Below are 52,744 nucleotides of genomic sequence, written 5' to 3' on the forward strand. Positions count from 1 at the left end.
GGGGCCGGGGCCGGCACCCCGGACCTTGTGCCCCCGGCCTCGGATGGATCATAAGGGCCGCGATGACCTTCGGGGTTCGGCATAGGCGCCCGGCCGGGGCGCGGGGCTGGTGGGCGCTCGCCGCCCGCGCGCTCGCGCTCGTCCTGGCGCTGACCGTCGCCGCTCCGGGCGTCGGCCTCGCGGCGGATCTCGCCTTCCACGCCGGCGCCCACCACGACCGGGGCCAGGGCCCGGCCCTCGACGCGCCGGCGGCACCCGCGACCGTCGATCCCGGCCTCTCGGAGCACCTCCATTGCGGCTGCCATCAGGCGGCCCGCCTGGAGGCCACCGAGATCGCGCCCCCGGCCGCTCCGGGCCGGGTGCTGCCGGGCGCCCTCGCCCAGGGCCGCCCCTCCGTCAGTCCCGACCGCCTGCCGCGGCCTCCGCGCGCGTGAGCTGACGCCGCCTGCGAGCGGCGCTCCGCCCGGATGCCGAACCGGCTCCGGGTTCACCCCCACGCGACACCTGAACGGGACCCTCCGGGACCGCCGCGCGGGGCACCCCGCCCTCCCGGCCGAGCAGCTTTCCCATGCGCATCATCCTGTCCGTGGCCGCCGCCGCGGCACTCCTGGCCGCCGGCTTCGTCCTCGGCGCCGCCGCCCCCGGCGCCCCGACCCTGCCCGACCGTCTCCGGCAGACCCTCGCGTCCGTCGGGCTCGCCCGAGCCCCGGCCGACGACCACGATCAGCGCTACGCGGCGGCCGCACCGGACCGGCCCAAAGCCGCGCCCGACCCGCACGCGGGCGACGATCACGCCGGCCACGACCACGACCACGCGCACAACCACGCGCACGGCGACGAGCACGGCGACGCGCACGGCGCCGACGAGCCTCACGAGGCGGGCACGATCCGGATGCGGCCCGATCAGGTCGCCGGCCAGGACATCGTCACGCGCAGTGTGGAGGGCGGCACGCTGGCGCGCCACCTCCTCGTCCCCGGCACGATCACGCCCGACACCGACCGGATCGCCCGGGTCCCGGCCCGGGTGGTCGGGACCGTGGCCGAGATGCGCAAGCGCCTCGGCGACGCCGTGCAGGCGAACGAGGTCGTCGCCATCCTCGACAGCCGCGAGGTCGCCGACGCCAAGAGCGAGTACCTCACTGCCCAGGTTCAGGCCGAGCTGCAGACGATCAACTTCGAGCGCCAGCAGAAGCTGCTCGCCTCGCGCAGCGCCTCCGAGGCCGCGTTCGAGACCGCCCGGGCCGCCTATCTGGAGAACCGGCTCCGGGTCGACCTCGCCCGCCAGAAGCTGTCGGCGCTCGGCCTCGACGCCGCCGAGGTGGCGGCCGCCCAGAAGCGCGACGAGGCCACCCCGAACCAGTCGACGCTGCGCCGCTACCCCCTGCGGTCGCCCCTCGCCGGCCGCATCGTCGAGCGCAAGGTCGATGTCGGCACGGCGGTCGGCAAGGAGGGCGATCCGGCCGACCTCTACACGGTGGCGGACCTCTCCACGGTCTGGATCGAGCTGTCGGTGCCGACCGTCGACCTCGCCCAGGTGCGGGAAGGCGCCCGCGTGACGGTCACGCCCGGCCGGACGGGCGAGACGGAGCGCCGGGCGGAGGGCCGCGTGATCTTCGTCAGCCCCTTCCTCAACCCCGACACGCGCTCGGCCCGGGTGGTGGTCGCCCTGCCGAACCCCGACTTCGCGTGGCGGCCCGGCACCTTCGTGACCGCCGAGGTCGAGATCGCGCAGGATTCGGTCCCGGTCCGGATCCCCAAGGCGGCGGTCCAGACCGTCGAGGGCCGGAGCGTCGTCTTCGCGCGCACGGCCGAGGGGTTCGAGAAGCGGCCGGTCACCCTCGGCCGCTCCGACGACGAGGCCTACGAGGTCACCGCCGGGCTCGAGCCCGGCGCCGAGATCGCGGTCGGCAACGCGTTCCTGCTGAAGGCCGAGCTCGGCAAGGCCGACGCCGGCCACGCCCACTGAGGAGACGGACGATGATCAGCCGCATCCTCGCCGTCTCGGTCCGCCAGCGCTGGCTGGTGCTGCTCCTCGTGTTGCTGGCCTCGGCCTTCGGCGCCGCCGCGCTCACGCGGCTGCCCATCGACGCCGTGCCCGACATCACCAACAACCAGGTCCAGATCAACACCCTGGCCCCGTCCCTGTCGCCGGCCGACGTCGAGCGGCAGGTCACCTACCCGGTCGAGACGGCGCTCGCCGGCATCAAGGGCCTCGAGTACACCCGCTCGCTCTCGCGCAACGGCTTCTCGCAGATCACCGCGGTCTTCGCCGAGTCCCTCGACATCTACTTCGCCCGCCAGCAGGTCGCCGAGCGCATCGCCCAGGTGCGGGAGGAGCTGCCCTCCGGGGTCGAGCCGCGGATGGGCCCGATCTCCACGGGGCTCGGCGAGATCTACATGTGGTCGGTCCAGTACGCGCCGCTGCCTGAGCGCGCGGCCGTGCCGGCGGGCCGGCCGGGCTGGCAGCCGGACGGGAGCTACCGGACCCCGGAGGGCCAGGCGCTCAGGACGGAGCTGGAGCAGGTCGCCTACCTGCGCACGGTGCAGGACTGGATCGTGCGGCCGCAGATCAAGTCCGTCCCGGGCGTCGCCGGCGTCGACGGGATCGGCGGCTTCGAGAAGCAGTACCACGTCCAGCCGGACCCCACGAAGCTCACCGCCCTCGACCTGTCCTTCGCGGACGTCGCCCGTGCGCTCCAGGCCAACAACGCCAACCAGGGCGCCCGCTACCTGGAGGATAACGGCGAGAGCTACGTCGTGCGCGCCGCCGGCCGCCTGGAGAGCCCGGAGGCGATCGCCGACGTCGTCGTGGCGAGCCGCGGCGGCGTGCCGGTGCGGATCCGCGACGTTGCCACGGTGCGGATCGGGCGCGACCTGCGCACCGGCTCGGCGAGCGAGAACGGGCAGGAGACCGTCATCGGCACCGCCCTGATGCGGATCGGCGAGAACAGCCGCACGGTGGCGGCCGCCGTCGACGCCCGCATGGACCAGATCCGGCGGGCCCTGCCCCCCGGCATCGTCGTCCAGACCGTCCTCGACCGGACGCAGCTCGTCGAGGCCACGATCCGCACGGTGGGCAGGAACCTCGCCGAGGGCGCGGCCCTCGTGATCGTCGTCCTGTTCCTGCTGCTCGGCAACATCAGGGCTGCGCTGATCGCCGCGCTGGTCATCCCGGCCGCCATGCTGATGACCGTGACCGGCATGGTCGAGGGGAGGATCTCGGCGAACCTGATGAGCCTCGGGGCGCTGGATTTCGGGCTCATCGTCGACGGGGCGGTGATCATCACCGAGAACGCGCTGCGCCACCTCGCCGAGCGGCAGCACGCCCTCGGGCGGCCGCTCGTGCTGGAGGAGCGCCTCGAGACGGTGCGGGACTCGGCCGAGGAGATGATCGCGCCGTCCCTCTACGGGCAGGCGATCATCATGCTGGTCTACGTCCCGCTCCTGACCTTCACGGGGGTCGAGGGCAAGATGTTCCAGCCGATGGCGCTGACCGTCATCCTCGCCCTGGCGGCGGCCTTCGTGCTGTCGCTGACCTTCGTGCCGGCCCTGATCGCCATCGCGCTGACCGGCCGGGTCACCGAGGCCGAGAACCCCCTCGTCCGGGGCCTGAAGGCGCTCTACCGGCCCGTCCTCGCGGCGGCGATCCGGGCGCCCGCCCCGTTCGTCGGGGCGGCGCTGCTCCTCCTCGCGGGCGCAGGGCTGCTCGCCACCCGGCTCGGGACCGAGTTCATCCCGCAGCTCGACGAGAAGAGCATCGCCCTCAACGCCACGCGGATCCCGTCCACCTCCCTCACCCAGTCGCAGGCGATGCAGCTCAAGGTGGAGCGGGCGATCGCCAAGTTCCCGCAGGTCGCCTACGTGTTCTCGAAGACCGGCACCGCCGAGGTCGCCACCGACCCGATGCCGCCGAATTCCTCCGACACCTTCGTGATGCTCAAGCCGCAGGCGGACTGGCCCGACCCGGGCCTGTCGAAGGCCGAGCTGCAGGAGCGGATCGAGGCGTCCTTGGGCGAGCTCGCCGGCAACGTCTACGAGTTTTCCCAGCCGATCCAGCTGCGCTTCAACGAGCTGCTCGCCGGGACGCGGGGCGACCTCGCCGTGAAGGTGTTCGGCGACGCCTTCGAGCCGATGCTGGAGACCGCCAACAGGATCGCCGCGATCCTGCGCGGGATCCCGGGCGCCGACGACGTGAAGGTCGAGCAGATCACCGGCCTGCCGGTCTTCGAGATCAAGATCGACCGGACCGAGGCGGCCCGGCTCGGCCTCAGCACCGGGGCGATCCAGGACGTGATCGGCGCCGCCATGGGCGGCCGGGACGCCGGGGTCGTGTTCGAGGGCGACCGGCGCGTGCCGATCGTCGTGCGCCTGACCGATCAGGTCCGCGAGGACCGGGAGGCCCTGGAGAACCTGCCGGTCCCCCTGCCCCCGGGCGCGAACAGCAAGGCCGCCTCCGTGCTCCTGCGGCAGGTGGCGCAGTTCTCGGTGAGCGAGGGGCCGAACCAGATCAGCCGCGAGAACGGCCGGCGCCGGGTCGTGGTCACCGCCAATGTCCGCGGGCGCGACATCGGCTCGCTGGTGGCGGAGGCGCAGGCGAAGGTCGCCGCGCAGGTGACCCTGCCGGCGGGCTCCTACGTCACCTGGGGCGGCCAGTTCGAGAACCTCGCCTCGGCTCAGGCGCGGCTCACCGTGGTGGTGCCGGTGTGCTTCTTCCTGATCTTCCTGCTGCTCACCTCGGCGCTCGGCAGCGCGCGGGACGCGCTCCTGGTGTTCAGCGCGGTGCCGCTGGCGCTCACCGGCGGCATCGCGGCCCTGTGGCTGCGGGAGATGCCGCTCTCGGTGCCGGCCGCGGTCGGGTTCATCGCGCTCTCGGGGGTGGCGGTGCTCAACGGCCTCGTGATGCTGACCTTCATCAAGCAGCTCGTCGCCGCGGGCCGGCCGCTGCGGGCGGCGATCCGCGAGGGCGCCCTCACCCGGCTGCGGCCGGTGGCGATGACCGCGCTGGTCGCCTCCCTGGGTTTCGTGCCGATGGCGCTCGCCACCGGCACCGGGGCCGAGGTACAGCGGCCGCTGGCGACCGTGGTGATCGGCGGCCTGATCAGCGCGACCCTGCTGACCCTAGTGGTGCTGCCGGCGCTCTACGCGCGGTTCGGGCGCGCCGGTCCGGCCGAGCGCGCCGCGCCCACGGCGGAGCCGGTGGCGGATCGCGCCGCCTGACGGCTCCCCCGCCTCGGCCGCGGCGGCCCTGAGGCGGAAGGTCAGGCGGGGAGGATGTGCAGCATCCCGCCGACCATCCCGAGGGCCCCGATGCCGATCAGCCCCACGGTGATGTAGAGCCGCATCCGGCTCGCGTCGGCGGCCGACGGCGGCTGGGGGTCTTCGGGCAGGTCGAACCAATCCATCGGGTGGGCGCAGCCGGTCGGGTGGGCGGGAGGCGCCGCCCTAGGCCTGCCCGATGACGACGGGATGACGGCGGTATGCCGGCCGCGCAGGCCGCTACGGCTTCACCAGCAGCACGTTCACCGCCTTGGCGAGCACGTGGACGGTGTCGCCTTCCTCGAGGCCCAGCTCCTCCAGCGAGTCGACCGTCATGACCGAGGCCATGCGGTAGGCGGTGCCGACCAGTTCCACCTCGACCTGGGCCATCACGTCCCCGCGCTTGATCGCCGTCACCGTGGCGGGGATGTCGTTGCGCGCGCCGTGTTTCATGGGAGCTTCCGGGTTGCGCAGCCGGTTCGGCCGCCATCGAGGCCTATCGCGGCCGGGGCCCCGGCATCAATCACGACGCCGGGACCGCGATCGGGAAGCCTCCGGGAAACCGCCGCGGAGCGGCCCGGGGCAGGACCGGATCAGCGACGGCCGGAGGCTCCGGCCGAGCCGCCATCGCTGCCGCCGGGCTGGAATCCGGCCGCGTTCGGCGGCCCCTTCATCCGGCCGTCCTGCTTCGGCATCTCCGAGCCCGGAGATCCGGTCGTCGTGCCCGTCGTCTCGCCTTTGCCCGTCGCGCCCTGGCCCGTGTAGCCGGCCGCGTTGGGCGAACCCTGCATGCGGGTCCCGGTATTCTCCGCGGCCGTGGCGGCCGCGCCTGTCGCCAGGAGGCCGGCGACGGTCAGGCTGATCAGCGTCTTCATGTGCGAATCCTCAAGCGCTTCCCCAGGCCGCCTCTCCGGACGTACCGGGGCAACGCGGCCGGACGGATCCCGTTCACGCCGCCGCGACCGGACCGGCGCGGGCGCCGGGGTTGCGGGACAATACTTGCTGCGATGCGATATTTCTGCATCGAAGACGGGGCGCGAGCCCGTTCCGCGAGGCAATGTATTGATTTATGTACGGAGTTGAGCCGCTGGGCACAATTGCAATCCGCGGCAGAATCTGTTTGAATATTCGGACGCGTTGCATTCCATCGTGGTGACTGAATTCGCTTGCGGCCTATCGGGCTCCGCGAGGAGGTCGAACATGTACGCTTTGGCCAAGACCAGAGAGAGAACCGATTGGGAGCTGGTCGTCGTCTTCGGCAGCTGGATCGTCTTCGAGATCGCGATCCTGATGCTGTGCTTGGTGTCGATGTAGGCTTTCTTCGGGACTACGCCCGATCCGCCGCGCCCCGGGCAGTGCCGGATCCCCGGCCGGGTGGCCGATGCTTGGAGATGCGCGGAGACGCTTGAGAAACCCGCGCGTGCCGGGGCATGCTCTGCCGATCGCAGGAGTCGCCGACAGGGTCGGCGCGACGGCAGGGGACGGGTGCATGGCGAAGGCGGTGCGGGCGGGCGGTGATCGCGAGGCGCGTCAGAGACCCCCGGCCGAGGACGTCCACGCCGCGGAACTCGCGCGCCTGCGCGCCGAGGATCCGGCGCCGCGGCCGCCGGGCTGGCAGCTCTCGCTCCAGGCCGTCCGACGCTTCATCTGCGGCGACGGCGCGACGCCCGCCAAGGTGGTCTGCGCCCCAGCGCTCGTGGAGCGGGCCATGGTCACCCTGGCGACCTCCCGCGCCCTGCTGCTGATCGGCGAGCCCGGGACCGCCAAGAGCCTGCTCTCGGAACTCCTCGCCGCCGCGATCAGCGGGCGCTCGACCCTGACGATCCAGGGCGGCGCGTCGCTGACCGAGGACCAGATCCGCTACGGCTGGAACTACGCGCTGCTCGTCGCCGAGGGGCCGAGCCCGCGCGCCCTGGTGCCGGGCGCCCTCCATACCGGCCTCAGCGAGGGGCGGATCGTCCGCTTCGAGGAGCTGACCCGCTGCCCGCTGGAGGTGCAGGACAGCCTGCTCTCGGTCCTGTCCGACCGGGTGCTCGCGGTGCCCGAACTCACCGGCGCGGACGGGATGGTCTACGCCCGGGAGGGGTTCAACCTGATCGCCACGGCCAATACCCGCGACCGGGGTGTCAACGAGATGTCGGCGGCCCTCAAGCGCCGGTTCGGCTTCGAGACTGTCTTCCCGATCGCCGATCTCGACGCCGAGCTCGCCCTGGTGCAGCGCGAGGCCACCGCCCTGCTGGCCCGCTCCGGCGTGCCCCGCGCCCCGGATCCGGAGGTGCTCGAACTCCTCGTGACCTGCTTCCGGGAGCTGCGCGAAGCCGTGGACACCGAGGGCACCGGCATGGAGCGGCTCTCGTCCGTGATGAGCACCGCGGAGGCGGTCAGCGTCGCCCACGCCATCGGCGTGAAGGGCCATTTCCTGCGCGGCGATGCCGGCCGGCCGGAGGACATCGTCGCCTGCCTCGCCGGCACCGCCGCCAAGGACGACGCCGAGGACCTCGCCCGCCTGCGCCGCTACCTCGACCAGCGCGTCAGCCGCCGCTCCGGCGCGGCGTGGCGGGAGTTCTACGCGGCGCGGCACCTCCTCACCCCGCAATGAACCCCGCAACGAGTGGTCCCGCGCCGGATCCCGGCCGCCTGACCGTCATCGGCGTGCGCCACCATTCCCCGGCCTGCGCCGGGCTCGTCCGGCGCACGATCGCGGCGCTGCGGCCGGCCTGCGTGCTGATCGAGGGGCCGGTCGACTTCAACCCGCACCTGCCCGACCTCGCCCTCGGCCACGACCTGCCGGTGGCGATCTTCTCGTTCCGGGCCGACGCGGCAGGCAGCGCCGCCTCCTACACGCCGTTCTGCGCCTTCTCGCCGGAATGGCAGGCCCTGGAGGCGGGCCGGGCGGTGGGTGCCGAGACGCTGTTCTGCGACCTGCCGGCCTGGGACCCGGCCTTCGGGCGCCGCGCCAACCGCTACGCCGACCCGCACGGGGCCCGCGCCGAGGCGGCCGAGCGGGCGCTGGCCGCCGCCCTCGGCGTCGCCGACCAGGACGCCCTCTGGGACGTCCTCGCCGAGGCGGCGCCCGAGGCGGAGCTGCCGGCCCGGCTCGACCGCTACTTCGCCCTGCTGCGCCCGCCCGGCACGGACGATCCCGCCGAGGAGGCCCGCGAGCGCTTCATGGGCGCCTACGCGGCCCACGCCCTGCGGGCGGCCGGCGGCCGGCCGGTCGTCCTCGTCTGCGGCGGCTGGCACGCGGACGCCGTCCGGCGCCACGCCGCGCGCGCGGACGGGACCCGGCCCGAGCCGGCGCCGCCGGAGCCGGACCTGCGCACCGGCAGCTACGTGGTGCCCTACGCCTATCCCCGGCTCGACCGGTTCTCGGGCTACGCGGCCGGCATGCCGGCACCGGGCTACTACGAGCGCGTGGCCGAGTCGGGCCTCGCCCCCGCGGCCGACTGGGCGATGACGGCGATCACCGCGGCCCTGCGCGAGGCCGGGCAGGTCGTCTCCACCGCCGACCGCGTCGCCTGGCGGGTCCACGCCGAGGCCCTCGCCCGGCTGCGCGCCCATCCCGCGATCCTGCGCGCCGACCTGATCGACGCGGCCCTCGCGGCCCTGGTGAAGGATGCCCTCGACCGCCCGCCCGCCTGGGCGGCCGGCCGCGCCGCGCCCGGCCACCCAGCGCTCGCCGCGATGCTGCGGGCGCTCACCGGCCCGCGCGAGGGACGCCTCGCCCCCGGCACCCGGCAGCCGCCCCTCGTGGCCGACGTCGCCGAGCGCCTGCGCGCCGCCGACCTGGAGCCGGGGCCGGCCCGCCGCAGCGTCGACCTCGACTGGGCCGAGCCCGGTGACCGGGCGCGGGCGCACCTGCTCCACCGGCTGGTCCTGCTCGGATTGCCGGGGATCGCCCGCGAGGGCCCGGACCGCGCCGGGCCCGGCCTGCCGCGGGAGCGCTTCACGCTCGCGCGCCACCCGCACTGGCTCGGCGCCCTGATCGAGGCCTCGCTCTGGGGCGGGACCCTGGAGATGGCCGCCTCCGCCCGGATCACCGCCCGGGTCGAGGCGGCGCCCGATTCCCTCGGAATCCTCGCCGGGGCCCTGTCCGACGCGCTGTTCGCCGGCCTCACCCTGGAGGGCGAATTGCTCGCCCGCCTGAGCGCGGGCATCGCGGCGGCGCACGACGCCGCCGCCCTGGGCGCCGCCGGGGCCGGGATCGTGCGGCTGTACCGGTTCGGCGACGCCTTCGCGCCGGCGCGGCCGGCCCTGGCCCGCCTCTGCGCCGTCCTGGCGGCCCGGGCGCTCTTCGTCGTCGAGGCCGTCCGGGACCCGCGCGCCGGGCTCGGCGCCATCCCGCTGGTCCTCGCCTGCCGCGACCTGTTCCGCGAGGTCGGCGCGGAGATTCCGGGCCTCGACGACCTGCGCGCACCGTTCTCCGCCATGCTCGGCCGCCGCCTCGCCGATCCGGAGACGCCGCCGGCCCTCGCGGGGGCGGCGCTCGGCTTCCGGGTCGCCTGCGGCGCGGCCGGATCGGACCCGGAGGCCGCCCTGGCCTGGCTGCGCCGCTTCGGCCTGCCCGCGACGCTCGGCGACTTCCTCGCCGGCCTGTTCGCCCTCGCCCGCGAGGAGATCGCCGCCGACGCGACCCTCGCCTCCGTCGAGGGGCTGGTGGCCGCCTGGGGCGACGACGACTTCCTGCGCGCGCTGCCGTCCCTGCGGATGGCCTTCGCGTGGTTCCCGCCCCGGGAGCGCGAGCGCATCGCCGTCGCGATCCTGCGCCGGAGCGGCCTCGGCGAGGCCCGGGCCGAGGTCGAGGCCCTGGCCTGGATGCGCCAGCGCGCCCGCCCGGCCGATCAGGCCGAGGCCCTGGCCCGCGAGGCGCGGGTCGCCGCGCGGCTCGCCCGCCACGGGTTGACCTGAGCCGCGACAAGGAAAATTTTACCGCCGCGCCACGGGGAGAGGACTGCATGCAGCGTTACGAGCTGACGGCGGGAACATCGGCGAAGTTCTGGGAGGCCGGAGCCGAGGACAGCGTTCTCATCGTGAGATTCGGCCGGATCGGCACGCAGGGGCAGTCCAAGACGAAGAGCTTTCCGAGCGCGCAGGCGGCCCAGGTCGAACTCGACCGGCTGGTGCGGGAGAAGACCGGCAAGGGCTATCGCCCGGCGGGTGAGGCCGCGCCGGCCGGACCAGATCCGGCCTCCGGAGCGGGCGCCGCGGCGACGGGCAACGCCGCCGCTTCCCCGGCGGCCGAAGCTCAGGTCGCCGAGGCCCGGTCCGCCGAGACCGGGGCCGCCGAGACCGGGGCCGCCGGGACGTCGCCCGCCCCCGCCGCCGGCGCGGAGGCGCGCTGCGTCCCGATCTTCACCGGTACGCCCCTGCCCACCCGCAGCCGGCCCGGCGCGCCCCTCGACGCCGCCGCCGACTGGGCCGCCTTCGCGGCGCGGATCCGCCCGCTGCTGGAGGCCGCCTCGGACGAGGCGCGCGCGCCGGCCGAGGCCCTCGCCGCTCGGCTCGACAGCGCGCCGCCGGCCCTCGACCCGGACGAGGTCCGCGCCTGGCTGGAGCAACTCGAGGCGGCCTGCCCGGCGCTGAGCCAGCGCCCCTGGGGCGCCAAGCCCGGACCGCAGGGGCCGGCGGCCCGGGCGGCGTTCACGCATCTCGCCCGCTGGCTCGTGGCCCGCTCCGGCACCGGGGGGACGCTCGTGGCCCTGCTCGACCGGCTGCGGCCCCGTCCCTCCGGCCGCTACGGCTCGCTCCCGGTCTCGGCCTGGGACATCCCCACCACCTTGGGTCTCCGGGCGGCCCTGGTCGCCGCCCCCGAGGCGGCGTACGCGGAGGCCCTGGACGCGGCCCTCCGGCTCGCCGCTTCGGACCCGGAGCCCACCCTCGCCCGCTGGCTCGCGGTGATCTTCGCGGACGACCGGCCCGGCGCCGACCACGCCCTCTCCGCCCGCGCGGTGCTGGCGCGCTGCGACCCGCCCGATCCCAAGGCCTACGGCAATTCCCACGTCGCCCTGCCGTTGATCGTCGACCTGCCGCCCGCGCAGGCCGCGCCCTGGTACGCCGCGCCGTATCACCGGGCGACGCTGGCGACCTGCGATGTCGGGGCCGAGGAGGCCGCCGCGACGGTGATCGCCGTCGCCGACGCGGCCGGCGAGCCGGCCACCCCCGGCCTCGTCTGGCTCCTGGAGGGGGCGGTCGGCCCCGAGCGCACGATCGTCGCCCGGGCCCTGCTGGAGACCCGCGCCGCCGACGCCCTCGACGCGCTCCTGCCCTTCGTGGGCACCAAGCTGGTCCGCGACGCCCTCGACGCCGCCGACGCGGCCTTCCCCGACTGGATGCTGCGGGCCTATCTGCGCGCGCTCCAGGGCAAGGGGGAGCCCGCCTACGGCCCCCGGGCCGTGACCCTCGCCGCGCGCCACGGGCACGAGACCGCCCGCGCCTGGGCGGCGGCCGACGGGGCCCGCGGCGCGGGGCGCCTGGACCGGCTGCTCGCCGCCGGAAGCGCGCCGCAGGCGGCCCCCGAGGCCCTGCCCCCGGTGCTCCGGGACCCGCCCTGGCGGCGGCGCGGGACCGCGCGCGCCCGGTCGGAACGGGCGGTGGCGCCGATCCCGACGCCCTTCGCGCACGGCTTCGACCCCGACGAGGCCCTCGACCGCAGCACCTTCTACTTCGAGGCCGGGACGCTGGTGGAGTCCATGACGGACCTCGCGGCGCGGATCCGCGCTACCGAGGCGGAGGCCCTCTACGACATGCCGATCCCGCCGCCGGCCGAGCCCGTGCCCGCCGCCGACGCGGATCCGGCCACCGCCCTGGCCTGGCTCGACCGCCGGCTCGACCTGGACCGCGACGCGTTCACCGGCTTCTTCTACTTCAACTACGGGCCCTGGTTCCGGATGGTCGGGTGGCAGCCCGAGCCCCTGGCGCTGATGCTGTGGGAGAAGACCGGGCCGCAGCGCGCCCACTACGTCGCGTGGCGGCGCACCATCGCGGTGATGCTGTCGCGCTTCGGCGCGCGGGCCGTGCCCGGCCTCGTCCGCCTCGTCGCGGCGGATCCGGCGCAGCTCCTGCCGGAGGTCGAGCCGGTGGACGCCGCCGACCTCGCCCCGGTCGCCGCCCGGGCCTTCCACCGCACCCGCAAGCTGCGGCCGGCCGCGGCCGCGTGGCTGCGCGCCCATCCCCGCACCGCCGCGCTGCGGCTCCTGCCCGAGACCCTCGGGGCCGCCGGCCCGGACCGCGACGCGGCCGACGCGGCCCTGCGCTTCCTCGCCGCCGAGCCCGCGGGGCGCGCCGCCCTCGACGCCGCCGTCGCGGCCTACGCGGAGCGGGATCCCGGCGTGCCCGGGGCGGTGGCCGCCGGCGTCGACAGCGACCCGCTGGAGCAGGTGCCGTCCAAGCCGCCGAAGCTCCCCGACTGGGTGGTCCCCGCCGCCCTGCCCCGCCCGGTCCTGCGGAGCGGCGGCGCCCTGCCCGACGCCGCCGTCACCGCCCTGTGCGAGATGCTCGCCTTCTCCGACCCGCTCGCGCCCTACGCGGGCGTCGCGCAGGTCCGCGCCGCCTGCACGCTGGAGAGCCTCGACGCCTTCGCGGTCGCGCTGTTCCAGTCCTGGATCGCCGCCGGCGCCAAGGCGACGGGAGAGTGGGCGATGCAGGCGCTCGCCCTGATCGGGGGCGACCACGCCGCCCGCGACCTCACCCGGCAGATCCGCGCCTGGGGGCAGGCCGGCCTCAAGCCGCGCGGCAAGGCCGGCATCGCCGTGCTCGCCGGGATCGGCACCGACGTGGCGCTGATGAACCTCAGCGCCATCGCCGAGAAGAGCCCGCTGCTGCAGCTGCGCGAGGCCGCCCGCGCCGCTATCGTCGACGCCGCCGAGGCCCGCGGCCTCGACGAGGTCGACCTCGCCGACCGGCTCTCCCCCGATCTCGGCCTCGACGCGCGCGGCGGGCTCGACCTGTCCTTCGGGGAGCGCCGGTTCCGGGTCGGCTTCGACGAGACTCTGAAGCCCGTCCTGCGCGACGCCGAGGGCCGGCGGCTCGCCGCCCTGCCCCGCCCGACCAAGGCGGACGATCCCGAATCCGCCAAGGCGGCGTCCCGGCACTGGGCGGCCCTGCGCAAGGACGCGGAGGCCGCGGCCGGCCTGCAGATCACCCGGCTCGAGGCCATGCTGGCGTCCCAGCGCCGCGTCGCCCCCGGGGTGTTCTGGCCGTTCTTCGCCGCCCACCCGCTGATCCGCCACCTCGCCGGGCGGCTCGTCTGGGGCCTCTACCCGGACGCAGCGCCCGCGACGCCGCCGGGGCACGTCTTCCGCCTCGCGGAGGATCTCTCGCCGACCGATGCCGCGGACGACGCCCTCGCCCTCGACGTCGCGGCGGCCGAGGGCGTGGTCGGCCTCGTCCACCCCCTGCACCTCGACCCGGAGGACCGGACCGCCTGGAGCGGCCTGTTCGCCGATTACGAGATCGCCCAGCCGTTCCCGCAGATCGCCCGCGAGACCTTCGCGTTCACCGAGGCCGAGCGGGGCGCCGCCGAGACCCACCGCTTCGACGGGGTCCGGGTGGGCGGCCGCCGCCTGCGGGGGCTGCGGCCCCAGGGCTGGTCGACCGACACGGGGAGCGAGCACGTCCATGCGGTGCAGCGCCCGGTCGCGCTGCCCGACGGTACCCGCCTCGTCGCGGTCCTCCGATTCGAGGACGGGTTCTGGCACCGGCCCGGCCCGGAGGGCGACGGGATCCAGACGCTGCGGACCCTGACCCTGTCCGACACCGGCTGGCGCGCCGCGGCGGCCCACCGGTTCGGCGACCTCGACCCGGTGACCGCGAGCGAGGTCCTGCGGACGCCGAGCCTGCTCGCCGCCGCCGGCGACGCGTGAGAGGGAGGCAGGCCATGGAACGCTACGAGCTGGTCGAGGGCAGCGCGGCCAAGTTCTGGGAGGTCGGCGTCTCCGGCCCGACGCTCACCGTCCGCTTCGGGCGCCTCGGCACCCAGGGCCAGAGCAAGGACAAGACCTGCGCCGACGCGGCCGCGGCCGTGAAGGAGAAGGACAAGCTCGTCCGCGAGAAGACCGCCAAGGGCTACGTCCGCGCCGACGGCGCGGCTCCCGCCCCGGCGCCGGCCGCGGCCCCCACCCCGGCACCGACCGCCGCCACCTCGAAGCCCGCCCCTGCGCAGGCGTCCGGGCCGGTCGGCGAGACGATTGTCGAGCCCGCCGCGGAGCCGGCGGCCGCCCCGCCGCCGGCCGAGGCCCCGCCGGAGCACGTCCCGCCCCCCGCCCCGGCCGCGGTCTTCGCGGCGGTGCCGCTGCCGACCCGCCTGCGCCCCGGTCCGCGCCCGGACGCGGCGGAGGCCTGGCGGGCGATCGCGGCGCCGCTGGCGGTCGCGCTCGGTGATGCCGAGGCCGCGCGCCTCGCCGGAGCGCCGCCGGACCGGGACGGCCTCGCCGCCTGGTTGGACGCGATCGTCGACTCCGCGGAGGCGCGCCGACAGGGGAATCCGGCTCGTGTCGCCACCGGCGACGCTGTCCTGCGGCGGGCGCTGGAGGCGATCCTGCACTACGCCGTGGCCGAGGACGGGACAGGGACCGTCGCCCGGCTGGCCGACCGGCGCCGCCCGAACCCGAAGACGCCGCGCGCCTACCAGCGCCTGTCCTGGGCCGAGCCGCTCCACCTCGCCCTGCGGGCCGCCCTGGTGCACGCCCCGGAGTCCGATTACGACGCGGCCGTCGCGTTCCTGAACGCGCGGATCGCCGAGGACCACGACTGGCCGGCGGCCTGCGCCTTCGCGTTCATCCTGGCCGACGACCGGGCCGCCCCGCACCCGCTCCAGCCCGTCGCGGTGGTCGAGGCCGCCGCGTCGGCGGGGATCGACGTCACGGCCGATACGGCCTACCTGCTGCTGCTGGCCGACGCGCCGCCGGAAGCGGTCGCGCGCTGGCGCGCCAAGCGCAGCTACCACCTCTACTTCGTCTACTGCGCCCTCGACGCGGCCGAGGCGGCCGCGACCCTGCTGGCGGTCGCCCGCGCCGCCGGGCAGCCGGCCCTGCCGGCCCTCGACTGGCTGCTGCACTACGCCCTCGACGAGCAGCGTCGCACGGTCGCCCTGGCGATCCTGTCGACGGGCGAGGCCGGGGCGCTCCCGGCCCTGCTGCCCCACCTCCACGAGAAGCCCGTCGCGGCCGCCCTCGACGCGGCGCTGGAGGCCGATCCCGCCGCGATCCTGCCCCGCTGCCTCGCGGCCCTCGCGGGCGGCCGGTCCGAGCCCGCCCTGCGCGCCCGGGTGAACCGGGCGCTCGACGCCCACGGGCTCGACCGGGTCCGCGGCTGGCTCGCGGCGTCGGGCGGGCGCGGGGCCGGCATCCTCGACGCCCTGGCGGAGGCCCGCGCGGTGCCCCTCGCGGAGCCCGCCGCCTGGCCGCGGGTGCTGCGCGACCCGCCCTGGCGGGCCAAGGCCCGGACCCGGGACGACCTCGTCCTCGCCCTCGCGCCGCTGCCGACGCCGTTCGCCCACGCAGTGCCCGAGGTCGCGCCGAGCTACTGGCGCGCGCGGAACGCCGTCACCCTCGACGGCCCGGAGGCGCTGCGGGCCTTCGTGGCGGCCGCCGAGCTTTCCCATCCGACGCAGGGCTGGAGCCGGATCCCGCCCCCGCTCTCCGAGCCGCCGCGCGACGATCCGCCGGCCCTGATCGCCTGGGTCGCCGGCCGCGTCGCCCAGATCGACGAGGCCTGCCATTACTGGGCGAACTCGCCCTATCGCCAGCTGGTCGGCAGCCTGGAGCGGCAGCCCGAGCCCCTGGCGCTCGCCCTCTGGGCCCAGTCGCGCGTCGTTGCGGGATGCTTCCACGTCTCGCAGTGGCCGGAGATCGTGTGGGCGATGCTGTCGCGGTTCGGCGAGCGGGCGATGCCGGGCCTCGTCGGGCTGGTCGAGGCCGATCCGGTCGGGCTCCTGCCGGCGGTCCTGGCGGTGGACGATGCCCGCCTCGCCGGGCCCGCCGCCCGCGCCCTCACGAAGCTCAAGAAGGCCCGCGAGCCGGCCCTGGCCTGGCTGCGCCGCCATCCCGAGACCGCCCTCACCCGCCTCTTGCCCGACGCCGTGGGCCGGCCCGGGGCGCTGCGCGACGCCGGCGAGCACGCCCTGCGCGTGCTGGCGCAGGACCGGGCGGACGGCCGCGCCATCATCGCTTCCGTGGTCGCGCGCTACGCGGACCAGGCACCGGACGTGACCGAGGCGGTCGCGCAGGTGCTCGACCGCGATCCCCTCGCCCGCGTCCCCGCCAAGGTCGGCAAGCCGCCCGCCTGGGTCGTGCCGTCCATGCTGACCCGGCCGCGTCTGCGGGACGGGACCGCCCTGCCGGACGCGGCGATCCTGACCCTGTGCGAGATGCTGTCCTTCACCAACCCGGACGCCGTCTACGCCGGCGTGCCGATGGTCCGCGAGGCCTGCACCGAGGCGAGCCTCGCGGCCTTCGCGTGGGACCTGTTCTCCGCCTGGATCGCCGCCGGGACACCCTCGAAGGACGGCTGGGCCCTGCGCGCGCTGGGCTGGTTCGGCACCGACGCCACGGCCCGCGACCTGACCCGCCTGATCCGCCGCTGGCCCGGCGAGGCCGCCCACGCCCGCGCGGTCACCGGCCTCGACGTGCTGGTCGACATAGGCACCGACGTCGCGCTGATGAACCTCAACGGCATCGCCGAGAAGCTGAAGTTCAAGGGGCTCCAGGAGAAGGCCCGGCAGAAGATCGCCCAGCTCGCCGAGGTCCGCGGCCTCACCCCCGAGGAACTGGCCGACCGGCTCGCCCCCGACCTCGACCTCGACGAGCGCGGCGGCCTCGACCTCGATTTCGGTCCCCGCGGGTTCCGGGTCGGGTTCGACGAGACCCTCAAGCCCTGGGTCCGGGACGCCGCCGGCCAGAGGCTCAAGGATCTGCCCAAGCCCGCCAAGGCCGACGAGGCCGGCAAGGCCGCGGCGGCGGTGGCCCGCTGGGGCGCCCTGAAGAAGGACGCGCGGGCCGTGGCGAGCCTGCAGGTGGCCCGCCTGGAGGCGATGCTCGCCGGCGCCCGCCGGGTCCAGCCGACGGTGTTCGGCCCCTGCTTCGCCGCGCACCCGCTCGTGCGCCACCTCGCCCAGCGCCTCGTCTGGGCCACCTTCGCGGATGCCGACCCGCGGACCGGTCCGGGCCTGACCTTCCGGGTGGCCGAGGACCTGACCTTCACGGATGCCGACGACGCGCCGCTCGACCTCGACCTGACCGGGGCGGCCCCGGGCCTGATCGGCCTCGTCCATCCCCTGCAGCTCGACACCGGGGCGCTGGCGGCCTGGGGGGCGCTGTTCGGCGACTACGAGATCGTCCAGCCCTTCCCGCAGCTCGCCCGCGAGACCTACGCCTTCACGGAGGCCGAGGCCGCCGCATCGACCACGAGCCGCTTCGCCGGGACCGTCGTGGAGGCCAACCGCCTGCGCGGCATGGCCGCCCGGGGCTGGCCCCTCGGGGCGCCCCAGGATGCCGGGGTGGTGTGGTGGATCGAGCGCGCCGTGACCTTCCCAGGCGGCGCGGCCGGCCAGGCGTCGCTGACCTTCTCGGAGGGCCTGTTCACCGGTGCGGTGGAGTTCGAGGACCGGGAGCAGACCCTCGGCGACCTGACCCTCGGCTCGCCCTGGAGCAGCCGGTCGGATCCGGGCCAGCGCACCTTCGGCGAGCTCGCGCCGGTGACGGCGAGCGAGCTCCTGCGCGGACCGAGCCTCCTCGCCGGGACGCGGCTGCGGTGAGCCTCGACCCGGTCACGCGCTGGCGGCTCATCCTGGGCGAGGCGGCGGATTCCGCCTGCGCGGGGGCCGGCTGCGCCCTCTCGGGCGATGCGGCCGCCATGGATCAGGCGCTCGACTGGCTCTACGGCCGCGACGCCGAGGGCGCGTCGCGGGGGGAGCGCCGCCAGGGCGGCCGCGAGGGCTCGACCCTGACGGTGCCGGGCTGGATCAACGCGGTCCACACGCTCTTCCCCCGCGAGACGATCGAGCGGCTGGAGCGCGACGCGATCGAGCTCTACGCCATCGACGACGTGGTCACGAACCCCGAGGTGCTGTCCCGGGTCGAGCCGAACGAGACGCTGCTGAAGGCGGTCCTGCGCACCAAGCACCTGATGGCGCCCGACGTGCTGGTGATGGCCCGCAGGCTCGTGCAGGAGGTGGTGCGGCAGCTGATGGAGCGGCTGGCGCGGGACCTCGCGGTGGCGTTCTCGGGGGTGCTCGACCGGCGGCGCCACACCCGCCTGCCCGGCGCCCGCGACCTCGACCTGAACCGGACGATCCGCGACAACCTGCGCCACTACGATCCCGAGAGCCGGCGGATCACCGTCGAGCGGCTGCACTTCTTCGCCCGGAACCGGCGCCAGATGCGGCCCTGGCAGGTGATCCTGCTCGTCGACCAGAGCGGGTCGATGCTCGATTCGGTGATCCACGCCTCGGTGATGGCCGCCTGCCTGTGGAAGCTCCCCGGCATCCGCACCCACTTGGTCGCCTTCGACACGGCGGTGGTGGACCTGACCCGCGACTGCGACGACGCCTGCGAGCTGCTCATGAAGGTCCAGCTCGGCGGCGGCACCGATATCGGGGGCGCCGTGCGCTACGCGGCCGGCCTGATCACCGCGCCGGAGCGGGCGATCGTGGTCCTGGTCTCCGACTTCTACGAGGGCGCGAGCGAGGCCGCCCTGGTCGAGCAGGTGCGGACGCTCTCCGGCCAGCGGACCCGCGTGCTGGGCCTCGCGGCCCTCGATTCGGAGGCGCGGCCCGCCTACGACCGGGCGATGGCCCAGCGGCTCGTAGCTGCCGGCGCCGAGATCGGCGCGATGACGCCCGGCGAGCTCGCCGGCTGGCTCGCCGCCGCGATCCGGGCCTGAGCGGCGCCGATGGCCCGCCCCGACCTCCGCGCGCTCACGGATGACGGCCTGATCCAGCTCGCCAATGCCGGGCTGGTGAAGCGGGCGCTGCGCGAGGTGGCCGCCGGCCAGGGGCCGGACCTCGCGGAGGCCGGGGACGGCACCGTCGAGGCGCGCTTCGCCGACGGCACGGTCACGCGGCTCGGCCCCGGCCGGCCTCCCGGCGAGGCCAGCTGCACCTGCCCGGCGAGCGGGATGTGCCGGCACCGGGTCGCCCTCGTCGTCGCCTACCGGGCCGCCCCGGTCGCGGACGGGCCGGCCGACGGGACCGGCGATGGAGACCCCGAGGGTGCGGCGGTGCCGGCCGCGGCGCCGGTTGCCTGGGATCCCGGCACCCTCGACGGCGCGGCCCTCGAGGCGGGGCTCGGCGGCGCGGCGGCGACGGAGCTGCGGCGCCTCCTGGCGGGTGGGATCACGGTCGGGCTGGAGCGGGGCGCAATCCCGGCCGCGCGGCTCCCGACCGCGACCGTGCGCTTCCTCGTGCCCGACGCCGTCGGCTACGCCCGCTGCGACTGCGCAGCCGGGGGTGGCTGCGCCCACGTCGCCCTGGCGATCCGCGCCTTCCGGGATTCCGCGGGCGCCCCCGAGATCCGCCTCGGCGGCGCGGCCCCGGCCGGAGCGGAGGCGAAGCCGGCGGAGACGGACCTCGCGAAGGCCGCCGACCGGGTGGTCGCCGGCCTGCTGGAGGCCGGGGTCGTGTCCGGACCGGAGGCGCACGGCGCGGCCCTCGTCCGGCTCCGGCGGGCGGCCGAGAGGCGGGGCGCCACGCAGCTCCTGCTGGCGGAGGCGGATCTCGACGGGCAGGTCGCGGCCTATGCCGGGCGCCACGCCGCCTACGACGCGGCCGTCGTCCTGGCGCTCGCCACCGAACTCCTCGGCCGCGTCCGGGGCGGGGAGGCCGCCCTCGGCCTCGGCCAGCCCTACGAGACCGCCATGGGCAAGACGCGCCTCGTCTCCCTGGGTGCCCGGCTCCTCGCCCGCGGGCGCGGCGCCACCGCCCGGGTGGCGCTGGCCGACACCGATACCGGCGCGCTCCTGGCGCTGGAGCGCGCGTTCGCGCCGGGCGATGCCGAGGCGGATATCGCGGCCGGCCTGCCCGGGCGTCTCCTGAGCCCGGGTCTGTCCGTCTCGGGCACCGGCCAGGGCCAGATCCTGACCAGCGTCGCGCGGCGCCGGGCCGACGGGCTCCTCGCCCTCGGCCAGGGCGCGCGGGGCCGCACGGCGCTGCTGCCGCGAGACGCCCTGGTGGCCCTGCCGGCTCCCCTGGCGGCGCGGGACGTCCCGTCGATCCTGCGCCGCCTCGCCGACCGGCCGCCCGTCTTCCTGCGCCCGCGCGACCGGCTGGAGGCCTTCCACGTCTTCCCCGTCGAGGCGGTCCTGGGACAGGCCTGGGCGCCCGGCGCCCAGACGTGGCAGGCCGCCGTCGCGCTGCCGGGGGCGGGCGGCACGCTGCATCTCGCCCGCGCCTACGACCCCGCCGCGCCGCACGCCCTGGACGCCCTCGCGGGCGCCTGCGCGGGGCGCTGGGGACCCGTGCGGCAGGTCGCCGGCCCGGTGCGGATCGCGGACGGCACCCTGGTCTGCGATCCCTGGTCGGTGTCGGTCGACCGGCTCGTCGTGCCCGACCTCGCCGTCCCCGACGGCGCCGGCCACCCGATCCCGCCGGCGCCGGACCTGGGGCCGGCCACGCTCTTCGACGAGGCGGCCGCGCTCCTGGCGAACGCCCTCCATGCGGGGCGGCGGGCCTTCGCGGCCAGCGCCCGCGCCGGCGGGGCCGACCTGGTCGCACGCCTCGCCGCGACCGGCTATCCGGCCACCGCCGCGCGGCTCTCCGCCTTCCTCTCCGCCACCCTGGCGGCTCCGGGTGCGCAGTCCGAGCCCTTCGCCCGGGCCGCCCTCTGGGTCGCCGCCATGCGCGACGATCCCGGGCCGGAAGAGGCCTGATGAGGCCCGATCACGGAATCGTGCGCGCGCGGTTGCCCCCTCGGTCCCGCTGGGGCAGGTTGCCGCGGCTTCGGGCGCCGCGATTCGCCGGCCGGCCCGTACCGGTCGTTTCGCGAGGAGCCCGGATGCGAGGACCCGTCGACTGTCGCGCGCGCGCGACGCATCCCTGCCCGGCCGCGCGGGCCGGCGCGGTGGCATGAGGGTCATCCGCGCGGCGCGCCTCCACCTGCGGGACGCCACCTCCGACAAGGTCTACGACGTCGACCTGATCGAGAACGAGGCCCTCGGGACGCCCGAGCGCTACTTCGTCAACACGCGCTACGGCCGGCGCGGCGCGACCATGCGCGAGGGCTCCAAGACGCCCCAGCCCGTGACCGCCGAGGCGGCCGCCCGGGTGTTCGACAGCGTGGTCGTCTCCAAGATCAACGGCGGTTACCGGCGGGTCGACGGCCCGGAGACCGCCGCACCCGAGGCGACGCTCGACGGGCGCGATGGCGTGCTGCGGGCGCGGCTCTCCGCCTGCCTGCGCGAGAGCTGGGCCGAGCGTGACCGCGACCGCCTGCTCTGGCGCATCGGCGAGCTGCGGCTGGCCGCGACCGCCCCGGACCTGATCGCCCTCGCGCGGGGCCTCGGCCCGGCGCGGGCGAGCTACGCCCTGGTCTGTGCGCTCGCCCGGGCGGCGGGCGCACAGGCCGGTCCGGCGCTCGCGGCGATCGCCGCCGAGGCGCCCGGCAGCGTGGTCCGCGACCTCGCCCGCTTCGCGCTCGCCGCCCCGCTCACCGGGCCCTACCGGCCGCCGGAGGCCGAGCCGGACCTGCCCGGCATGGTCGCCCGGCCGGCCGAGGCGGGCGACGTCGACGGGGTGTGCGGGGCGCTGGACGGCCTCGCCCGGCACGATCCGGGCCGGGTCGGGCCGGCCCTGGTGGCGCTCGGCCGGCGGGCGCAGGCGGCGCCTGGCCTGCACGCGACGCTCTGCGCCGCCCTGCTCCGGCTGCCGGCGCGGCCGCCCTACCTGATCGGCCTGCGGCGCCTCTTCAAGCACGCCGAGATGGCCGACGATGCCGCCCTGTTCGGCGCGACCGCCCAGCGCTTCGAGACCGCGCAGGCGATGTACCAAGCCGGCCGGAGCCACGCCTACGTCCCCGACCTCCGGCGCTACGTCGCGGTGGACGCGGCGCGCCAGGGGCCGGAGGCGCGGCTTGGCCTGTCCACCGCCACCCGCGCCTACATGAAGCGGCGGATCTGGCGCGCCCTGCGCAAGCGCGGCGCCGTCGGGGACCCGGCCTTCGCGTCGCTGGCGGCGGGCTTCCTGCTGGCGCTCGGGCCGGAGGACCTCGACCCGCCGGCGCGCTGGACAGCCTGGGGGCGGCAGCCGGACGGGACCTGGGGCCGGCAGGCCCGGGCGCGGGGGCCGCTCGCCCGCAACTGGACCGCGAGCCAGCTCCTGTATCGCCACGCCCCGGAGGCCCGGCCGCGGGCGGGATCGCTGACCTTCCTGGAGACCGGCGCCGTCGATCCCGACCGGCGCGACGAGGCCTTCCCGGATCTCTGGAGCGCCCGCCCGGACCTGGCGCTCCGCCTCGCCGCGGAGGGGCGGATCGAGCCGGTGGCGCAGCTGGGCCTGCGGGTGCTGCGCGCGGACCCGCGGGCCTGCGCGGCCCTGACGGCCAGCGAGATCGGGCGCCTGCTGGCCGCCCCGCACGACGCCGTGCGGACCTTCGCGTTCCGGACCGCCCAGGCGCGCCTCGCCGCCGGGATCGCCGAGCCTGCCGACCTCGCCGCCCTGGTGGCGGCGCTGCTCGCGAGCCCGGAGCCGGAGGCGCGGGCGCTGGCCCTGCGGCGCCTCGAGGCGGGGGCGCCGATCGTCTGGTCGGACCCCGACCTCGCCGCCGCGCTGCTCACGAGCCCGGAGCCGGACGTCCAGGCGGCCCTCCCCGGCCTCGCCGGGGCGCGGGCGCTGCCCTCCGGGCTCGCGGCGCCCCTGGTGGCGCGGCTGGTGGCGTGGCTGCGGGCGATGCCGCCGGAGCCCGACGCGGCCGCGACGGCCGCGATCCGGGGCCTGCGCGCCGCCCTGCCCTTCCTGTGGCCGGACCGCGACCTGCCGGTCGCGTCCGAGACCGCCGCCGCCCTGATCGCCCACCCGTCCGCCGCGGTCCGGTCCGCCGGCCTCGCCCTCCTGGCGCAGTCCGAGGCCGGGGCCGCCGGCCTGCCGCCGGAGAGCTGGGACGCGCTGATCGACGCGGAATCCGAGGACATCCGGATCGCCGCCCTCGTCCTGCTGGCGCGCCTCGACGACGCGCGGCTCGGGCCCTACGCGGACCGGATCGTCGCCTTCGCCAGCGGGCCCGACAGCGCCGTCCGGCGGGCTGCCCGGCCCCTTGTGGCGCGCCTCGCGGCGGCGGATCCGGGCCTCGCTCCCCGCCTCGCCCGGGAGTTGATCGGCAGCCTGTTCCGCGCGGCGCCCGACGACGCCTACGCGGCCGACACCGTGGCCCTGCTGCGCGAGGCCCTGCCGGGGGAATGCGCCGCCCTCGACGACGGCACCCTGTGGCGCCTGCTGCAGGCGCGGGCCGACGGCGCCCGCCGCCTCGGCGCCGCCCTCCTGCCCGACCGGCGCCCCGAGGCCCTCAGCGTCCGCCAGATCGCCCGGCTCGGCGGCCACCCGTACCGGGCGGTGCGGGACTGGGCGATGGCGGCCTTCGCGGCCGACCCGGCCCGGTTCCAGGCCGCGGCGGCCGAGGCCGTCCTCCTCGTGGAGAGCGACTGGCCCGACACCCTCGCCTTCGCCCGCGGCCTGTTCGACGCGTGGCCGGAGACCGCCTGGACGCCGGAGGCGCTCGCCGTCGTCACCGACAGCGTCAAGCCGGAGGTCCTGGCCCTCGCCCGCCACCTCCTGCGCAGCCGGCTCCGGCCCGAGGACGCGGAGGCGCAGGTCCTGCGTCTCTTGGAGCACCCCGCCCCGTCGATGCACCTCCTGCTCACCGAGTTGCTCACCGAGCAGGCCGTGGCGAGCGAGGCGGCCTTCGCGCGGCTGATCCCCCTCGCCCGCATCGTGATGCTGCAGGTGCTGCGCGGCCGGGTCGCCAAGGACCGAATGGCCGCCTTCCTCCGGGCCGAGGCCCTGCGCAGCCGCGCCCGCGCCGAGGCGCTGCTGCCGCTCCTCGCCGACCTGACCCTGAGCGGCACGGCCCGGGACCGCAGCGCCGCGATCCTGGCCCTGCGCGACGTCGCCGACGCGCATCCCGATCTCGCCGTGCCCCTCGTCCGGCGCCCGCCGGAGGCGCGGGGACCCGTCTCCGTCTCGGAAGAGGCCCGATGAACTTCGTCCATCGCTACCTCGGCGAGAGCCGGGCCGTCTCGGACGCGGACGCGACCCGGCTCGGCTTCGTTCCCGACACCCTGCGCGAGCCGACCTACTTCGCCGGGACGGTGGCGCGGCACCTGCCGTTCCGGGAGGCGATCTCCGCCCTGCACCACGTCGTCGTGTCGGACCTGCGCTTCAAGCCAAAGGACCGCACCGCCTACTTCGCGTGGCTCCAGGCCCACGAGCAGGAACTCCTGGCCGAGGCCCTCGCCGAGAAGGACAGCCTGCGCGCCGAGATCGAGGCGCTGCGCGCCGAGTCCCGGGACATCGCGGCCCGCTCCGACGCGGTGATGCGGTCGTTCTACGACGCGCGGAAGCGGTACTTCGACTATCTCTACCGGGAGAACCTCGACGCCTGGATCGTGCTCGACCCGGTCATCACGGTCCATCCGGACGAGATCTTCTTCGAGGCGTTCAGCCTCGACGAATCGAGCTACGGGCGCCTGTCCTGCGACCACGACACGTTCGCGCGCATCGGCGACATGGCCTGCGGCACGACCAACATCGACTACAGCCACGCCCTCTACGACGAGTTCCAGAAGATCCGCAGCTACCGCGACACCGAGCTGGCGATCGACCCGACCGGCTTCGCGGTCCAGACCTCCGGCGAGGCCGCCTATCGCGAGGACAAGATCGACCTGCCCGATTCCTGGATACGGGGCTTCCTGCAGGTGTCGAGCGCCATGGCGCAGCCCGCCCACGTGGTGGACCTGCACCCGGTCGACATGCACGCGATCCTGACCCGCCTCGCCGCGCGCCGGGAGCGCCACGGCCCGCGCTCCCTGCGGTTCCTGCTCGAGCCCGGCCGGCCGGTCAGCGTGCTGATCGAGCCCTGGAACGAGCGGCTGACCTTCCGGCGCTCGATCTACCGCGGGGGCGCGGCCGCGGAGATCCGCCTGTGGGGCCGGCGGCGGCTCGCGATCCTGGCCCGGACCCTGCCGCTCGCCCGGTCGGTGCGGCTGCACCTCCTCGGCACCGGTCTGCCGAGCTTCGCGGTGGTGGATTTCGGCGGCCTGCGCTTCACGCTCGGCCTGTCGGGCTGGACCGCCAACGACTGGTCCCGGGCCGGGCAGTTCGACCTGCTCGCGCCCCGGGCCGACGTCGACGCCGACACCGCCGCCCGGGTCTTCGCGGTGCTCCGGCGCCATCACGCCGCCGACACCGGGCAACTCGCCGCCGAGACGGGCCTCGACCGGTCGACCGTGGAGGCGGCGCTCGGCGGCTACGTGCAGGCGGGCCGCGCCATGTTCGACCTCGACAAGCGGGTCTACCGCCTGCGGGAGCTGACCCGGGAGCCGCTGGCGCCGGGCGCCCTGCGCTTCGCCACCGAGCAGGAGGCCAAGGCCGACCGGTTCCTGGCGGCCGGACTGGTCACCATCGGGCCCGTCGAGCAGGCCGGCGACAGGCGGCGCCTGAGCGGGACCGTGCTGGACGACGGCCGGAGCCTGACCCCCGCGGTGGATCTCGATTCCGACGACCGCATGGTCGGCGGCAGCTGCCAGTGCGGGTTCTACACCCACAACCGGCTGACCCGGGGCCCCTGCGAGCACATGCTGGCCGTGCGCCGCCTCGTCCACGCCCAGGTCGAGGGCAAGCCGGTGCGGTGGCAGGCGTGAGACGGACCCGATTGATGCGGCCGCGCGCCTGGCCTATCCTCCCCGCGACGAGGGGCGTCGGCCGGGGCGGACCTTGCATTTCGGGCGGCGATTCGCCGTCCCTGCACCCTGCCCGGCAAAGCGTCACTAGCCCGCTCTTCACTGGGCCGGCACTGACCACCGGTGCGCGTTCGCGGTTTGGGTTCGCTGAACCCAAACGCGCACCGGTGGTCGTGCCGGCGTCGAGTGGACCGGGCCAGTCCCGAGACTTGACGAAGGCATCCCGGCCGACGTCCCCCGTCACGCCTCCTGCCTGCGCCGGAGGTCGCCGATGAGCCAGCAGCCCGGCAGCCTGACCCGCCAGCAGCTCTACGACCGGATCCGCGAGAGCTCGAAGGACGAGGTCATCCTCGAGGAGATGATCCGGCTCGGCTTCTGGCCGGACGGGGAAGCGCAACCCAATCCGCCGGACGACCTGATCCGCCGCCGCGGCGAGATCGCCCGCGCCCTCGCCGACCTGCACCGGCGGGAGGCGGCGTGGCGCGACCCGGAGGCCGCCCTCAAGGAGATGCATCGCCGTCGCAAGAAGGCGGCGCTGGAGCGGCGGCGCGAGACGCGGCTGCGCAACGCCCGCGACCGCCACGCGCGGGCGCAGGCATGGCACGCGCGCCGGGAGGCGGAGATCCTCCATCTCGGCGACGGCGTCTCGGCCGGCCTCGCGCACGCGGACGCTCCGGGGTGGGGGCCCGCCCCCGGTCTCCCGCCCTTGGCGAGCCCGAAGGCGCTGGCCGAGGCCATGGGGATCGGCCTCGGTGAGCTGCGCTTCCTCGCCTACGACCGGGCGCTCAGCGCGGTGAGCCATTACCGCCGCTTCACCATCCCCAAGAAGGCGGGCGGCCTGCGCCGCATCTCGGCGCCGATGCCGCGCCTGAAGCGGGCGCAGTACTGGATCCTCGACGCGCTCCTCGCCCGCGTCCCCGTGCACGACGTGGCCCACGGCTTCGTGCCCGGCCGCTCGATCGTCACCAACGCCGCCGCCCATGTCGGGCGGGACGTCGTGGTCAATCTCGACCTCAAGGACTTCTTCCCGAGCCTCGACTACCGGCGGATCAAGGGGAAGTTCCGGGGCCTGGGCTACGCCGAGCCGGTGGCGACCGTGCTGGCGCTGCTCTGCACCGAGCCGGACGTGGACGCGGTCGAGATCGACGGCGCCCGCCTCTACGCCGCCCGTGGGCCCCGCCGGCTGCCGCAGGGCGCGCCGACGAGCCCCGCGCTCACCAACCTCGTCTGCACCCGGCTCGACGCCCGGCTCGCCGGCCTCGCCGGCAGCCTCGGTTTCACCTACACGCGCTACGCCGACGACCTGACCTTCTCGGCCTCCGGCGAGGCCGCCGGGAAGGTCGGCGCGCTGCTCAAATACGTCCACGCCATCGTTGCCGGGGAGGGCTTCACCGTCCATCCGGACAAGACCCGCGTGATGCGCCGCGGCCGGCACCAGGAGGTGACCGGGCTCACCGTCAACGAGCGGGTCGGCGTGCCCCGCGAGACCCTGCGCCGCTTCCGCGCCCTCCTGCACGGGCTCGAGCGGCACGGGCCGGCCGGGCGCCGCTGGGGCGCGGCCGGCGAGGCGGGCGTGCTCCGCGCCGCGGTCGGCTTCGCCCAGTTCGTCCGGATGGTCACGCCGGAGACCGGCGCGCCGCTTGTCGCGCAGGCCCGCGCCCTCGCGGACCGCCATTCGGCCCCGGCGACGGCGCCCCGGCAGCCGGACTTCCGCGCCCGGTCCGCGCGGGGCGAGGTGCCCCTCGCCCGCTGGTGGGTGCCGGCCCCCCGCCCCGCGCCCGAGCCGGACCCGATCCTGGCCGAGGCCGAGGCGGCCGCCGCCCGGGAGGCGGCCGAGGTCGCGGTCCGCGCGGCCGCGCCGGTTCCGGGCCGCAGCGGCGTGCCGGCCTCGGGGCGCCCGCGCCTCGGCGCCCCGGAACCGGCCGCCCGCGCAGAGGCCGCGCCGGACGCGGGCGCCGAGCCCGACGACGCCCCGATGAAGCCCTGGAAGGTCGTCCTGGGGATCTTCGTCCTGTTCCAGGCGGCCGCCCTGCTGCACCCGGCGCTCGGGCTTCTGGTCCTCGCGGTGGCCCTGCTCCTCGGCCTGCGACGCCTGCTGCGCCGCTGGCGACGGCGCCGATGAGCCCGGCCCGGAGCCTCCCGGCCGGGCACCTCCGGACCAGCCTCGCCGCGCTCTTCGCCCTGGCCCCGGTCCTCTCGCTCGGACCGGGGGCGTCCCGGGCCGACGAGGCGCCTGCCGCACCCGTCTTCAACAAGGCCGAGGCCGCGGAGATCGCGGCGCCGCTGCGGCAGGACCCGGCCTTGCTGCGCAGCTTCGGCACCTGCCCGGCCGACACCTTCGCGCGGGAGCGCCCGTTCTGGCGGTGGGCGTTCGCGCCCCGCCGGCCCACCGAGCGCCGCTGCGCGCGCGAGCCCGCTTCCTGCTACGCGCTCTGCACCCGGTGGTCGAACGCGCCGGCCTGCTTCGATCTCGCCCTCGCCCTGGAGCACCACTCCCTCGACGTCGCCGACATCCTCGACAAGGAGCGGCTCTACGCCCTCGCCTGCGCGGGCGGGTTCCCGGCGGGCTGCACCAACCGGGCGGCCGGGATCCGGAACGGCGGCTACGCGGAGGATCCCTTCCGCGACGCGACGCGCGCCGACACGGATGCCTGCCTCGCCCGGAGCTTCCGTCTCGATTGCGACCGGCGCGGCGCCTGGGGCTGCGCCATGCTCGGCCAAGCCTATCGCCTCGGCGAGGGCGTCGCCGCCGAGGCGTCCCGGGCCCGGGCGGCGTTCGACATGGCCTGCGCGATCAACCCGGACTTCGCGGCCTGCACCTTCGCCAAGCGGCAGCTGGCCGAGATGGGCGCGCCGTGAGCGCCGGCGACGCCGGACCGGATTCCGACGCCCTGCGGGCCCTCTACGGGCGGGTCGACCCAATGCCCGAGGGGCCGCCGGCCCCGGGCCACGCGCGCGCCTCCCTGTGCGTGGACGTGGGCGACGGGGACGACGTCGCCGCCGCCGAGCGCTGGATGCTGGCCCATGCCGGCCGGCTCACCCGCGTGCGCAGCACCGGCTGCGGCTGCTGCGTGATCGGCTGGGACATCGAGGGGCCGGCGGCGCTCGTCGCCACCCTGCCGGCGGCGCTCGGGGCAACCTCCGACTGGGCCGGCCCGGCCGCGGCCCCGCGGCGCGCGGCGAGCGCGCGGGGCCGGCGCTTCTGGGCGCACGGGTGGGAGCGCTGGTGGGAGCGCTGGGTCCGCCGCCACTGAGACGCGACCGACACGCGGCCCCGACGGGGAGCCTAGCGCGGTTCCGCGACGGCCTCGGCGCGGTCCCGCACCGGCGGCGCCGGCCTCTGCTCCGGGATCAGCCGGTCCGGCGCCGCGCCGCGCTCGAGAGTGGCGACCGCCAGGGGCGCGCCGCGGCCGCGCAGGGCGTGCGTCCCCAGCGGGCGGGCGCGGACGCCGTCGGGCAGCCGGTCCAGCCGGTCGAGGAGATCCTGCGAGATCAGGATGTCGACGCCCAGCGGGCGGCACAGGGCCTCGATCCGCGCCGTCACGTTCACGGCGTCGCCGAAATACGCGATCTTGTGGCGGTCGACCCCGACTTCGGCCGTGACCACCGGACCTCCGTGCAGCGCCGCCCGCAGCCGCGGGACCGTCCCGAACCGGGCTTGCCAAGCCGCGGCGTCGGCCTCGATCCGGTCGAGTACCGCGAACACGCAGGTCACGCAGCGCGCGTCCTTGAGGCCGCGCTTCATCGGCCACGTGATCATCGCGAGGTCGCCGATGAAGTCGTCCGTGGAGCCGGCGTTGCGCCGGACCGGCTCGGCGAGCGTCGCGAACACGGCGCTGAGATACTCCTGGGCGCGCAGGTCGCCGTGGGTCTCCGCGAAGGCCGTGGAGCCGACCACGTCGAGGAACAGGAAGATCCGCTCCTCCTGCACCGGCCTGTGGTAGCGGCCGATCATGAAGTTCACGAACACCTCGCCGCCGATCAGGTCGCGCATGCGCATGACGAAGACCAGCAGGGCCGACACGGCCAGCGAGTAGGCGAGGAACCGCGGCGTGATCCGCACCGCCGTGGACAGGCTGTCGGCGGTGAGGCCGAAGGTCCAGACGACCAGGCCGCCGAGCGCGCAGCCGAGCGTGATCAGCACCACGTAGAGCAGTTCGGCGGCCAGCATGTAGACCAGCGCCGGCAGGCGGCGCAGCCGCGTCTGGACGCCCGACAGGGCTAGGCCGGGCACGAAGGCCAGCACCGTCCCGCCCACCGCCAGGGCGTAGACCAAGCCGGCGAGCATCGAGGCGCCGCCGACGAAGAGCAGGTTGTAGAGGAGGCCCGCCCCGCCGGAGGCGAGGAGGAGGGTCAGGGCCCAGAGCCAGCGGTACTGTGGGAGCATGGGCGATCGGCGGGGTCGAGCGTGGCGTTGGGCACGGTTGGACCTACGCGATGGCGGGGGGCGAAGGCGAGAGGGGGGGCGCCGCGACGGGTGGGTCGGGCCGGCGCCCTCGGGCTGGCCGGTCGCCCGTGACCGATCCGGAGCGATTTGCGCCGTCCACCCGACGTCGTCGGCCGGTGTCGCCGCGCGGCCACAGGTGGGGGCGCGTTCGATCAGGGAGGTTGGGATCTGCCCCCCGGCGGATCCCGCGATCGCGGGAGGCTGGTGGTCTCGGCAGGACTCGAACCTGCAACCACAAAGGGCTATTTCTGCCAGCAGCCTAACGAACGTCTACGGGTAATGGTTAGCACTTTGTGCGAGGGCTGCAAGACGTAGCGCTGGCAGTTTCGTTTGAAGGTGACCGCAGTGCGGCCGGTCCTTCATCCAAGATCTTGGCACTGCTGGCTACGTGTTCATATCTCTTCAATCAGGGCTGAACGGCAGCGTGCTCCCATGTTTCATCAAAATTGCAATCGAGGAGCGGAATAACCCGGTCTGGCCAAACGAATCTGGACCTATTCAGAGATCGTTCGCCAGATAGGCAGGCAAGGCACCTTCCGAAACATTGATGAGATTTACGAGAGTCTGCCGCGATTGCAGAGGAGGTTCATTTACAACTTGTATATTTGGTCTTAGTATCTCCAAAGAACGAAGACAGAATGAAAATCTTATTAAATTTCATGTCGAGATTGCGCTCATCATCCGATATTCATTCGCGGGTAGGATCAGTTGACTGGCTATACGGACGCAGCCTCAGTTCGCATATTAGGCTTCATGCTTCTCGGCTTGAGGTGGCCATCCACGAAGGTGCCGGCCTCCGAGAGAGCTGCGCGCCCCTCCGCAAGGTTCGGGAAGAACAGATGCCAAGCGTGGATCATCGCGGGCCAGATCCGAAGCGTAACGTTCATGCCCGCGCTTCCGGCCGCGCCGGCCAGACACACCGCATCATCGAGGAGCGTCTCGTCCGAGCCGACTTGGATCAGCGTCGGGGGCAAGCCCTTTAAATCGGCGTAGAGGGGCGAGGCCAAAGGGTTCTGGGGATCCGCGCCGCTCAGGTAGGCCGCCGCAAGTTCGGAAAGGTAGAGGCGCTGGATCATGGGATCCACCGCTGCCTTCGTCCTGAAGCTTTTGCCGCGCAAGGCCAAGTCGATCCAGGGTGAAGAGAGCCAGAGACATCCGGGCAGCGGGTCGCCCGCCTCTCGCAGGCGCAACGCGGCGGCGACGGCGAGGCCACCGCCCGCGCTCTCGCCGCACAAGGCGATCCGTTCGGGCGAGATCCCCTGCTCCAGCACGAACCTATAGCCCGCCACCGCGTCGTCGAGGGCGGCGGGGAAAGGGTGCTCAGGGGCGAGCCGGTAGGCGAGTGCGAGGGTGCGGACGCCGGCGTTCTGCCCCGCGCGCGCAACGACGTGGCGATGGCTGTCGAGGGATCCAGCCATGTACCCGCCGCCGTGGAGGAAAATGAGGACGCGCTCGGGATCGCCACCAGGGCAGAGGGTCCACTCACCCGGCACGCCGCCGGCATCGACAGGGGTGACGCGGGTGCCGGGCGGAAGCGCGTCGCGGCGGCCGAAGCTGTCGAGCCGGGCGCGCCGTGCGACGAGATCCGCCGGCCGCGGCTGCGCCTGCAGGAAGGCCCGGATCGCGTCGATCTCGCTGCGCATCGCGTTTCCACCCGCTACAGCATGAATCGATCGAAGAAGGCCGCGAGTTCGGCATGGGCGTCCAGGGGCAGCACATGCGCGACGTGCTGGTCCGGCCGCACGACGACGATGCAACCGTCCGCCCGCCAAACGCCGCGCAGTGCGAAGATATCGCCGGCCTTCGGGTCCGGGCAGAAGACCTTCTCGCAGTCGACGAGGTTATAACGCCCCTTCGGCGGTCGCAGCAGCGGTGGCATCGCTCCTAGAACGAACTGCCGGTGGCCCTGCTGCAGGATCGCCCGCACGTCGATGACGGAGTCGATGTCGGCGCCCGCGGGTGTGAACCGCCGGATGGGCGCGTCGTCCGCTTCGGCCAGGTACGTGCACACGGTGCGCAGTCGCGAGGATCGCGCGTCGGGCGACTCCGGATCCGCGAACAGGAACAAGCGCCAGCGGCCATCTGCCTTGACGGTGTGGCCGAGCTGAAGTGGCTTAGCATCGGCCAGCCGGATCACCGGCGCCGAATGAAAGCGTGTCCCGATCCTGAAGCCCTCGGCGAGGTTCTGATGCGTGGACTGGCCGGTGATGAGGGACGGCGGATAGCAGGTCTCGGTACCGGCGGTGAAGCGGCCATGCTTGACGAAGTACCGCTCGAACTCGGCCGGATCGACGCCGTCGCCGCCCGTCACGTCGGATGGCCTGGGCGGGGCGCTGAACATGCGGGCGAACGCACGGTCGAAGTCGATGAGTTCCTGGGCGACGGCGCGACGCTCCATCGAGTAGGTCTGGAGAATCTGCGGTGTACACTGCCCGCGGACCACGGCGGCGAGCTTCCAGCCGAGGTTGAAGGCGTCCTGCATCGAGACGTTCATGCCCTGGCCCGCTTTCGGGCTGTGCGTGTGGCAGGCATCGCCAGCGATGAAGATCCGGGGCGAACGATGTTCACGGTGCGCAGGGCCGCCATCATCGAAGGCTTCGCAGAGCCTCTGCCCAATCTCGTAGACCGACCACCATGGGACTTCCTTCACCTCCAGCGTGTAGGGGTGCAGGATGCGCCGCGCCGCCGCGATCAGGTGATCGACCGTCACCGCGTCCCTTGCCAGGCGCCGATTCGCGTCGAGCTTGTCGAGTTCGATGTACATGCGCACGAGGTAACCACCTTCGCGCGGGATGATTAGGAGGCTGCCCTCTTTGGCGGAGTGGATGGCGGACTTCAGGCGGATGTCCGGGAAGTCAGTCACGGCAAGTACATCCATGACGCCCCACGCCTGGTTGGCGGAGTCACCGTGCACTGTAAGGCCCACAGCGCCACGCACGGCGCTGTGGGCCCCATCGCACCCGACGATGTAGCGCGCGCGTACGGTCTCGACGGCAGACGTCTGCAAATCGTCGATCCGCTCAAGCCTGACGTTGACCGGAAAGTCGAAGTCGCTGGATGGCTCGATGCCGTCGCCCGTTTCGGCGTCCGTGAGAGCCAGATCGAGGAAGTTGCGTCCGTAGCTCGGCTCCAGGCGAGTGGGCGCGTTCTGCATCGTTGCGAGGAAGAAGTCGTGGACCCGCGCCTGGTTCATGATGACGTGCGGGAACTCGGACAACCCCTCCTCCGTATCCACGATGCGGCCAGTGCGGGTAATCACGTTCGACTGGCTGGGATCGGGGTTCCAAAAGCATGTTTCGTTAACCCAGTACGCCTCCTTGAGGACGCGCTCGCTGAAGCCGAATGCCTCGAACATCTCCATCGTCCGGCACGCGATCCCATCGGCTTGACCGACGAGGAGGCGGCCGCGCTTCCGATCGACGATCCGAGTCGTGATGTTGGGGAAGGCCGCGAGTTGCGCGGCGAGTGTGAGGCCGGTCGGTCCGCAACCGATTATTAGGACATCGACCAGATCCGGCGATGCGCCCTTTAAGTGTGGAGTCCCTTCTACCGCTGGTGGTTCGGCGATCGCTGGATCCCCGGACTTGTAGCCGTTGAGATGGAACTGCATCCGCGCAAATTCTCGGCCTGCTATCGGGGGCCTCAAACGGTCTCTAGCGGCAGATCCGTTTCGGCACATTCATCTAAACACAGTCGTAGCGACAACGACAGTCTCGCTGCCCTTCTAGATCAGTGTCCTGCAATATGCGGTACACACAATCTGTGATGTACGACAGCGGCCGGCGCATTGAGCGCGACTCGCACGAAAATCGATCAAGCCCGAGGTCGCGTGCAGTGTTCCAGCACAGGATTCGAATTTCCGGACTGAACTGCAAACTGATCCTGGGCGCCTTCCGCATCTGGCTTACTCCCAGACAGACTCGCCCGGCCGCCAGAAGGGCGAACCGGCTGTCCGGACTTGGCAGTAAGCGGAGTAGCTGCTTCGAAGAAAAACTGATAGGAAATCAGCTCGCCGGAAGCGCCAGAATCATGCGGGGGGAGAGATCAGTCGCGTCGAGCGTGCGGGACAAGCCAGAGGACTCCTTAATTGTCCCGTCAATTTGAAATACGTGTGCCATGTATGCTTCCGATGAGAGCGTCATAGCGCCGTTAAATGGAAATATATTTTATTTGGTTTCAGCTCTTAATTATATAGTCAGAATGAATATTATGCACATTTTCAATCAGATCCGATCCCCCGCCGCACAGCCTCGGTGCCGTGCAGCGGACACGATGGACTACGCGGCTCAGCGGTCCGCGTCCGGCCCATCATCGGATGGCCGATCTGCCCATGAATTCACTGGAATGCGGCGAGGATTGCCTTCGGCACCTTGCAGATGTACGTGTATTTCGGATTGACCATCTGCGTACAGCGCGCCTCGGCGATCTGCGCGAGCAGCAGGTAACCCTCCGGCTCGGGGATGTTCCACTCATCGGCGAGCCAGTAGATCATGTCGGCGAAAGCGATGCGCATCGCGTCCTCGAGCGGACGGGCGCAACCGAGTGTGCAGAGATGCGTGGGCGTCTCGATCCGCGGGTGGCCGAGCCGCGCCGGCGCGGACACGAGACTCACCCGCAGGGTCACGTTCGCACCGATCTCGATCGCCCCCATACCGACGGCTTCGCCGTCGCCCTGGAGCGCGTGACAATCGCCGATGAAGAAATGCGCGCCGGGCTTTTCGACCCGCAGCATCACGGTATTGCCGGTGGTGACCTCCTGAACGTCGAGGTTGCCGCCATGCGTGCCGTTGTCGACCGTCAGGACCGCGCCGTGGACCGGCGCGACGCCGATGACGCCGGCCATCGGCTTCACCGGCAGCCGGAGCCGGTCATTCCAAATCACATGGCCGTCGCGCACGTCGACGACTTTGGTTCGGATGCCCCATTCCTTGCGGCGCACCCAGTCCGGGAACATGCCGTGCCCGGGCCAGAGGGAGCTGTAACCGCTCTGGCCGAGTTCCATGTCGAGGATCTCGACCTTCAGCATGTCGCCCGGCTTCGCGCCCGCGACCTCGATCGGGCCGGTTGCCCCATTCACGAACGGGAACGTGACGTCGGCCTCGGTCAAATTCTGTCCGAGCCCTTTGATGACACCGTCACCGATGTTGATCACGCATTCGACCGTGACGATCTCGCCCGGTGCGATCGTCGCGACGAAGGGCTCGTCGCCCGAGAGGGCGTACTTGATCGTTCCCTGCTTGCTGATGCGCTGCGTCAAATGGGGCTCCTGATGGCGATGGCGATGGCGATGGCGTCGGTGTCCAGGGGTGGCGTGGGTCAGTGATGATCCCGCCAGGGCATGAGCAGCCGCTCGGCCCGGCCGACCAGGAAGGTCAGGATAAGGGCCAGCGCGATCGTGCCGACCAGCGCGGCGAAGACCTTGGGGATTGCGTAGAGGGATCCTGCCTGGAAAATGGCGTGGCCCAAGCCCACGGACGACGACATGAACTCGCCGACGATGGCACCGATCAGCGCGAAGCCGACGGTGAGCTTCAGGCCAGCGAAAATATCGGCGAGGCTCGACGGCACGACGAGCTTGGCGAAGATCTGCGGCTTACGCGCGCCGAGGGTCCGCAGGAGGTTGATCTGGTCCGGGTCGACGCCAAGCGCGCCCTTGTAGGAGGTCACGAGGGCGACCACCACGACCGAGAGCGTCGACATCGCGACCTTCGAGGCGAGCCCCGTCCCGAACCAAATGATGATGATCGGGGCGAGGGCGATGATCGGGATCGAGCCGATTGCGACGATGAAGGGCTGGACGACCCGCGAGACGAAGGTCGAGTACCAGAGCGACAGACCGGCGAGCGTGCCCACGATGTTGCCGATGAGGAACCCGAGCCCCGTCTCGAGGGCCGTGACGCCGGCATCGCGCAGGAGCGTACCGTCGGCGAGGCCCTGCCAGAGGAACCGGCTGATCGCCGAGGGCGAGCCGAACAGGAAGGATGATTGCGGGCTTTGGCGGGTCTGCCATTCCCAGGCCGCCAGCAGGGCTGCGAGGAGTGCGATCTGCACCAAGAGGACGAGCGCGCCTGAGCGCAAACGCGTACTATCGCGCGGCCGTGCTGGCGGGGCATCCCGGCTCGTCCCGATCACGGTTGCCGGTCCGGTCGCGGCGTCCGACATCTCAAGACCTCGCTGCAGCGCGGCTGATGCCACGACCGGCGCCGCCGACCGTGGTGCGTGGGATATCGAGATCGGCCCAGATCTGGCGGACGTAGTCGCCGAAGCCAGCGCTCTCCCGGGCCCCGATCATGTCATCGGGCGCACAGTCGAGGTCGATCGTGTAGGCGGCCTTGACGCTGGTCGGCCGCCCGCTCAGCACCAGAACCCGGTCGGCAATCGAGACGGCCTCCTCGATGTCGTGCGTGATCAGGAGCACGGACTTGCCGCCGTCGCGCACGAGCCGCACCGTGTCGGCTTCGATCAGCAACTTCGTCTGGAAGTCGAGCGCCGCGAAGGGCTCGTCGAACAGCAGGACGTCCGGATCGTTGATCAGGGTGCGGGCAAGCGCCACCCGCTGGCGCATGCCGCCCGAAAGGGTCGCGGGATAGGCCCCAGCGAAACCGTGCAGGCCGAGCTGGTCGAGGAGCGCGCGCGCCCGCTCGTCGGCCTGATCGCGCGGCATCCCACGCATTTCGGTGCCGAGCTTCACGTTGTCGAGGGCCGTGCGCCAGGGCAGCAGAAGGTCCTTCTGCAGCATGTAGCCGATCCCGCTGGGCGTGCGGCCGCGCCGGTCGAGGGGTATGCCGTTCCAGAGGATGCGGCCCGAGTCCGCCGGTGTGAGACCGCAGACGGCGTTGAGGAGCGTGGTCTTCCCGCAGCCCGACGGGCCGACGATCGCGACGATCTCTCCGCGGGCGAGCGCGAAGGTCAGATCGCCGACGACAGGCAGGATGCGACCGCCCGTCCGATACGCCTTGGCGAGATGCTCGACGAAGAGCGGAGGCACGGAAGACCCGGGGCGGGCCTCCGCTTGCAGGGTACGTTCGGACATGGGGGCCGGTCAGCCGGCGCGCTTCGCAGCCTTGTCGGCGAACGTATTGTCGACGACCTGATCGAAGGCGAGCGTGCCTTTAATATTCCCTAGATATTTTTGCATGCCCATCAGGCTTTCCCAAGCGTCCTTCTCGGTCACGACGCTGGAGGCCGGGATCTTATACTTCAGCTCGGCATCGATGGCAGCGTCCACGACGTCGCCCGGGAGGTCCGGAAATTCCAGCCGTGCGACCTTCTTGGCGTAATCGGGATCGCTGTAGGTTCTCCGCCCGGCCTCCTCGAAGGCTGTCACCAAGGCCTGCACGGTCGAGGGATCCTTCTGGATCGTTCCGGGCAGCACCATGATCCCGGTATTACAGAAGGGCCCGACGTAGTTCGAGAAATCGAACACGATCTTTGCACCCTGCGCCACCGCCTGAGCGACGCCGGGCTGGTAGGCGACCGCGATGTCGGCCGCGCCGGCGAGCATGGCGGCGATCTCGGTTCCGGGACTCACCGGCACGATCGTCGCGTCGACGCCGAGCTTCATTCCATTGCTCTCGATGAGGCGCTTGGTCACGCTGAAGTTGGTGTTGGGTTCCGGCGAGGTGGCGATCCGCTTGCCCTTGAAGCCCTTCGGGTCGGTGAAGGGATCGACCGACTTCGAGACCGCGAAGTAGTGGGCCCGCTGAACAACGGTGCCGACCACCATCCCAGGCCCGCCGTTCTCGCGCGAGATCACCACCATCGTGGGGTCACCGATTGCGAAATCCGCCGAGCCCCCGAGCACGGCCGCGAAGGTCTGGGTGTCGCCTCCGGCGGCGCTCACCTGCATGGCGAGGCCGTTCTTCTCGAAGATGCCGTCGTGCATCCCGACGTAGAGATTGATGTAGCCGAGGTTGTGGACGGCCTCGCTGAAGCGGACGGTCTTGAGGCCTGCGGCGCGCGTGGCGGTCGGCGCCCATGCCGCGCCGACCGCTAGGCCAGTCATTCCTCTCAGGATCGAGCGCCGATGGAGCAGGGGCGACCAGGGCTGAGGCATACGAGCTCCGCGGGAGTCGATGAGGTAGTCAGGCGCGTGCCGAGAAAGGGCGACTGTCGAAGCACCGTATTGTGCGGCCGCTGCCGTCGGGCATTCGCTCAAGCAAATTGGCTGCCAAACCGAACCCTCGTTCGCGGAAATAGCGCGCCATTCGATATGGAATCCGGTCGGCAAGCTCGGGAAGCAGCGAGAAACTCTGATCGATGCCACCGCAATGGACCAACAGAGCCGATCAACTGCTACGCTTCAACGGCGATCGCTCGTCCCCGATCGGCCGCACCGCGGAAGGCGCAAAAACTCGTCGATCGAATGCCGACAGTGCTGCGCAATGTGATCCGGGTCTGGTTAGAAATCGCTCTTCGACATTCGTCGAGCAAGATTTTCGCCGATCATCACGCAGGTGAAGTGCAGGTTGGCCCGACAATCGCTCGGCATGATGGAGGCGTCGCAAACCCGCAACCCGTCCATGCCACGGACCTTGAGATCCGGATCTACGACACCGGACGCGTCTGCCCAGCCGCTCATGCGGCACGTGCCGGCGGCGTGCTGGATGTCGCCGGCCTCGGCGAGCATCAGGGCATCGAGCTTGTCGTCTGGGAGGCGCGCGGCGTCGCCGATCGCGAGTGGGCTCTCGCCGAACCGGATCGCCGTCGCGAGACCGGCCAGGGCCGGATGCGCGGTCAGACCTGCGAGACGGCGCACCGCGTCGCGCATGCGCAGGCGATCGCGTGGATCATCAAGCATGTTCTCTTCGATGGCCGGGTTGGCTTCCGGATCGGCCGAGGTGAGGTGCATCGTCCCGCGCGAGAACGCGTCGTAGAGCCCGACGCCGACGGCGCCCTGCGGCGTCGGTTCCGGCCCGGTCAGGGTCCGATGATTGTAGGCGACGAAGATCATGTCGCGCTCTCCGCCGCCCGCGAGGCCACTCGAGTACGTGACGCAGCAGTTGGTGTGGCGCGCATCCGTGTCGAGCGCCCGGTGTTCCGGCTTCAAATCCAGCGTCGCCCGCAGGATCGGATGGTCCATGAAGTTGCGGCCGACAGCCTCCTGCGCCTGCCGGACGGGAATGCCGAGGGCGCGAAGCGGCTCGGCCGGGCCGATCCCGGAGCGCATCAGGATCGCCGGGCTGTGGACGGCGCCGGCGCACAGCACGATCTCGCGGCCATGGATCTCGGTCCAGGGCTCCACACCGAAGCGGACGCGCAGGCCGACCGCCCGGTGGTCCTCGAACAAGACGCAGTCGACCAGGGCCTCGCAGCGGATCTCGAGGTTCGGACGGTCGCGCGCCGGTTCCAGGTAGCCGTCATTGGTGGTGACCCGATGACCGTTGCGGCTGTTGATTGGGTTGCAGGAGACGCCCTCGCCCGTCGGCGCGTTGAGATCCGCCTTCCAGGGATGGCCGGCTGCGAGGGCGGCCGCGCGGAGCCCCAGATCCACCGCGCCCCAGGCATCCGGCTTCGCGCGATACACGGGGAGCGGACCTCCGCGACGGCAGCTGTCCTCTAGGCCGAAATCGGCATCGTCCTCGATCCGGTCGAAGAGAGGCAGCACATCCGCGGCAGACCAGCCGGTGCATCCCTGATCCGCCCAGGCATCGAAGGCCGCGGGAACGCCGCGGATCGCGATCTGCGCGTTCACCGTCGAACTGCCGCCGAGCGCGCGACCGCGCCAGTAGAAGCGGGGCTCCTGCGCACGGGTCCGCCGGCTCATCAGTCCCGGCCATTGCCAGTCCGCCTGATGGGCCGGGTCATACATGAACGGGATGATGTTGGCCGAGCGCAGCGCCGGCGGCGCATCGGTGGAGCGCCAGTCGCGTCCAGCTTCCAGCAGGAGCACCCGGCGTCGCGGATCCTCCGAGAGGCGGGCTGCCAAAGCCGCCCCGGCGGAGCCGGCACCGACCACGACGATATCGTATGGGGCTGCGCTCATGGCTTCGCGACGTTCCAGAAGAGCGGGATAGCGGAGGGGATCAGACCGGTGAGCGAGGTCCGGTAAGCCGCGGGCTGCGCGAACTGGCCGAACGGGACGACCAGGCCCTCGTCGTAGACGATGGTCTGGATCTCCCCCGCGATGGTGCGCCGCTTGTCCAGATCAGGCTCGCGGGCGAAACGGTCGAACAAGCCAACCATGCGCGGGTCGCACATGAACCCGGAACTCGCTGCGTCCTTGCAGTTGAAGTTGATCGCGGAGTTGGTCAGAGGCGAGCTGAGATCAAGCCCCAGCGCATGGATGCCGAAGAGGCCCCAGCCGGCCTTCTTGGTGCGTTTGGCGAGTAGGGCTGCCCAATCCATCACCTGCAGGTCAACGGTGAAGCCGGCCTCCTTCAGCCGATTGGCTAAGATGGTCGAGGACACGCGCGCCGCCTCGAGATCGTTGGCCACCATCACGATCACCGGCTCGCCTTTGTAGGCAGTCTCCTTCAGAGCGGACCGTGCCGCCGCCACCGAAGGGTCGTGCAAGAGGCCCGTTCCGGCATGCGTCTCGTAGGGCGAGCCGCAGATGAAGAAAGCGTCGCAGGTTTGCGAGAAGCGCGGGTCGAGGCCGAACCCGTCCAAGACCTCACGCTGATCGACGAGCCGCAGCAGCACGCGCCGGATGGCCGGGTCGTCGAAGGGCTTGGACGCCGTGTTGATGCGATAGTGGCCCGTGAACCTGTGCGGGCCGGTGAAGTTCGTCACTGCCAAGCTCTTCTTGGACTCCATCTGACCGATCAGGTCGAAGGGCGCATACTGCATGTAGTCGATCTCGCCCACGCCGAGTGCGCCCGTCGCCGTCGCCCCGTCGGGGATGACGCGGACGTCGAGGGCGTCGACCTTCACGACCTTGCCGCCCGCCAGGAAGTCGGCCGGCTCGGGACGCGGTCGATAGTCGGGGTTCCGGCGCAGAAGCATGTGGTCGCCGGGGACGTGCGCTGCGCGGTCGTAGATGAATGGGCCGGATCCCACGACCTCAGAGAGCTGCGTCGTGGGGGGCGTCGCGGCGAGCCGCGCCGGCATGATGAACGGCGTGGGGCTCGACGTCGTACCGAGTGTGTCGAGGACGAGGCCGTAGGGCTCCCGCAGCGTCAGCACGAAGGTCCGGTCGTCCACGGCGTCGAGGGCGGCCGTCACGTCCATGAGCCGGCCGCCCAGCGCACTGCGAGCCGCCCAGCGCCGCAGCGAGGCGACGCAGTCGGCGGCCCGGACCGACGAGCCGTCGTGGAAGCGCAGCCCGTCGCGCAAGGTGAAGCGCCAGGTGAGTCGGTCATCCGACACCGACCATGTGTCGACCATCTGCGGCCGGAACACGCCCGTCGCGTCGGGCGCGAACAGCGTGTCGTAGACCATGTAGCCGAAGGTTCGCGTGATGTACGCCGTGGTGAAGTAGGGATCGAGGGTAACGATCTCGGCTTCCAGCACCGCTTTCAGCGTCGTTTCCGCGCCGGCGGACCCCGGCGCGAGCAGAGCCACGGCCGCGAATAGGCCGGAAAACCAGGATCGTCTCATTTCGCATTCACCCTTTGCCTGGGCCGCAGAGGCAAGCCGAATACCAAGTCGATCGCGCCTCGGCTGGCGATCGCGCCTCGGCTGGCGATCGCGGTTGAGCCGGCATGAGGGAGTGTCCGGTATACGATCGGAGGGATCGTCAGGGATGATGCCGTATTCGCGCGTCTTCGAGGCGGTCACGCGGTTCAGGGAATGAGCGGCTTCCACGCGCGCAGGGGTTCTCACTGGCTCAGAGGTGACGGCGCTGTCGCTCAGCTCGGACAGGTGCGGTGCCGTCCACCTCGACGCGCATGTCCTGATGCTGGCCGGGGCCGGCTGGCTGATCTGGCGCTCCCCCCCGGAATTGGGATCGGGCCGCGGAACTTCGGGTAGCTTTTCCTGCGGCTCTGCCTCCTCACCGAGCACACGCTCTGCACGATCGACGACAATGGCCTGACCAGCATGCGCACGGCCTTGATAAACGGCCTCATGCGGCTCCTCATGCGGAACATGCCCTTCCACGCCAAGCATCGCCTCCACACCTTGATCCTGTTCTACCGCCCGCCAGACGCCCGGGCGGCGTTGCGCCTCGGCGTGGGCCAGCCAGACTACGGCCACTGGCATGTCGGATCCGTTCGGACGCCGCGCCCGTGAGCAGTTGGGCGACGGCCACCGGAACCTTCGAACTCGGCGACCTGACGCTACAGTCGGGCGCGGTGCTGCCGAGAGCGCAGCTGCGCTGGAAGACGCATGGGACGCTGTCCACCGCCAGGGACAATGTCGTGCTCTATCCGACGAGCTATTCGGCCCAGCATACAGATCTGGAATGGCTAATCGGGCCCGATGGGGTGCTCGATCCGAGCTGTTGGTTCATCGTCATCCCGGACATGTTCGGCAACGGCCTGTCGTCGAGCCCGTCGAACACGCCGGACTGGCCCGGCCTCGTCACCGCCTGGGACAACGTCCACGCGCAGCGCCGCCTTCTCGCCGAGGTGTGGGGGATCGGGCGTCTGCATGCCGTCTATGGCTGGTCCATGGGGGCGCAGCAGGCCTACCACTGGGCGGCGCTGTTTCCCGAGCAGGTCGCCCGCGCGGTGATCAATTGCGGCAGCGCCCGGACCGCCACCCACAACCGCGTGTTCCTGAAGGGCCTCATGACGGTGCTGGAGGCCGCGCCGGAACATCGCGGCGCCGGCCGATTCTCGGCCCAGCCCGCCGCGGCGCTCCGGGCCTTCGGGCGTATCTACGCGGGCTGGGCGCTCAGCCAGGATTTCTACCGGGCAGACCTGCACCGCACCGCCCTCGGCGCCCCGGACCTCGACACCTTCCTGCGCACCGATTGGGAGGAGCGCTTCGGCCGCCGTCCGGCAGCTGATCTGTATGCGCAGCTCCAGACCTGGGATGCGGGCGACATCAGCCGCGACCCGCGCTACGGCGGCGACCTCGCCCGGGCGCTGGGCGCGATCACGGCCCGGCTGCTGCTGATGCCGGGCGAGACCGATCTCTACTTCCGCGTCGCCGACAACGCCGCCGAACTACCGCACCTGCGCGATGCCGTCTTGCGGCCGATCCCGAGCCTTTGGGGCCACCGCGCCGGCAATCCCTCGACCAATCCGGCCGATGCGGCCTTTCTCCGCGACACCGTGCGGGCTTTCCTTGCCTCGGCTGAAGCGAGCGGGCCCTGAAAGCCCGGCCTATCAGCCATCGTGGGGAGAGCCGTCTCGAGCGTCGCTACTCGCGCATCGCATAAGTTGATCGAAGCTCGGCAGACGCTCGCGTTCATCCTGACGCCGAGCTGCGTCGGCATGACTCGGCAGAGGAAGGCAGTACCAACGTTCCCGACGGTCTGTACGTCAACGAGCGCTAGCCTGACTCATTGAACGCTCGGGAAAATCGGGACGTCCGTTCTGGACGACGAAAGAAGAGTGCTTGAGCGGCCGAGATGGACGCGAAGCAGGATGCTCGGTTCTGCGCGATAGTGATACGGTGTAACGCAATATGGCCAGAAGCGGCAAGTCTGCGGAGCAGAGCCGCCGGAAAGCAGACAGGCATATATCGGCCCAAGTCATCCATCGGAACGGAAGTTCATCGCGCTTTGCAGCAGATATACCTCGCGACCCTCGATCGAGGGCTGATTGATTTGCCGCTCATGGGAGGTGTGAACCCAGGCTGCAGATGATAGCCCAGACGCTGATCCCGCCTTCTCCGAACGGAACGTGCGCGCCTAGAGGGCGGGAGTCCGCCGGAGTTCGATCCCCGCGAGGAGATCGTTCCGCGCCATCAGATCCTGCAGTGTCTAGCACGTGAGACGAAAATACTGCGAGGAGAAAGATCTGGTGCCTTTGGCAAGGGCAAAAGAGTGAGCAGTGTGTGGGTGGCTATCGGAGCAAACAGGGCGATTTTCTTTACGCGGTGCCGGTGTTTCGGCCACCGGTCATCCGGATCGCCAACGCTCCGTCGCACGGTCGAACGTGGACCCTCGGTCCGCTTCTTGCCCGTGGCTGATCGAACGGACCCCCCATGTCTGACGCATCTGGAGATCCTCGATGAGCCGATCCCTGCATACGGATGAGGAGATCGCCCTTCTCTTGGACGAGGCCGCGGGCGGCATATCGATCGTGGAGATCTGCGCGAGCGCCGGTATCTCGCTCGGCACCTTCTATCGGTGGCGACGCCGCCTCGGCGGGCTCAAACCTGCGGGCGTGGCTCGGCTCGATCGAGTCGAGCAGGAGAACGTCGCCCTACAGGCCGAGGTGCAGCGCCTGCGCGCGGCGATGACGGTCCAACCGTGGCGAGGCGAGGCGGCCCGCCCCGCTATCTCCCCGCGCACAGCCTTGCGCCAGAGGCCCCATTATCGTGGTGGCGAGAGCTGTATCGGTCGCTTCGCCTTCGTGCGAACTGCCGATTAGGGCTGTTGCCGAGATCGATGCACAAACAATGGACAGGTGCAGGACTCATGAGCGGGGGGAGTGCGTCGCTGCACCGGCGAGAGCCCGCCTGAGAACGCGCCCCGACCATTCCGGGAAGGGCGCGCCCGATGCCGTCATGTCCCGGGGAGAGCCGTCTTGGGCATCAGCATGTGCACGCCCTTGTTGCCGTCTACCGTCTGGGTGATCCGCAAATTCCCGGCGAGCGAACACAACATGTAGGCTTGGTTGCGGGTGAGGCCGGTGCGGGCGCAGACGAGGCGCACCATCTCCCGCACGGCTTGCCGCATGGCCTCGTCCAAGCTCTCGTGCAGGCCGATCGACATTAGGTCGGTGGGGGTCTCGGCGAAGGGCCATGCGCCCGGGATGTCCTTGCGCACGGTGAGCCGGAACGTGCCGGTCAACCCCGTTTCCAGGGCCGTGATGCAGACCTCGCCGTCGCCCTGCACGCCGTGGCCGTCGCCCGCGTAGAAGCCGCCACCTGGGTTGAAAACTGGCAGATACAGGGTTGTGCCGACCCTCATCTCCTTGTTGTCCATGTTGCCGCCGAAGGCGCGGGGCACCGGCGAGCCGACACGGCCCCAGGCGGCCGGTGGGGCGGTCCCCATGATGCCGAAGAACGGGTCGAGAGGCAGCTCCGTCCCCCAGGGCAATCGGCAGATTCCGCGGGCGGTGTCGATGTCGGCGTGAATCGTCTCGTAGTCGGTGAACTCGTCCGGCAGAGTGCCGAGCAGCGGCAGGATCGACACGAAACCCCAGTCCAGGCGGAACTTCAGATCGAGGATCTCGACCTGCAACATGTCGCCCGGCTCTGCGCCAACCACATGGACCGGTCCGGTGACGAAGTGCGGGCCACCGCCGGGCTTCAGCGTCTCCAGGGCGTGGAGCAGGTCGGCCGGCACGCGGGCCGGGTCGGGATGGAGCGACTCGCGCCCGCCCGCCGGGTGCGAGTGAAGGGTGACGGTGTCACCGGACTCGACCGTCAGCACGGGTGGCAGCGCGGCGTCGAAATAGCCGAGCACCATGGTCTCGGGGGTGGCGGGGATTTCGTGATGGGTAGGCACGGCGTCTCCTGGGCTGTTCATCAGACCGCGATGTGTCGGGTGAGGGTCGCGTGGTTCAGCGTCGCGGGGTCGCCGCGCGCGATGACGCTGCCCCGGGACAGCACCACCACAGCGTCGGCGACCCGCAGCGCGAACTCGAGATACTGCTCCACGAGCAGCACGGTGATCCGACCCTTGAATCCGGCGATCACCGTCTCGATGTCAGAGACGATGGAGGGTTGGATGCCTTCCGTCGGCTCGTCGAGCAGAAGGACGCGCGGCCAGGTCGCAAGCGCCCTGGCGATGGCGAGCTGCTGCTGCTGACCGCCCGAGAGATTGCCCCCCGGGCGATGCCACAGCTTCCGGAGCGCCGGGAACAGGGCGACCGCCTCGTCCACCGCGTCGGTCCGTTCGAGGCCGTTGGCACGAGCCGCCACGCGCAGGTTATCGGCGACACTCAGGTCAGGAAAGATCTCGCGCCCTTGCGGCACATAGGCGAGGCCCGCCCGGGCGCGCCGATCTGAAGACAGGCGCGTCAGCTCCACCTCGTCGAGGGCGATCCGGCCCTGGCTCGCCGGGATCAGGCCGGTGAGGCAGCGCAGCAGAGTGGTCTTACCGGCGCCGTTGCGGCCGAGCACGGCCAGACACGCCCCCGGCTCGACCGCGATGCCGACCCCGCGCAGCACCTGCGCGCTGCCGTAATGCTGATCGAGCCCCTCGATGGTGAGGCGGGCGGGTACGGTGGCGTGCGTCATCGACCGAGAAAGACCTCGATCACGCGGGCATCCTCGCGGGCGCCCTGCATGCTGCCCTCGTAGAGCGTGCGGCCTTCGTGCAGCACCGTTATCCGGTCGGCGATGGCCTCGACGAAAGCCATGTCGTGCTCGATTACGAGGATCGCCCGGTTCGGCCGGCGCAAGCCCTGGATGAGTGCGGCGGTTTGGGCGGTCTCTGAGTCGGAGAGCCCCGCCACGGGCTCGTCGAGCAGGAGAAGCGCGGGCTCGGCGGCTAGCACCATGCCGATCTCCAGCCACTGCTTCTCGCCATGAGCGAGGCTGCCGGCCGGCACGTCGGCCCGCGCCGCCAGGCCGATCTGCCCGAGGACGGTGGCGATGCGCACCGGCCGGTCGCGACGGCTGAGGGCGGGGCCGCAGCCGATTTTGAGATTTTCGCGTACGGTGAGCGCGGGGAAGACGCTGGGTTTCTGGAACTTTCGACGCACGCCGGCACGGGCGATCTCGGCCTCCGAGCGCTTCGTCAGGTCGATATGGTCACCGAGCATCACCCGGCCGGAAACCGGCTTCGTGACGCCCGAGATGACGTCGAGCAGCGTGGTCTTGCCGGCGCCGTTCGGGCCAATCACGGCCCGTACCTCGCCGGGATCAACCGCGATCGAGACGTGATCGAGCGCGGTGAAGCGGCCGAAAGCGACCGTCAGGGCATCCACGACGAGGGCGCTCATCGGGTTCCCCGTAACCAGCTGGGGCGCAGGCGCCATCCGACGAGGTCGAGCAGCCCATTCGGCAGGACAAGCACCACGAGCAGCACCAGCCCGGACAGGATGAAGGGCCATGCCTCCGGCATTGCGGCGCTCAGCCAGAACTTCAGGCCGTTGACGAGGACCGCACCGATCACCGCCCCGCCGAGCCGCCCGAGGCCGCCGATGGCCACCCAGACGGCGATCTCGATCGAAAGATCGGGTGCTAGCACCCGCGGGTTGATGATGCCGACCTGCGGCACGTACAGGATGCCCGCCAGCGCAGCGATCATGGCCGAGAGGCACCAGATCCCGAGCTTGAGCCGGGTCGTGCTGTATCCCAGGGTACGCAGCCGGGTTTCGTCGTCGCGGCAGGCGAGCATCCGCCGCCCCACGGCGCTGCCGACGAGGAGCCGCGTGCCCGCGAGCACGGCCGCCAATGTCAAGAGCGCGGCGACCGCCAGCCCGGTCACGACGCCCGGCGAGCCCATCGGCCAACTGAATAGCAGCGGGAAGCCGGTCATTCCGTTGTTGCCGCCGAGCCCGGTATCGTTGCGGTACATCAGCAGCATCGCGACGTAGACGAGCGCTTGGCTGATGATCGAGAAATAGACGCCGTTGACCCGCGAGCGGAACGAGGCGAGCCCGAACACGAAGGCCACGAAACCGGCGAGCCCCAGCGCGAGGACGAAGGCGTAGGCGGCGTGGTCGAGGCCCACCCAGTAGGCCGGCAGGCTCTTCCAGCCCATGAACTGCACGAAGTCCGGCAGCACGCCCGTCTTTGCGACGCCATGGGCCAGCAGATGCATGGCGCAGACATAGCCGCCAATGGCGAAGAACAGGCCGTGCCCCAGGCTGAGGATCCCGAGATAGCCCCAGACGAGATCGAGGGCGACGGCGAGGATCGCGAAGGCGGCAAGCTGGCCCAGGGCGTTGACGAGGTACGGGGCGGGTGGCGCGACGAGGAGCCCTGCCGCGGCCGCGAGGCAGAGCCCGACGAGGCCCGCGACCAGAGGATCGCCCACGCCGCGCCGCGCCGGGCCGGCCGCCGAAGCCAGGGCGGTCAGCATCGCGCCGCTCATCGCCGCCGCCTCACCGCGAACAAGCCCTCGGGCCGGCGCTGTAGGAACAGGATGATGCCGACGAGGACGATGACCTTGGCGGCGACCGCTCCCGAGATCGGCTCGATGATCACGTTGGCGCCGCCGACCCCGAGAGCCGCCACCAGGGTCCCAGCGAGACTGCCGACACCTCCCAGAACCACGACCATGAAGCTATCGACGATGAAGCCGGAGCCCATGCCGGGATTGACGCTGTAGATCGGGCAAAGTGCCACCCCGGCGAGGCCCGCCAGGCCCGAGCCCAGCCCGAAGGCCAGACGGTCGACCTGGCGCGTCGGAAGGCCGAGGCAGGCGGCCATGTCACGGTTCTGAGTCACGGCGCGGATGTCGAGGCCGAGCGGGGTGCGGCGAAGGATCAGCAGGGTGAGCGCCAGAGTGGCCACCGCGAAGCCGATGGCGAAGAGGCGGTTCCAGGTCATGACGAAGTCGGCGTAGAGTGGGACCCCGCCGCTGACGTAAGCCGGCATGACGAATTGCAGGTTCTGGGTGCCGACCGTGACTCGCACGAGGTTCACGAGGAAGAGGCTCACCGCCCAGGTGGCAAGGAGGCTCATCAGCGGACGCCGGTAGAGATGGCGCAGGATCAGCGCCTCGACGGTGATCCCCACTAAGGCGACCGCGATGAAGGCCACCGGGACGGCGGCGAAAAGGTAGATGTCGATGAAGCCGGGGGCGAGCCGGCGGAACACCTCCTGCACACCGTAGGTCGCATAGGCGCCGAGCATGATGAATTCGCCCTGGGCGAGGTTGATCACGCCCATCAGCCCGAAGATGATCGCGAGTCCCGCCGCCGCCATGAACAGGATGCTGGCGAAGCTCAGCCCGTTGTAGACGACCGCGAGACCGTTCCCGATCCTCACCGCCCGGGATGCCTGCGCGAGGCCCTCGTCGAGGTCCACCCGGAAGCCCGGATCGGAAACGTAGGCGGGATCGCTCTTCAGCGCCGCGAGGCGCACCAGGGTGGCCTCGGACGGGTTTGCGGCCACGGCTGCGATGGCCCCCCGCCGCCGGGCCGGATCGGCCGAGGAGAGGGCCGCCGCCTGGGCCAAGCCGGCGATCATGCCTTTCAGCGCGGGGTCGGTCTCCGCGTCGCGGGCGCGGTCGAGCACGGATGCCGGAACGGTGGCGATGCGCCGTTCCAGGACGGCAAGGCCGGCGGCGCGGACGGCCGCATTCGGGTCGGTCAGCAGCGCGACGGTACCGCGTGCCGTCTCGACGGCAGCGCGCTGGCGAAGGCCGAGGACCGGTGCGCGGGCTTCCGCCGGGCAGGCGAGACGGCGCTCGGCCAGGGCGCTGAGGAGGTCTCCGGCGAAGACGAGCTCGGCCGGCGGCAGATCACTGGCCGCTTGGACGAGGGTCTCGGCCCCACGGATCTGCGCATGGCCGTCGCCGCAGAGATCCGCCGCGAAGGCCGTCCGGTCGAAGGATGCGGCCACGGTCGGGAGAACCGAGACGAACAGGCACCAAAGCGCGAGGACCGCGCGGACCGAGGACCGTTCGAGATCAACCATAGGGGCTGAACGGAACCGGCTTCGGGGCGTCCGGGGATTGCCAGAGGACGTCGAAGCCGCGCTTCTCGTTGACCGAGCCGATGAAGACGCCGCGGGACACGTAGTTGTTCTCGCCGTTCATGGTCAGCGTGTAGCCTGACGGATCGTCGAAGCTCAGGCCCGCGAAAGCCTTGCGCACGTCCGGCACCGCGAAGGAGCCGGCCTTGGCGGCGGCGAGCGCCCAGAGATGGACGCTGTCGTAGGCCGAGACCATCGGGTCGATCACCGTGTCGGCGCTGAACGGGACGTTCTTGGCCTTCACGTAGGAGGCCCAATCGGCGAGAAACTTCGTGTTCCGGTCGCCCTTGGCGGCCTGGAGATAGGCCCAGCAATTTAGGTGGCCTACGAGCTTGGCGGTATCGAGTCCCTCGAGATCCGCTTCCACCATGTCGAGGCCTAGGATCGGCACATCGGTGGCGCTGATGCCCTGGTTGGCGAACTCGCGCAGGAAATCCGGGATCGAGGACCCGACCACGGTGAGCACCACGATCGGCTGGCCGCCTGGCTGGCTCGCGAAGCTGCGGACTTGATTCACCAGCGTCTGGAAATTCGAGAAGCCGAAAGGCACGTACTCCTCACGCCACGCGCTCTCCGGGATGCCCTTGCTCTTCCAGTAGCCCTTCAGCTGCTTGTTGATCGTGCGGGGCCAGACGTAGTCCGAGCCGATCATGAAGAAGCGCTTCGCGCCGACCCCCTCCGCGCCCATCAGGTAATCGACAGCGGGCAGCACGGAACTCGCGGGCGGCGAGTTCACGTAGACGACGCTCTTGGAATTCTCGTCGCCCTCGAAGTGGAGAGGGTAGAACAACAGCCCGTCGTTCTGCTCGACGACCGGCAGCACCGACTTGCGCGAGACCGAGGTCCAGCAGCCGAACAGGGCTGCAACCTTCTCCTGCTGGAGCATCTGCCGTCCGATCTGGGCGTAGAGAGGCCAGTCCGAAGCGGGATCGGAGGTTAGCACTTCGATCTGGCGGCCGTTGACGCCGCCGCGTCCGTTGATCTCATCGGCGGCCATGCGGACGACGTGGTTCAGCCGGCCTTCGAGGTTGGCCATCGTGCCAGAAGACGAGAACAGGCAGCCGAGCTTCACGGTGTCAGCCGCGAAGGCGGACCGGGTGAGAGCCGGCGCCGCCAGCAACGCCGCCGTGCCAACGAAGCTGCGCCGCGTGAGATGCGTCATCGACCCCGAAGCTCCAATGGATTACAGCCCGATTGTCGACCAGCCTCCGCGTGACGGGAAGACCAAAGAGGCTGCAAGCCAGCGACGGCATTGCGCATTTTAGCAGCACTTGCGTGAATCACGGGCGCTGTTCGACTGCGAACGTCAAAATTGCCATCCCGGATATAATGTCCCTGAAAACCTTCATCTTGGCGCAACGTCCAAGGGACGATGGGGCGCCTGCAAGACGTTGCCGCTCGTCATGCTCGACCTGAAAGACTGAGGAGGTACCCATTCCAAGGTCTGGGCGGATGTGGAATTTTTTGAAGTGGCAATCCCGAAGAGCGTCAGTGCGTGTCAGCTTACATCGCATGCAGAGGCTGGCTTGAGCGTCCGAGATGGGCGCTCAGCAGCCGGCTGAATTTGGCCGAAAACCGCTAGTCCGCTTCTGAGAAGGCCGCCCCTAAAAGCGGACGGCCTCCTATCGACCCAACCCGGCCGCCTGCACTCCGCTTGGCTCTTCTCCAAAAGCAGACGCTGTCCTCCCGTCTGACGACTATGGATCCGGGTGGTTGAGCGACGTTCGCTGGGCTACCTTTGAAGCCCTGAGAAGGTGCTTCGCGCATGAACGACGCCTCGTGGATCGACGCAACAGGCTCAGCAATGTGGGCGCTCGTGGAGCGGTACACCGGACGGGTCGGCTACAAGCGGGGAACCAAGGCGAGCGGGCTGAACGATCATCCTCCCGTCATCGACTGCTCGGGCTGGACCGCTGTGCTCCTCTCCGAAGGTATGGCTGCTGCGAACCGTGAAGCCGGACGCCTGCTCTTCAGCGACGCAGACGTGGTGGCGGTCCACACTTGGTCGGACCGCTTGATCGAGAACTTGGAACGGCGCTCCGGCGTCATTGTGGCGGGCGACCATATCACCATCGCGGAACTGCCGCCCTTTGCGACGATCGGCTTGCAGCAGGGCGGAGGTACATGGGCGAATAATCACCCTCGCCCTCGTGGCATCACACACGTTGTCCAAGTCGTCCATCGCCCTGGCGATCATGCACCGTATGTTTCGGAGGCTCAGGGTATGGCCGAGCCCTACGGCCTTCGGCTGTTGCCATTAGCTGAGTGGATCGCAGGAACGCGGGACGATTTGAAGTCCGGCATGGCGTGGGCAGTAGCCCCGTTCGCAGTATGAGACCTTCGGCGGACGGCAGACGACCTTAGGAGCGAGGTGCAGTGTCCGCTTCAACATCTTGCTGCTCGGAAGCGGGCCAATGCGGAACCACCCCGAGCTGCCGCTCGGCTCGCGACCCATTTCGGTAGCTGGGAACGTCGTTTGAGCTTCTCCAAAGCGATCGTTCGAGT

Annotated in this window: 35 protein-coding genes; 17 read left to right on the forward strand and 18 right to left on the reverse strand. The window is 71.9% G+C overall.

All coding sequences use genetic code 11. The features are described 5' to 3' along the window. The first annotated feature begins 62 nt into the window (after window positions 1–62). From ACLBYG_RS14600 to ACLBYG_RS14610, 3 genes are all read left to right on the forward strand, one after another. Window positions 63–434, forward strand: a complete 372-nt coding sequence (locus ACLBYG_RS14600) for a hypothetical protein (protein ID WP_091681438.1) — start codon at window positions 63–65, stop codon at window positions 432–434. Between the two features lie 134 nt (window positions 435–568). Beyond that, window positions 569–1,966 (forward strand): efflux RND transporter periplasmic adaptor subunit, encoded by a 1,398-nt coding sequence (locus tag ACLBYG_RS14605; RefSeq protein WP_447681898.1) that lies wholly within the window; start codon window positions 569–571, stop codon window positions 1,964–1,966. 11 nt (window positions 1,967–1,977) lie between these two features. After that, complete coding sequence (locus ACLBYG_RS14610) at window positions 1,978–5,217, forward strand: efflux RND transporter permease subunit (RefSeq protein WP_447681899.1); 3,240 nt, start codon at window positions 1,978–1,980, stop codon at window positions 5,215–5,217. A 41-nt stretch (window positions 5,218–5,258) separates the two neighbouring features. Here ACLBYG_RS14610 and ACLBYG_RS14615 read toward each other — a convergent pair whose 3' ends face one another. The 3 genes from ACLBYG_RS14615 to ACLBYG_RS14625 all read right to left on the reverse strand — a co-directional run bounded on the left by ACLBYG_RS14615 (window position 5,259) and on the right by ACLBYG_RS14625 (window position 6,131). Next, window positions 5,259–5,402, reverse strand: a complete 144-nt coding sequence (locus ACLBYG_RS14615) for a hypothetical protein (RefSeq protein WP_447681900.1) — start codon at window positions 5,400–5,402, stop codon at window positions 5,259–5,261. Between the two features lie 94 nt (window positions 5,403–5,496). Continuing rightward, window positions 5,497–5,709 (reverse strand): TOBE domain-containing protein, encoded by a 213-nt coding sequence (locus ACLBYG_RS14620; protein ID WP_427508399.1) that lies wholly within the window; start codon window positions 5,707–5,709, stop codon window positions 5,497–5,499. A 140-nt stretch (window positions 5,710–5,849) separates the two neighbouring features. Beyond that, on the reverse strand, window positions 5,850–6,131 hold the full coding sequence (locus ACLBYG_RS14625) for a hypothetical protein (RefSeq protein ID WP_020095099.1): 282 nt from the start codon (window positions 6,129–6,131) through the stop codon (window positions 5,850–5,852). A 614-nt stretch (window positions 6,132–6,745) separates the two neighbouring features. Here ACLBYG_RS14625 and ACLBYG_RS14630 point away from each other — a divergent pair. The 11 genes from ACLBYG_RS14630 (at window position 6,746) to ACLBYG_RS14680 (ending at window position 29,390) form a co-directional block, all read left to right on the forward strand. Continuing rightward, window positions 6,746–7,855, forward strand: a complete 1,110-nt coding sequence (locus ACLBYG_RS14630; protein ID WP_020095097.1) for an ATP-binding protein — start codon at window positions 6,746–6,748, stop codon at window positions 7,853–7,855. A gap of 53 nt (window positions 7,856–7,908) precedes the next feature. After that, window positions 7,909–10,164 carry a DUF5682 family protein gene (locus tag ACLBYG_RS14635; RefSeq protein ID WP_447681901.1) on the forward strand — a complete coding sequence of 752 codons (2,256 nt, stop codon included), beginning with the start codon at window positions 7,909–7,911 and terminating at the stop codon, window positions 10,162–10,164. Window positions 10,165–10,211: 47 nt separating this feature from the next. Beyond that, window positions 10,212–14,117 (forward strand): DUF4132 domain-containing protein, encoded by a 3,906-nt coding sequence (locus ACLBYG_RS14640; RefSeq protein WP_447681902.1) that lies wholly within the window; start codon window positions 10,212–10,214, stop codon window positions 14,115–14,117. Between the two features lie 14 nt (window positions 14,118–14,131). Continuing rightward, entirely contained in the window at window positions 14,132–18,007 is a 3,876-nt protein-coding gene (locus ACLBYG_RS14645; protein ID WP_447681903.1) for a DUF4132 domain-containing protein, read from the forward strand. Next, window positions 18,004–19,134 carry a VWA domain-containing protein gene (locus ACLBYG_RS14650; RefSeq protein WP_447681904.1) on the forward strand — a complete coding sequence of 377 codons (1,131 nt, stop codon included), beginning with the start codon at window positions 18,004–18,006 and terminating at the stop codon, window positions 19,132–19,134. The genes ACLBYG_RS14645 and ACLBYG_RS14650 overlap by 4 nt, the downstream gene beginning before the upstream one ends. 9 nt (window positions 19,135–19,143) lie before the next feature. After that, the gene (locus tag ACLBYG_RS14655) at window positions 19,144–21,117 is read left to right on the forward strand and encodes an SWIM zinc finger family protein (protein WP_447681905.1); all 1,974 of its coding nucleotides are present in this window, start codon (window positions 19,144–19,146) and stop codon (window positions 21,115–21,117) included. A 196-nt stretch (window positions 21,118–21,313) separates the two neighbouring features. Beyond that, the gene (locus ACLBYG_RS14660) at window positions 21,314–24,436 is read left to right on the forward strand and encodes a hypothetical protein (protein ID WP_447681906.1); all 3,123 of its coding nucleotides are present in this window, start codon (window positions 21,314–21,316) and stop codon (window positions 24,434–24,436) included. Then, on the forward strand, window positions 24,433–26,097 hold the full coding sequence (locus ACLBYG_RS14665; RefSeq protein ID WP_447681907.1) for an SWIM zinc finger family protein: 1,665 nt from the start codon (window positions 24,433–24,435) through the stop codon (window positions 26,095–26,097). The genes ACLBYG_RS14660 and ACLBYG_RS14665 overlap by 4 nt, the downstream gene beginning before the upstream one ends. A 310-nt stretch (window positions 26,098–26,407) precedes the next feature. After that, a complete protein-coding gene (locus tag ACLBYG_RS14670; protein WP_447681908.1) occupies window positions 26,408–28,258 on the forward strand; it encodes a reverse transcriptase domain-containing protein in 1,851 nt (616 codons plus the stop codon). Next, on the forward strand, window positions 28,255–28,995 hold the full coding sequence (locus tag ACLBYG_RS14675) for a hypothetical protein (protein ID WP_447681909.1): 741 nt from the start codon (window positions 28,255–28,257) through the stop codon (window positions 28,993–28,995). Before ACLBYG_RS14670 ends, ACLBYG_RS14675 begins: the two co-directional genes overlap by 4 nt. Next, the gene (locus ACLBYG_RS14680; RefSeq protein WP_447681910.1) at window positions 28,992–29,390 is read left to right on the forward strand and encodes a hypothetical protein; all 399 of its coding nucleotides are present in this window, start codon (window positions 28,992–28,994) and stop codon (window positions 29,388–29,390) included. The genes ACLBYG_RS14675 and ACLBYG_RS14680 overlap by 4 nt, the downstream gene beginning before the upstream one ends. A gap of 32 nt (window positions 29,391–29,422) precedes the next feature. Here ACLBYG_RS14680 and ACLBYG_RS14685 read toward each other — a convergent pair whose 3' ends face one another. From ACLBYG_RS14685 to ACLBYG_RS14725, 9 genes are all read right to left on the reverse strand, one after another. After that, window positions 29,423–30,523, reverse strand: a complete 1,101-nt coding sequence (locus ACLBYG_RS14685; RefSeq protein ID WP_447681911.1) for an adenylate/guanylate cyclase domain-containing protein — start codon at window positions 30,521–30,523, stop codon at window positions 29,423–29,425. Between the two features lie 776 nt (window positions 30,524–31,299). Next, window positions 31,300–32,226 carry an alpha/beta hydrolase gene (locus ACLBYG_RS14690; protein WP_447681912.1) on the reverse strand — a complete coding sequence of 309 codons (927 nt, stop codon included), beginning with the start codon at window positions 32,224–32,226 and terminating at the stop codon, window positions 31,300–31,302. Window positions 32,227–32,240: 14 nt separating this feature from the next. Further along, complete coding sequence (locus ACLBYG_RS14695) at window positions 32,241–34,193, reverse strand: FAD-binding monooxygenase (protein ID WP_447681913.1); 1,953 nt, start codon at window positions 34,191–34,193, stop codon at window positions 32,241–32,243. 726 nt (window positions 34,194–34,919) lie between these two features. Further along, entirely contained in the window at window positions 34,920–35,840 is a 921-nt protein-coding gene (locus tag ACLBYG_RS14700) for an acetamidase/formamidase family protein (RefSeq protein WP_447681914.1), read from the reverse strand. 59 nt (window positions 35,841–35,899) lie between these two features. Next, complete coding sequence (locus ACLBYG_RS14705) at window positions 35,900–36,745, reverse strand: ABC transporter permease (RefSeq protein ID WP_447681915.1); 846 nt, start codon at window positions 36,743–36,745, stop codon at window positions 35,900–35,902. 1 nt (window position 36,746) lies between these two features. Then, a complete protein-coding gene (locus ACLBYG_RS14710) occupies window positions 36,747–37,616 on the reverse strand; it encodes an ABC transporter ATP-binding protein (RefSeq protein WP_447681916.1) in 870 nt (289 codons plus the stop codon). A gap of 9 nt (window positions 37,617–37,625) precedes the next feature. Beyond that, window positions 37,626–38,588, reverse strand: a complete 963-nt coding sequence (locus tag ACLBYG_RS14715; protein ID WP_447681917.1) for an ABC transporter substrate-binding protein — start codon at window positions 38,586–38,588, stop codon at window positions 37,626–37,628. Window positions 38,589–38,984: 396 nt separating this feature from the next. After that, a complete protein-coding gene (locus ACLBYG_RS14720) occupies window positions 38,985–40,568 on the reverse strand; it encodes a GMC family oxidoreductase (protein WP_447681918.1) in 1,584 nt (527 codons plus the stop codon). Then, on the reverse strand, window positions 40,565–42,727 hold the full coding sequence (locus ACLBYG_RS14725) for an ABC transporter substrate-binding protein (protein ID WP_447681919.1): 2,163 nt from the start codon (window positions 42,725–42,727) through the stop codon (window positions 40,565–40,567). Before ACLBYG_RS14725 ends, ACLBYG_RS14720 begins: the two co-directional genes overlap by 4 nt. Before the next feature lie 26 nt (window positions 42,728–42,753). On the opposite strand from ACLBYG_RS14725, the gene ACLBYG_RS14730 reads away from it, so the two are divergent. After that, window positions 42,754–43,788, forward strand: a complete 1,035-nt coding sequence (locus ACLBYG_RS14730; protein WP_447681920.1) for an alpha/beta fold hydrolase — start codon at window positions 42,754–42,756, stop codon at window positions 43,786–43,788. Between the two features lie 861 nt (window positions 43,789–44,649). Then, a complete protein-coding gene (locus ACLBYG_RS14735) occupies window positions 44,650–45,012 on the forward strand; it encodes a transposase (protein ID WP_447681921.1) in 363 nt (120 codons plus the stop codon). A gap of 134 nt (window positions 45,013–45,146) precedes the next feature. On the opposite strand, the gene ACLBYG_RS14740 is transcribed toward ACLBYG_RS14735, so the two are convergent. From ACLBYG_RS14740 to ACLBYG_RS14765, 6 genes are read right to left on the reverse strand one after another with little or no spacing between them, the layout of a single operon-like run. Next, entirely contained in the window at window positions 45,147–46,094 is a 948-nt protein-coding gene (locus ACLBYG_RS14740) for an acetamidase/formamidase family protein (RefSeq protein ID WP_447681922.1), read from the reverse strand. 20 nt (window positions 46,095–46,114) lie between these two features. Further along, the gene (gene urtE / locus ACLBYG_RS14745) at window positions 46,115–46,828 is read right to left on the reverse strand and encodes an urea ABC transporter ATP-binding subunit UrtE (protein WP_447681923.1); all 714 of its coding nucleotides are present in this window, start codon (window positions 46,826–46,828) and stop codon (window positions 46,115–46,117) included. Next, the gene (locus tag ACLBYG_RS14750) at window positions 46,825–47,535 is read right to left on the reverse strand and encodes an ATP-binding cassette domain-containing protein (protein WP_447681924.1); all 711 of its coding nucleotides are present in this window, start codon (window positions 47,533–47,535) and stop codon (window positions 46,825–46,827) included. The genes urtE and ACLBYG_RS14750 overlap by 4 nt, the downstream gene beginning before the upstream one ends. Beyond that, window positions 47,532–48,632: an urea ABC transporter permease subunit UrtC gene (urtC, locus tag ACLBYG_RS14755; RefSeq protein WP_447681925.1), complete on the reverse strand. Its 1,101-nt coding sequence runs from the start codon at window positions 48,630–48,632 to the stop codon at window positions 47,532–47,534. Before urtC ends, ACLBYG_RS14750 begins: the two co-directional genes overlap by 4 nt. Then, a complete protein-coding gene (urtB, locus tag ACLBYG_RS14760; RefSeq protein WP_447681926.1) occupies window positions 48,629–50,182 on the reverse strand; it encodes an urea ABC transporter permease subunit UrtB in 1,554 nt (517 codons plus the stop codon). The genes urtC and urtB overlap by 4 nt, the downstream gene beginning before the upstream one ends. After that, window positions 50,175–51,401, reverse strand: a complete 1,227-nt coding sequence (locus ACLBYG_RS14765) for a transporter substrate-binding protein (RefSeq protein ID WP_447681927.1) — start codon at window positions 51,399–51,401, stop codon at window positions 50,175–50,177. The genes urtB and ACLBYG_RS14765 overlap by 8 nt, the downstream gene beginning before the upstream one ends. A 603-nt stretch (window positions 51,402–52,004) precedes the next feature. On the opposite strand from ACLBYG_RS14765, the gene ACLBYG_RS14770 reads away from it, so the two are divergent. Next, window positions 52,005–52,574 carry a hypothetical protein gene (locus ACLBYG_RS14770; RefSeq protein WP_447681928.1) on the forward strand — a complete coding sequence of 190 codons (570 nt, stop codon included), beginning with the start codon at window positions 52,005–52,007 and terminating at the stop codon, window positions 52,572–52,574. Window positions 52,575–52,744: the final 170 nt, after the last annotated feature.

Source organism: Methylobacterium sp. D53M (assembly GCF_053345625.1).

Coding starts and splice junctions, on each gene's coding strand:
- ACLBYG_RS14665 (WP_447681907.1), top strand. CDS start 24,433: ATGAACTTCGTCCATCGCTACCTCGGCGAGAGCCGGGCCGTCTCGGAC.
- ACLBYG_RS14640 (WP_447681902.1), top strand. CDS start 10,212: ATGCAGCGTTACGAGCTGACGGCGGGAACATCGGCGAAGTTCTGGGAG.
- ACLBYG_RS14605 (WP_447681898.1), top strand. CDS start 569: ATGCGCATCATCCTGTCCGTGGCCGCCGCCGCGGCACTCCTGGCCGCC.
- ACLBYG_RS14630 (WP_020095097.1), top strand. CDS start 6,746: ATGGCGAAGGCGGTGCGGGCGGGCGGTGATCGCGAGGCGCGTCAGAGA.
- ACLBYG_RS14655 (WP_447681905.1), top strand. CDS start 19,144: ATGGCCCGCCCCGACCTCCGCGCGCTCACGGATGACGGCCTGATCCAG.
- ACLBYG_RS14620 (WP_427508399.1), bottom strand. CDS start 5,709: ATGAAACACGGCGCGCGCAACGACATCCCCGCCACGGTGACGGCGATC.
- ACLBYG_RS14685 (WP_447681911.1), bottom strand. CDS start 30,523: ATGCTCCCACAGTACCGCTGGCTCTGGGCCCTGACCCTCCTCCTCGCC.
- ACLBYG_RS14670 (WP_447681908.1), top strand. CDS start 26,408: ATGAGCCAGCAGCCCGGCAGCCTGACCCGCCAGCAGCTCTACGACCGG.
- ACLBYG_RS14675 (WP_447681909.1), top strand. CDS start 28,255: ATGAGCCCGGCCCGGAGCCTCCCGGCCGGGCACCTCCGGACCAGCCTC.
- ACLBYG_RS14720 (WP_447681918.1), bottom strand. CDS start 40,568: ATGAGCGCAGCCCCATACGATATCGTCGTGGTCGGTGCCGGCTCCGCC.
- ACLBYG_RS14690 (WP_447681912.1), bottom strand. CDS start 32,226: ATGCGCAGCGAGATCGACGCGATCCGGGCCTTCCTGCAGGCGCAGCCG.
- urtB (WP_447681926.1), bottom strand. CDS start 50,182: ATGGTTGATCTCGAACGGTCCTCGGTCCGCGCGGTCCTCGCGCTTTGG.
- ACLBYG_RS14600 (WP_091681438.1), top strand. CDS start 63: ATGACCTTCGGGGTTCGGCATAGGCGCCCGGCCGGGGCGCGGGGCTGG.
- urtE (WP_447681923.1), bottom strand. CDS start 46,828: ATGACGCACGCCACCGTACCCGCCCGCCTCACCATCGAGGGGCTCGAT.
- ACLBYG_RS14715 (WP_447681917.1), bottom strand. CDS start 38,588: ATGACTGGCCTAGCGGTCGGCGCGGCATGGGCGCCGACCGCCACGCGC.
- ACLBYG_RS14765 (WP_447681927.1), bottom strand. CDS start 51,401: ATGACGCATCTCACGCGGCGCAGCTTCGTTGGCACGGCGGCGTTGCTG.
- ACLBYG_RS14645 (WP_447681903.1), top strand. CDS start 14,132: ATGGAACGCTACGAGCTGGTCGAGGGCAGCGCGGCCAAGTTCTGGGAG.
- ACLBYG_RS14625 (WP_020095099.1), bottom strand. CDS start 6,131: ATGAAGACGCTGATCAGCCTGACCGTCGCCGGCCTCCTGGCGACAGGC.
- ACLBYG_RS14750 (WP_447681924.1), bottom strand. CDS start 47,535: ATGAGCGCCCTCGTCGTGGATGCCCTGACGGTCGCTTTCGGCCGCTTC.
- ACLBYG_RS14770 (WP_447681928.1), top strand. CDS start 52,005: ATGAACGACGCCTCGTGGATCGACGCAACAGGCTCAGCAATGTGGGCG.
- ACLBYG_RS14725 (WP_447681919.1), bottom strand. CDS start 42,727: ATGCCAGTGGCCGTAGTCTGGCTGGCCCACGCCGAGGCGCAACGCCGC.
- ACLBYG_RS14660 (WP_447681906.1), top strand. CDS start 21,314: ATGAGGGTCATCCGCGCGGCGCGCCTCCACCTGCGGGACGCCACCTCC.
- ACLBYG_RS14695 (WP_447681913.1), bottom strand. CDS start 34,193: ATGCAGTTCCATCTCAACGGCTACAAGTCCGGGGATCCAGCGATCGCC.
- ACLBYG_RS14710 (WP_447681916.1), bottom strand. CDS start 37,616: ATGTCCGAACGTACCCTGCAAGCGGAGGCCCGCCCCGGGTCTTCCGTG.
- urtC (WP_447681925.1), bottom strand. CDS start 48,632: ATGAGCGGCGCGATGCTGACCGCCCTGGCTTCGGCGGCCGGCCCGGCG.
- ACLBYG_RS14615 (WP_447681900.1), bottom strand. CDS start 5,402: ATGGATTGGTTCGACCTGCCCGAAGACCCCCAGCCGCCGTCGGCCGCC.
- ACLBYG_RS14705 (WP_447681915.1), bottom strand. CDS start 36,745: ATGTCGGACGCCGCGACCGGACCGGCAACCGTGATCGGGACGAGCCGG.
- ACLBYG_RS14735 (WP_447681921.1), top strand. CDS start 44,650: ATGAGCCGATCCCTGCATACGGATGAGGAGATCGCCCTTCTCTTGGAC.
- ACLBYG_RS14610 (WP_447681899.1), top strand. CDS start 1,978: ATGATCAGCCGCATCCTCGCCGTCTCGGTCCGCCAGCGCTGGCTGGTG.